Here is a 53,338-nt window from a genome sequence, read left to right as displayed (position 1 = left end):
CTTGGCACGGGGCGAGGCCTGGGGCGTGATGGGCGACAGCGGGGCGGGGAAGAGCACCCTCCTGAACCTGGTGCTGGGTCTGCTCGAACCGACCGAGGGTCACATCTCTCTGGAAGGCGAACCCTGGTCACCGCGGCTGGAGCGGGAGCGCCGGCCGCGCCGGCCGAAGATCCAGGCGGTGTTCCAGGATCCCCTGGCCAGCCTGCCGCCCCATCGCACGGGCTGGGAGATTCTCCAGGAGCCCTTGGAGATCTGGAAGCGGGGCACGGACTCGACGCGCCGCGAGGCCGCGGCCCGCATGGCGGCGCGGGTGAAATTCCCGGAGGCGGCCCTGGATCAGCACCCGCAGGCCTGGTCCGGAGGGCTGGCCCAGCGGCTCTGCCTGGGACGAGCCCTCATGCTGGACCCCGTCCTGCTCGTGCTGGACGAACCCTTTTCGGCTCTGGATGCGACCCTGGCGGGTCACCTGCTGGAAGTGCTGCTGGGACTGAAGGCCGAGGGCCTGGCGCTGCTGTTCGCCAGCCACGATCTGGCCGCCACTCGGAGCCTCTGCGATCACCTGCTGCTGCTGCGTGCCGGTGAGACGCTCTGGCAGGGGTCGATCCGCGATGCGTGGCCCGACCCGGAACCCCCGCCCCTGCGGACCCTCCGGAGGGCGATGCTTCCGCTTCCGGACGCGGAAGGCTAAGGGCCGTTTTCAATCAGAGCAAGCCGCGCGCTTCCATGAGGCTTCTTGACGACCGATAACCCAAGGGTTATGGTTTGCTCCTGCCGGCTACCCACGCCTGACGAGGATTCCCGATGCACGCCGAACCGACAGCCGTCCTGAAAACGTTGGCTGATCCAACCCGGCGCGCCCTTTTCGAGCGCTTGAGCCGGGACGGTGAAATGACGGTGCATGCCCTGACCGATCCCTCCGGCGTCTCCCAGCCGGCCATCTCGAAGCACCTCGGCGCGCTCAAGCACGTCGGCCTGGTGCGGGGTCGGCGGGAGGGTCGCGAGACGTACTACCGGGCCGAACCCAAAGCGCTGGCACCGCTGATCGACTGGATCAGCTTCTATTCGACCTTCTGGCATCACCGGTTCGACCGGTTGGAAGCTCTTTTGAAGAGGATGGATCCATGACGCACACCGGCGATACCAAGACGCTGATCCTGGAAAGGGAGCTGCCGCACGCCCCCGAGAAAGTCTGGCGGGCGCTCACGCAGGCCCCGCTCATTGAAGCCTGGCTGATGGAGAACGACTTCAAGCCCGCCGTGGGCCACCGGTTCAATCTGCGCGCGAACTGGGGCGTGGTCGAGTGCCGTGTCCTGGCGGTCGAGCTGAACCAAGCGTTGTCCTACACGTGGGAAGCCCACGGTCTCGAGACCGTCGTCACGTGGACGCTCACCCCCACGGGCACGGGGACCCACCTGCGCATGGAGCAGTCGGGCTTCCGGTCGGATCAGCAGCAGGCCTACCAGGGCGCCCAGATCGGCTGGCAGGCATTCCTCACCGGCCTCGAGCGTGTGGTGGGAGGCCTGTCTTGAACCAGATCTCCGCCCCTCGCTGGATGCGCTGGATCGGCCGGGTCCTCTCCTTCATTCCGGTCGCGGTGCTGTTGAGCAGCGCCTGGGTCCGGGCCACCCACCACAGCAGCGCCGTGGCTGAAATCGTCACGGCCTATGGCTTTCCCGAATCAGCCATCGTCCCCATCGTCATCGCGGAATGTGTCCTGGTGGTGCTCTACCTTGTCCCGCGAACGTCCGTCCTCGCCGTCATCCTGATGACCGGCTATCTCGGCGGCGCGGTGGCCGCGCATCTGCGGATCGCGGATGCGGCGCGCGCGATGATCCCATTGGCCGTGGCCACGTTCGCCTGGGGCGGCCTGTATGCGCGGAATGCCCGGCTTCGCGAGCTCCTCTCCCTCCGCCGGGCGACGGGAGTCGGATCCATGGAATGACAGGGGTGGAATCATGAAGAAGTCGGAAGCAGGCTCAGGCCGGTCGGCGCCGGAACTCATCTCGCAAAGGATCGCCGAACTCGGGGACTGGCGCGGGGAAACCCTCCGCAGGATCCGCGAGCTCATCCAGGAGGCGGACCCGGATGTCGTCGAGGAGTGGAAGTGGATGGGCACGCCAACCTGGTCGCACGACGGCATCATCTGCACGGGTGAATCCTACAAGAACGCCGTGAAGCTCACCTTCCTCAAGGGGGCGTCCCTGGAGGATCCGGGGCGCCTCTTCAACGCGAGCCTCGACGGGAATGCGCGCCGCGCCATCGACATCCGCGAGGGCGATTCGGTGGACGCGTCCACCTTCAAGGCGCTCGTCCGCGAGGCGGTCGCCTTCAACCGTTCCAGTCAAGCGAAGCCTTCGAAGAAGGCGAGGTGATCGGGGTTACTCCTCCACCGGCACCTGCACGGCGCTGGCGTTCACGTAGATGCCGCCGAAGTGGCCCCAGAAGCTGCTGAGGCCCGGGCGCAGGCGGCCTTCCTGGTCCAGGGACTGGAGCTCGGCGGAGAGGAGCTTCTGGGCCTCGGAGGTCTGGACCTCCTGGATGAGGCTCCGGCGCTTTTCGAAGTCGAGGGCCGGGGCAGGCTCCCGCGAGACGATGCGCGCCGCCCACAGCTTGCCGTCCGGAGCCCAGAGCAGGGGCGTGGTCTGGCCGACGGGCGTGTCCAGCAGGGCCTTGCGGATGCCCGGGTGGGACACCAGGTCGCGCAGGCCGCTGAGGGGGGCCGCGGCCTGGTCGGAGACGGGGCCCACGGCCTGGAGGCCGCCGGTCTTGATGGCCTGCTCGGCCTTGGCCAGGGCCTGCTTGCGGGATTCCTCCAGGCGGTAGGCGGCCAGCACCTTGGCGCGGATCTCCTTGAAGGGCGGCACGGCCTCGGGCAGCTCCTCCTGCACGCGGAAGAGGATGTGGCGATCGGCGAACCGCATGGGCTTGGAGACCTCGCCCACCTTCAGGCGGAAGGCCTCGCCGGCGATCTGGGGCAGTTCCGGCAGGCCTTCGGACTGGGCACCGGGCTCATTGCTGAAGGGCTGGCTGAGCTGGGCCTGGCTGGCGAAGCTCTTGGCCGCGGCTCCGAGGTCGCCCCCGTTGGCGCGCTTGCGGATCTGCTCCAGGCGCTCCTGGGCGCGGGCGTTGAACCGGTCCTCTGAGATCTCGCGGGCCAGCTGGTCCTTGACCTCCTCGAACCGCTTTTCCCGGCGACCCTCCAGCTTGATGAGGTGGACGCCGTAGACGGTCCGCACGGGCTGGCTGATCTCGCCGGGCTTGAGGGCCGCGGCGGCGTCCGAGAAGGGCTTGACCATCTTCGAGGCATTGAACCAGCCCAGGTCGCCACCGTTGCCCTTGGCGCTGGGATCCTCGCTGAGCTCCTCGGCGGCCTTGGCGAAGTCCTGCCCCTTCACGAGGCGTTCCCGCAGCAGCTCGGCCTTGGCCGTGGCCTCCTGGAACTGGGTGTCGCCCTCGGCCTTGAAGAGGATGTGGCGGGCTTTGAACTCGATGAAATCGTTCTTCCGGGCTTCGAAGGCGGCCTTGAGAGTGGTGTCGTCCACCTGGAGGTCCTTGCCCAGGGCGGCGCGATCCACGGCCACGTACTGGATCACGCGGCGGGGGGGCTGGAGGAAGCGCTGACCGCCGGCCTTGTAGAACGCCTCCAGGGGGGCGTCGCCGGGATCGGTCACGGCGGCGGGATCCACGGCCAGGGTGGCCTGCTGGAAGGCGACCTTCTCGTTGCGCAGCCGGTTCTCCACCGCCAGCCAGGCCTCGTCCACGGGCACCTGGACGGCCGCCTGCTGGATGAGCTTGGTGCGCAGCAGCTCGCTGCGCAGGTTCCGCTCCTGGATGGCCGGGTTGAAGCCGGTGTCCTGGAAGATCTGCTTCAGTTCCGCGGTGGACTTCAGGTTGCCGTTGGCGTCCAGGAGGACGGGGTACTGCTTCAGGAAGGCCCGGAGGCGGGCGCCCACCTCTTCATCCGTCACCACCACGTGGTGCCGTTCCGCCAGTTCCTCCATGAGCTTCTGGTTGATGAGGTCCTTCAGGGCCTGGGACTGGACGAAGGGCTTGAGGGCCTCGGGGCTGGCCTGCTTGCCATAGCGCTGGTAGAGCTCCTGCATGTGCTCGGCCAGGTCGCGCAGCAGCACGTCGCGGCCGTAGACCCTCGCCACGACGGTGTCCGGCGTATCCACACGCCCGGAGGGGGCCAGATACGCCACCAGGCCCAGCAGGACCACGATCATGATCGCGGCCATGGGCGTACGGTTGGATTTGAAGACCTGGCGGAAGGAACGCAGCATGCGGGGCTCCGGAGCACGGACCTCCCAGATTACCTCGGGAACGGCAATGGATTACACTGGAATGCTGGAGCGAATGCATGGCCGTCCTGCCCGTACTGACCTGGGGCGATCCCCGATTGAAGAAGAACAGCGAGGATGTGGGGGAATGGACCCCCGAGCTGGAACAGCTCGTGTCCGACATGTTCGAGACGGCCCTCGACGAGGAGGGTGTGGGCCTGGCGGCGCCGCAGATCGGCGTGAACCTGAACCTGGCCGTGATCGACTGCTCCTGCGGCGAGGACCCGGCCCAGAAGCTGGTCCTCATCAACCCTGAGATCGTCCGGACCGAAGGGAGCCAGGTGGGGCCGGAGGGCTGCTTGTCCATTCCCGGCATCCGGGAAGTGCTCGAGCGCCCCCAGAAGGTGGCCATCCGCAACCGGGCCAAGGACGGCAGCTGGCATGAGCTGGAGGGCGAGGATCTGCTGGCCCGGGCCTTCTGCCACGAGATTGACCACCTGCGCGGCCGTCTCTTCGTGGAGTACTTCGGCCCCGTCAAACGCCAGGTCATCCAACGCAAGTACCAGAAGCAGGCCCGGGGATGACACGCATCGCGTTCCTCGGCACCCCCCGCGCGGCCGTCCCGGCCCTGCGGGCCCTGGCCGAGGAGGGGATCGAGGCGGTGTTCTGCAATCCCGACCGGCCCGCGGGCCGAGGGCGCCACCTGGAAGCTCCGCCGGTGAAGGGGGCGGCCCTGGAACTGGGCCTGCCCATCCACCAGCCCCCGACCTGGAAGGCGCCGGAGACCCGCGAGCTGTGGGACTCCCTGAAGATCGACCTCGCCGTGGTGGTGGCCTACGGCCACCTGCTGCCTGGCTGGATGCTGGATTCCTGCCCCAACGGCGTCTGGAACCTGCACTTCTCCCTGCTGCCCCGCTGGCGGGGCGCGGCGCCCGTGAACCACGCCCTCCTGGCGGGGGACGAGGAGACGGGCGTCAGCCTCATGCGCCTCACCCCGGGGCTGGACGAAGGGCCCATCCTGGCCCAGTCCCGCCGCGCCATCGGCCATGGGGACACGGCCGAGAGCCTGCTGGCCACCCTGGCGGAGGACGCGGCCGAGCTGCTCATGGACCAGCTGCCGCTGCTGCTCTGCGGCTGCGGCCGGCCGGTGGAGCAGCGCCACGAGGAAGCCACCTACGCCTCGAAGCTCCGCAAGGACATGGGCCACCTCGACTGGCACCGCCCGGCGGCGGAGCTCCACCGCCAGGTGCGGGCTCTCTGGCCCTGGCCGGGATCCGAGCTGCAGGTGGAGGGCCAGCCCCTCAAGGTCTGCGGCGTGGGAGCCCTGCGCACCTGCTATCGCGACCCGGGCCAGCTCCTCTGGGGCAAGGAGGGCGCCTGGCTCACCACCCCCGAAGGCGCCCTGGAGCTCACCCAGCTCCAGCGACCCGGCAAGCCTGTCCAGCCCGCCCTCCAGGCCCTCCAGCCCTGGGGCGCCAGCGGCAGCCGGGCACTCGGCTGAGAAAAAGAGGGGACAGGCCTAACAGGATGAAAGCTGGCTCAACAGGATTAAAGCTTTTGCTTTTGAATCCTGTTGATCCTGTCTTCGTTTTTCCACTCGGCTACGCCAATCTCGCCGCGACATCGCGGTAATCCGGATCCATCTCGTGGACGGCCTTGAACTCGGCGGCGGCGAGGGCGGCCTGGCCCTGCTGGAGGTAGATCTCGGCCAGGTCGTAGCGGAGGCCGATGCTGTCCTCGGGCGGGAAGCCGGGGGCCTCGACGCCCTGCCGCAGCCAGTCCACGGCGGCCTGGAGATCGCCCCGGCTCTGCTCGCAGATGCTGAGCATGGAGCAGCACTCGAGGGTCCGCTCGGGGTCGCCCATGGCGATCTTGAACTCCTCGATGGCGGGATCGATGAGCATCATCTCCTTGTAGGCGATGCCCAGGTTGTAGTGGGTGTCGTAGTCGTCGCCCTTGACCTGCTTCTCCACGCCCTCGCGGAAGGCGCTGAACAGCTCGTCGACGCTCTGGATCTTCTCCACCACATGGGTGGCGTCGTGCATCTCCTCGCCTTCGCCCGTATCCAGGAGGGCGGTGCCCAGCACATCCGTGAGGTCGAAGAAGGAATTGGCGAAGTCGCCTTCCTCCAGGGCGTTGGCCTTGGGGGCGTGGCCCAGCTTCTGGAGGGCGATGGAGGCCCGCTCCATGCGGGCTTCCAGTTCAGGGTGCCCCGGGAACTGTTTGAGGGCGGCCTGGATCTCGACCTCCGCCTCCTCCGGGCTTCCGTAGTCGAGCTGGAAGTCGATGTCGCCCAGGAGGCCGACCAGCTCATCCGGGAGGGCAGGCTCCACCGGGGGCGCCCAGGGCTCGGCGGCCGAGAGCGGCGGCAGGGCCTCGACGACCTCCGGCGAGAGGATGCCCGTGGGCATGGGGGGGAGTTGCAGTGTGGGGGAGGAGACGGCATCCGATCCGGCACTCAGGTCGGACAGCGTCTCGTCCATCCAGCTCAAGTCGGAGGCGTCGAGCGCAGCAGGCGGAACTGCCGCCGCTGTGGGCGTCGAAGGCAGGGCCGCGGCCGGGAGGACGGGCAGGCCTTCGCCCAGGGGGATGGGCTCCCGTGACGGAGTGCGTGGCTGTTTGGCGGGCGGCGCCGGAGCAAGGTCGGGAAGCTCCAGCTCGATGGGCTGTTCCAGGGAGAGGGAGGGCTCGGGCAGGGGCTCGGGTAGGGGGATGGGTGCAGGTGCCGGCGCGGGAATGGGAGCGGGGATGGGGGCTGGCGCGGCGAGGGGGATGGCCGGTCGCGGCGCAGGCGGGGCCGGCACGGGAATCGGCGGGGGGGCCGGAGGTTCGGGCAGGCGGGCGCCGGGCTCGGGCAGTCCCAGGGTCCGGCGGTGGATGCGGGTCGATCCAGGGAAGAGCTGCTCGGCCATATCCAGCAGCTGGGCGGCCTCGCGCTTCCTGCCGAGCTGGTTGAGGGCCTGGGCGCTCTGCACGTACTGCATCTGCACTTTGGTGAGATGCCCGGTGGTCCGGTGCACGGCGACGATGGCCTCGATGATCGCGAGATCCGATGGATCGAGCTCCAGTGCCTTCTTGTAGCTTTCCACGGCGCGGTCGTGGCTGCCGCCGCGCAGCAGGGCCTCGGCCTCCCGGGAGAATTGCTCGATGCGAAGGCGCCGGACAGGATCCAGCTCCGTGTCCCCCCCGCCCTGAAGGGTGGCCTCCATGATCGCCGGGGCCTGGAAGCCCGCGGGGGAACCGGGCTGGATGGGGGTTGGCGGCGGCGCCGAGGCATCGGGAACCACGCCCAACCCGCGGAGCTGGTTGGCGAGCTGTCCGATCTGAGCCTGGTCATTGGCCTGGTGGGCCAGGCTGTAGGCATTCTGCAGGGCATGGACCTGGTCGGTCCGGTTGCCGCTCTGGTGGGCGATCTCGGCGAGCAGCACCCAGGTCTCGAGGCTCATGGCGCTCTGCATGGCCCCCCGGAGGCTGCGGCCCACGATGTCGCCGGAGCCCCGGCGGGCCAGCTCGCGGGCGATGGGCGCGAACAGCCGGAGGCCTTCGTTGCCGCGGTCGGCATTCACCAGGTTGCGGAGGGCCTTCTCGGCCAGCGGAAGCGACTTTTCCGGGAGCTGGGCGATCTCCCCCAGGGCCTCCAGGGCACGGTCGGGGTGGCCGCTGCGGAGTTCAATCTCGGCCAGGGCCTCCAGCAGCTCCGTGTCGCGCGGGTTGCTGGCCAGGCCCTCCCGCAGGTGCTGGGCGGCGAGGGCATAGTCGCCCTGGATCACCCCCAGCCGGCTCTGGGTGAGGAAGACATGGGGCGTGGAGATCATCGACTTGGCGCGTTCGAGGATCTGGTTGGCCTCCCCGTGCATCTGCTCCATGGCCAGGGACTCGGCCACTTCGAGGTAGATGCCCGCCGCGCGGTCCTTCATGCCCTCCTTGTTGTAGAGGTCGGCCAGCTTGACCTTCATCTTCAGGTTCTTGGGGTCCAGGTCGACGACCTTGTTGAACTCCTCCAGGGCCCGCTTGATGAGGCCCTTCTTCTGGAAGTGCTCGGCCACCTGCAGGTGGACCTTCACCGCATCGGTGACCTTGTTCATCTGGCGGTAGAGGTCCGCCAGGCGCTGGGCCGCGTCGATGTCCTCGGGGGCGTTGCGCACCACCTTCTGGAAGATGGCGGCGGCGCGGGCGTGGAAGCCGTCCCGCTCGTAGGCCCCGCCCAGCCGCTTGTGGATCTCCACGCCCTCCCGGGCCCGGCCGATCTGCACGTAGAGGTCGCCGATCTGGTTCAGGGTCGCGTAGTCCTTGGGGTTGTCCTCGACGAGCTTGTGGAACTCCTCGATGGCCCGATCGACTTTCCCCGCCGTCAAGAGCTTGTCGGCTTCTTTCTTGACTTTGACGCGATCAATGGCCATTCACTTCCTCAAGATGCCTGACGGTTCGGAAAGTGTAGGCGGCGGGGGCCCGCTTGGATAGATCCAGCGATCTAGCTGAAGTTGCGTCCCGTGAAGCTGTGGGGCAGCAGGTCCTCCAGGCGGTGGAGCTCGCGGCCCCGGCGGTTGGCCAGGAGGACCGGCAGGCGCTCGGCGAACTCGGCCAGGGCCTGCCGGCAGGCGCCGCAGGGCGGCGTCAGCATGTCCACGTCCGTCACCACCACGGCGGCCACCAGGCCTCCCGGGCGCAGGCCGGCGGCCACGGCGGCGCTGAGGGCTCCCCGCTCGGCGCAGAGGGTGACGGGATAGGCGGCATTTTCCACATTGCATCCGGCCACGACGTCCCCCGAGGCGGTCAGCAGCGCCGCCCCGACCTGGAAATGGGAGTAGGCGGCGTGGGCATTCGCCCGGGCCTTCCAGGCCGCCTCCAGCAGGGGCGTCCAGGATGGGGATTGGGGATCGTCGAACACCGGCGCCTCCGTCACGTTCAGATTAGCGGAGGTTCCCGGGGGCCGCTGCGTCTCCGGAACCCTCGGCCTTGGCGAGGGCCAGGGCGCGCCAGCAGGGGGTGTGCCCCCGCACCTCCCGGGTTTCCAGGGCGCCTTGGAGCTCCAGGCTGACCTCCCGCTTCTGGAGTCGGGCCTGGAGCACCGCACCGGAGAGGCGCTCCAGCTCCCGTTCGAAGGGCCGGCCCGGGGCCCAGGCGGCGAGGTCGAGCCGCAGGTGCAGGCCCTGGGGCCGCTCCTCGTGGAAGGTGCGCACCCAGAGCTGGCTGCGCTGGGCCGTGCGCTTCCAGTGGACCCGGCCCGGGGGATCCCCGGCCCGCCAGGGCCGCGCCCCCTCCGGGCTGCTGGTCCCCTCCTGGGTGACGGTGCGGTGGCCCTCGCCCCGCCATCCTGCGGGAGGAGCCGGCGGAGTGCGGGGGTGGGGCAGGATGAGCAGATCCTGATCCAGGTCGATGAAGCGGGCCTTCTCCACCAGGCCGAAGGGGAAGCGGGTGCGGAACTCCAGTCGGCGCGCCTTTGTCCAGCCCCGGTGGCCCGCGCGGGCCTGGAGGACCACCAGGATCTCGCCGCCGGAGGTGGTCCGGCCCAGGAAGCCGGGTTCCACCTGGCCGTCCTCCAGGGTGAGGTGGAGCTCCAGGCCCCGGATCCGTCCGCGGCCCTCGTCCCGAACGCGGAGCCGGAGGCCGCCCCGGACGCGGGCGAAGAGGTTGCCCTCCTCGAGGCCTGCGACCGTCAGTCCCTGGAGGGCCCGGCGGCTAACGACGCCGGAGACCAGGAAGAGGCCCAGCATCAGGGAGAACACCAGGTAGAGCAGGTTGTTCCCGGTGTTCACGGAGAAGGCGCCCACGGCCAGCAGGGTCAGCAGGCACTGCGCGCCCAGCCCCGTCAGGGAGAGGCGAAGGCGGCGGTCGCTCCACAGCCTCACGCGGCGCCTCCGCCTAATGCACGCGTCGCGTGCTCCGGCGCACTCCGCTTGCCGAGGCGGAGCCTCCCTGCGCCGCGCCCTTCGGGCTTCGGCTGCGCCAAAGTGGCACTTCGCTCCTGCTTCGTGCTCATCCCTCCAGCCTACCTCGCCATGTGGCCGGATATCCCCCTGCTAGCATGGTCCTTCATCCCCACAAGGCCCCCCATGCTGGAACGTGTCCTTCGCACGAAAACCCTGGAGCAGCTCCGCGCCAGCGCCGATGAGCCGGAACACCAGCTCAAGAAGAACCTGGGGGCCTTCGACCTCACCATGTTCGGCATCGGCGCCATCATCGGGGCGGGCATCTTCTCCAGCATCGGCACCGCCGCCGCCGGCAACATGGCCGACGGCCGCCTCCCGGCGGGACCGGGCCTGGTCCTCAGCATCCTCATCGTGGCGGTCATCTGCGGCTTCACCGCCCTGGCCTACGCCGAGATGGCCTCCATGATCCCCGTGTCCGGCAGCGCCTACACCTACGCCTACGCCACGCTCGGCGAGCTGATGGCCTGGATCATCGGCTGGGACCTGCTGCTGGAATACGCCATCTCCAACGTGGCGGTGGCCATCTCCTGGGGCGACTACGCCCGCAGCTTCCTGTCCACGGTGCTGCACGTGGACATCCCCGGCTGGCTGGGCATGGACCCCCGCAGCGCCCTCAAGCTGGCCCAGGGCGTGCCGGCCATGGACCTCGGCGCCAAGCTCCAGGCCCTGGCCCAGGCCAAGGCCGGGCTCATCAGCGGCGGCGCCACCTTCGCCAACTGGGACGTGCTGAAGGCCGCGCCCACGGTGGGGGGCTTTCCCATCACCATCAACTTCCTGGCGGTGATCATCACCGCGGTCATCACCTGGCTCTGCTACATCGGCATCAAGGAGAGCGCGCGGGTGAACGGCGTCATGGTGGTGGTCAAGGTGATCATTCTGCTGGCCGTGGTGGGGCTCGGCATCAAGTTCATCAGCCCCGACAACTGGCATCCCTTCGTGCCCCACGGGTTCCGGGGCATCCAGGCCGGCGCCGCCATCATCTTCTTCGCCTTCATCGGCTTCGACGCCGTGAGCACCACCGCCGAGGAGTGCCGCGATCCCGGCCGCGACCTGCCCCGGGGCATCCTCGGCTCCCTGATCATCTGCACCGTCATCTACGCCGCCGTGGCCCTGGTGGTGACGGGCATGCTTCACTACACAAGGCTGGGCGGCATCGCGGATCCCCTGGCCTACATCTTCACCCAACACAGGATGGGTGGCATCGCCGCCGTCATCAGCTTCGGCGCCGTCATCGCCACCACCGCGGCCCTCCTCGTCTACCAGGTGGGTCAGCCCCGCATCTTCCTGAGCATGAGCCGCGACGGCCTCCTGGGCTCCTGGTTCGGGAAGGTCCATCCCCGGTTCAAGACGCCCTCCACGGCCACGGTGCTGACGGGCTTTCTGGTGGCGATCCCCGCGGCCCTGCTCAACATCGACGAGGTGGTGGAGCTGGCCAACATCGGAACCCTCTTCGCCTTCGTCATCGTCTGCGCCGCCGTGCTGATCCTGCGGAAGCGCCGGCCCGAGGCCCCCAGGAAGTTCGTCATGCCCTTCGCCTGGATCGTGGCGCCCCTGGGCATCCTCGGCTGCTTCTGGATCGCCAGGGGTCTGCCCGCCCTCACCTGGTACCGCTTCTTCGGCTGGCTGGGCATTGGGCTGGTGATCTACTTCTTCTTCGGCTCGCGGAACAGCCGCCTGGAGACGCCAGCTGCGCGATGATGGATCCGGAGCTGTCCCCATGTTCACCGGTCTGATCCGCCACCTCGGCACCCTCGACTCCCGGTCCTCCCGGCCCGGCGGGGCGCGCCTGCGCATCGCGGCCCCGACGGACCTGCTGGCCCGGGCGGAGCTGGGCGCCAGCATCGCCGTGAACGGCGCCTGCCTCACCAGCGTGGCCGTGGATGGGCGCGCCTGGGAGGCGGACCTCAGCGAGGAGACGCTCCAGAAGACCACCCTGGGCCGCCTGCCCCTGGGCGCGACCCTGCACCTGGAGCCGGCCCTGCGGGTGGGCGATCCCCTGGACGGCCACCTGGTCTCGGGCCACGTGGACGCCGTGGGCCGGCTGCTGGAGCGGCCCCGCGCCAAAGGCGGCATCGACGAGGGCATCTGGCGTTTCGCCATGCCCCCGGAGCTGGCGTCCATGACCGCCGCCAAGGGCTCCATCGCCGTGGACGGCATCTCGCTCACGGTGGTGGACTGCGGCACGGACTGGTTCACTGTGGCCCTCATCCCCGAGACCGTCACCCGCACCGCGCTGGACGCCATGCGTCCCGGCGACCCCGTGAACCTCGAAGCCGACCCCATCGGCCGCTTCGTGGCCCGCGCCCTGGCCCTCCGCGGCAGCGAGGAGAGGCTGGCGCGCTTCGCCCAGGGCGGGTGGAACGTATAGGAAAACGCTGGTCACGGAAGGCACGGAAACCAGCCGGAAGACACGGAATGAAAACAAGATCCGGATCTGTGTCGCTGTGGCTTGTTCCGTGTCTTCCGTGATCCTCTGTGTCTTCCGTGACCAGCTGTTTTTTCGCTACTCCCGCGCGCCCTTGCGGATGCGGTCCATCTCGCGCTTCTGTTCGCGCTGCTTCAGGGCCTCGCGCTTGTCGCCCACGGCCTTGCCCTCGGCCAGGGCCACCTTGACCTTGATCGTTCCCTTTTCATTCAGGTAGATGGCCAGGGGGATGATGGTGAGGCCCTTGCGGACGACCTTCGCGGTCATCTTGGTGATCTCCGCCTTGTGCAGCAGCAGCTTGCGGGGGCGCAGGGGATCGTGGTTGGCGTAGGTGCCGAACTCGTAGGGGGAGATGTGGGCCTGCTTCAGCCACAGTTCCCCGGCCACGGCGTCCACGTAGGCGTCCTGCAGCTGCCCCAGGCCCGCCCGCAGGGCCTTCACCTCGGTGCCCTGGAGGGCGATCCCCGCCTCCCAGGTCTCCAGGACGTGGTAGTTGTGCAGGGCTTTGCGGTTGCGGACGAGATCCTCGCTCATGGGACCAGTGTAACTCCCCGTTAGACTTGTCCTTTTGGGACACGCCCATGCTCCAGAAGCTCCTCGCTCCCGTCATCGCCTGGATGGTGGCCCTCATGGCCGCCATGGGGCCCCTGGGCGTCATGCTGCTCATGGCCATCGAGAGCGCCTGCATCCCGCTGCCCAGCGAGGTCATCATGCCCTTCGCGGGCTACCTGGCCTTCCAGGGCAAGCTCACCTTCCTGGGCCTCGGCGCCGGCAGCCCTGTGGCGCAGATCTGGATCGCCGGGATCTTCGGCGCCCTGGGCTGCAACCTGGGCAGCATCCCCGCCTACGAGGTGGGCGCCTGGGGCGGCCGGCGCGCCATCGAGAAGTACGGGAAGTACGTCTGGCTGCACACGGGCCACCTGGACCAGGCCCACCGCTTCTTCGAGCGCTTCGGCTCCGAGGCCATCATCCTCGGCCGCCTGCTGCCCGTGGTGCGCACCTTCATCGCCCTGCCCGCCGGCATCGCCCGCATGAACCGCACCCGCTTCCACCTCTACACCTTCGTGGGCAGCCTGCCCTGGTGCCTGGGTCTGGCCTGGGTGGGCTACAAGCTCGGCGAGAAGTGGAACACCCTGGGCCAGTACTTCCACAAGCTGGATGCTGTCATCGGTGTGCTCATCGTGGCTGGCGTCGCGTGGTTCGTGTACGACCACTTCAAGAACAGGGCCAAAGGCTGAACAGCAGGAACGCGGAAGGCGCGTTTTCTTTCCCTCCGCTTCCCTCGGCTCCTCCGCAAACCTCCGCTTATGGACGCTTTTTCTGGGCCCATCTGCGACCTCTGCGGTTTCAGCTTTTCGGGCTGAGGCTCGCCGATAAGCAGATCCTTTTAATCCTGTCCTCGCATTTTCAGCCCGCGAAGCGCTCCGTGGCCGCCACCAGGGCCCTGGAGATGCCGGGCTCGTAGGCGCTGTGGCCGGCGTCGGGGACGATGACGAGGTCGGCCTCGGGCCAGGCTTTCGACAGGGCCCAGGCGCTCTCGATGGGACAGACCATGTCGTAGCGGCCCTGGACGATGGCGCCGGGGATGCCCTTCAGCCTCGGCGCGTCGCGCAGCAGCTGGGCCTCGTCCATCCAGCCCTTGTTCAGGAAGTACTGGCACTCGATGCGGGCGAAGGCCAGGGTGGTGGCCTCGTCGCCGTAGGAGGCGATGAAGTCGGGGTCGGGAATCAGCTTGCTGGTGGCGCCCTCCCAGATGCTCCAGGCCTTGGCGGCGGGCAGGTTCACGGCCGGGTCCTCGCTGAGCAGGCGCTTGGCGTAGGCCTGCAGGAAGTCCCCGTGCTCGGCCTCGGGGATGGCATCGCGGTAGGGCTCCCAGGCGTCCGGGAAGATGCGGCTGGCACCCTCCTGGTAGAGCCAGTCCACCTCGCGCTGGCGCAGCAGGAAGATGCCCCGGAGGATGAGTTCGGTGACCCGCTCGGGATGGGTTTCCGAGTAGGCCAGGGCCAGGGTGGCGCCCCAGGAGCCGCCGAAGACCATCCAGCGGTCGATGCCCAGCTCGACGCGGATGCGCTCGATGTCGGCCACCAGGTCCCAGGTGGTGTTCTCGCTCACCTCGGCGTAGGGCGTGCTCTGGCCGCAGCCGCGCTGGTCGAAGAGGATGATGCGGTACCTCTCGGGATCGAAGTAGCGCCGGTGCTTGGGGCTGGTGCCGCCGCCGGGGCCGCCGTGGAGGAAGATGACGGGCTTGCCCGCCGGGTTGCCGGTCTCCTCGACGTACAGCTCGTGCAGGTCCGACACCTTCAGGCGCAGCACCCGGGTGGGTTCGACGGGCGGGTAGAGCCAGCTGACGGGATCCTTGCGAAGGGGCATCGGGACTCCTCGGACGTTCAGGAACAAGGAAACCACACTCGCAGAGATCGCGGAGAAGCGGGAGGACCCCAGAGGAAGAACACGGACCTCAGGCGCCCTTCCTCCGCGTTACTCCGCGAGAGTTGTGTCGTTTTGGGGAAGGTCAGACGAAGAACAGGGCCGCGGCCCCCGCGAGGGCCAGCAGCGTGCCCAGGATGGCATGCCAGCCGACCTTCTCCTTGAATCCGACATGGGAGACGGGCAGCAGAATGACGGGCGACAGGGACATGAGCGTGGCGGCCACGCCCATGGGGGCCCGGGCGATGGCCACCAGCGACAGCACCACGCCCAGGACGGGGCCGGTGACCGCACCGAGGCCGATGAAGGCCGCGGCCCGGCCATCGCGGAGGCCGCCCAGCCCGTCGCGCAGCCGGCCCGTGACGATGAAATAGAGCCCCAGGGCGCCCAGGCCCGCGGTGACCCGGATGAGGTTGGCGGAGATGGGCGGGAAGCCGCCTGACAGGCCCTTCATGCTGAAGAGGAGGCCCACGGACTGGCCCAGGGCGCCGCCGATACCAAGGGTCACGCCGCGCCAGAGGTGGGGATGGGATTCACGATCACCGCCATCCCACACCACCCAGGCAATGCCGCCCAGGGTGACGGCCATGGCCAGGACCTTCGAGAGGCTCAGGCTCTGGCCGAGGAACAGCCAGGCCAGCAGGGCGCTGAAGATGGGCGAGAGGGTCATGAGCAGCATGGCCAGCCGGGCGCCGATGACGATGAAGGCCTCGAAGAGCACTGCGTCGCCCACAGCGAAACCGATGAGGCCCGAGATGGCCAGCCAGCCGAGGCGTGCCGTCCCCGCCTGCCAGGGGAAGGTTTGGCCGTAGAGCGCGAGGTGCAGCAGGATCAGCAGGACCCAGGCCATGAGCAGCCGCACCAGGTTCACACTGGCGGACCCCACCCGCCGGCCCGCGACGGTGAAGCAGACGGAATTGAGGGCCCAGCACGCGGAGGTCAGCAGGGCGGCGCTTTCGCCGAGGTACGTCATACGAACATCTGCAGAATTCCGTTGCTCATGAGCATGCCGCGGGGGCTGAGGCGCACCCGGTCGCCTTCCCAGAGCGTGAGGCCTTCCTTCGCGAGGGCCCGGAGCCGTGTCTCCCACCCATCCGTCAGAGGCCGCAGGTTCAGGTGCTCCGCCTGCCGGCGCAGCGCCCCCCAGTCCACGCCGCGGTGCAGGCGCAGGCCCAGCAGGGGGATCTCAGCCAGGGCTTCGGCCGCGTCCAGCTCCTGGAAGTCGACCTCGCCACGGCCTTCGGCCCAGGCGGGGATGACGGAGGTCTCTGTCCACCGGAAGGCCCCCATCTGGGAGGCGGCGCTGGGGCCCAGGCCCAGGTAGGGGCGGCGCTCCCAGTAGCGGGTGTTGTGGATGGACTCGCCCCCGGGACGGGCGTAGTTGCTGATCTCGTAGGGCGCGAGGCCCAACGGCGGAAGCTCGGCCTGGAGGGCCTCGAAGACGTCGGCCACCTCGTCCTCGGAGGGCAGGGCCAGCCGGCCAGCGTCGATCTCGGCGCGCAGAGGGCAGGCCTTGTCCAGGTCCAGGAGGTAGACGCTCAGGTGGTCGAGGCCCGTGGCGGCGAGGGTGTGGGCGTCTCCGATCACTTTGGACAGCGACTGTCCAGGAATGCCCACCATGAGGTCGGCGCTGCGGCGGCGGAAACCGGCACGTTCCGCCAGGTCCAGCGCCTCCAGGGCTTGCGTGGCGCCGTGGATACGCCCCAGCCGCGCGAGCAGGGCGTCATCCAGGGCCTGCACGCCCAGGCTCACGCGGTCCCAGCCCAGGTCCCGCGCCTGCCGGAGCCAAGCCAGGTCCACGGTGCCGGGGTTGGCTTCGAAGGTGGCCTCCACCAGGGGCGAGAGGTCGAAGGCCTGGCGAAGGGTGGCCGTGAGCGCCGCCAGCTCTTCCGGAGAGAGCAGGGAGGGGGTGCCTCCGCCCAGGTAGAGCGTGTCCACGGCGGGCCGATCCAGGGCCGCGCCCCAGGCCCGGACCTGGGCCGTCAGGCGCCGGATCGTGGCCGGCTGGAGGTCGCGGTCCCGGGTGGTGGCGAAGGAGCAGTAGGTGCAACGGTCCAGGCAGAAGGGGATGTGCAGGTAGAGCCCGAGCGGCTCCCCGTGCGCGGCGGCCCTGAGTGCCGGCAGCCTCTCCGCCAGGGGGGGCGGAAGGTCAGGGGTCAACCATCACCTGCTTCACGGCCTCCCGCAGGGTCCGGACCTCTTTCGGGAACCGCCAGGGAGCCTGGGTGGGCTCCGCGGTCCGTTCCAGGGCCTGGTACCGCTGCTGAAGGAAGGCATGGCGTTCGGGCCGGGGGATCCGCCCGCCCATGTGGAGCTCGAGCAGCTCGAGGTTCTGCTGGAGGCGGGCCGCCTGGGGATGATAGAGGAAGACGTTCAGGAGCAGGTGGCCGAAGGCGAGGCCCAGGATCAGGAACCCGCCCACCACCGGGAGGCGGAGCGTGGTGCCCAGCCCCAGGGCCAGCCACCAGCCCATGAGGACCATGAGCGCCAGCGCCAGGAGTGGCACCAGGGGCATGGCCCACAGGCCATTGCCCCAGAGGCAGTCATGGATGAGGGAGTCGGTGACGGCTTCGAGGGTGCGGCGGTCGTTGGCGGTCCGGGCCCGGAGCAGGTGCTGGTCCAGGGCCTCCCAGGCCTGTTTCTGAGTGGGGGTGAGCGTCACCTGGCGGTAGCCACGAGGGATCAGGTTCTGGGAGCCGGCCTGGGCTTGGTGGGGGCGGCCTGGCTCCACCGCGGGCGGGGGCGGGGGCTCCAGGATCTCCGCGTCGGCCGGCGGCGGCGTGTTGGTGATGTGGGTCTGCCCGCCGGCATCGCGCCAGTAGTAGGTTCGCGAAGGCTGGCCCAGGAGGGCCAAAACGAGCAGTCCCGCGGCGGCGATCACCCGAAGGCCTCAGAACTGGGCATCGAGGGCCTCGCACCAGAAGTGGTAGATCATCTGGTGGATCTCCTGGATGCGCGCCGTCACGGTGGAGGGCACCACGAGGGCGTCGTCCATCAGGCCCGCCAGCTTGCCGCCGTCGCGGCCCAGCAGGCCCAGGGTGCGCACGCCCAGCTCCCTCGCGGAGGCCACGGCCCGGATGACATTGGGGCTGTTGCCGCTGGTGCTGATGCCGATGAGCAGGTCGCCGGGCCGGCCCAGGGCCTCCACTTGCCGCGAGAAGACCTGATCGAAGCCGTAGTCGTTGCCGATGGCCGTGAGGGCCGAGGTGTCCGTGGTGAGGGCGATGCCCGCGAGGGCGCGCCGCTCCTTGAGGTAGCGCCCGCTCAGCTCCGCGGCCAGGTGCTGGGCGTCCGCGGCGCTGCCCCCGTTGCCGCAGACGAGGATGCGGCCACCCCGGCGCAGGCGCTCGGCCATGTCGTCAGCCTGGGCGAGGAGGTGGTCCATTTCCCGGGCGAAAAAGGCCTGCTTGAGCTGGACGGACTCCTGGACGTGCTGAAGGAGGATCTGCTTCATGCCGCCGATTGTGACAGGAATTCCACTCCCAGGATTTCCCAGACACTGGCAGACTGCGGTGAGTCTTGCCCCTTCCGAGCGTGGGTCCCATGGAATGGATTGCCCTCAAACACGCCCTGCTGGCCCACCTCCCGGTGGCGACCGGATTGCTCCTGCCCTGGGCGCTGTTCGCCTCCCAGCGCGCCGGACGGGGCATGCGCCCCTGGTGGACGGTGTGCCGGTACCTGGGCTGGGTCGGCCTGCTGGGCCTGATCGCCGCGCTGGTCAGCGGCCCCGCGCTGGGCCGCCTGTCGGCGCTGATTCCCGCCGGGCGGATCTTCCCCCTGCCGGCCTCGGGTCTGGGAGCGGATGGCCTGCTGTTCCGCCATGCGGTGATCGCCACCGCCGCGGCGCTCCTCTCGGTCCCCGCACTCTGGTCCATGAACCGCCCGCGGAAGGATCACCAGAGCCTGGGCGTCCTCGCGCTGCTGCTGGGCCTCGCCTGGTCCGGCGCCCTCCTGGCGACCGGCTATTCCGGCTATGGCCTGGCCCATCCCGGTCGGCCCGTTGCCCCCGCGCCCGTGAAGGTCGTCCAGGCACCCCCCGCGCCGCCGGTGGATCCCGAGGCCCAGGCTCCCGTGCGGGCCCTGGACTTCGCCTCCCTGGAGGCCATCCACGCGGAGCCCGTCAAGTCTCCCGCCCATGGCGGCCGGTGGATCCGCGCCTGGGCCAATCCCGCCGCCGCCTCCGCCTACCGGGCCGGTCGGACCCTGCCGCCGGGCTCCCTGGTGGTGCTCAGCACTCTGGAAGACCGCTGGGGCCGCCCCGGCACCGAACCCGGCCCCCTCTACGCCCTGGAGATGAAGGGTGAGACGCCGGCGCTCACGTTCTACTGGCCCCAGGTGCCCATCGACCGCCGCCAGGAGACCGGCGGCGAGGCCCGGGCCTACTGGCGGAACCAGAACACCCATCTGGACGCCTGCAAGGCCTGCCACGCCGGGGGCATGGCCGATCCCGCGCAGCGCAGTCGCTGGCGCGTGCCGCGCGCGAAGGCCGTTTCCGGGAATTGAAACGAGCCTAGGCCCGTTCCACGAGGGGAAACAGCCTGGCTTCCTCCAGGTCGATCCGCCTGCGGAGGACCTGGAGCAGGTCCCTGGATGTCTCGATGAAGGCCTCCGGCGCCAGCCGGATGGCTTCTGCGCTGGGCCAGTGGTAGCTGAACTGGCGCAGTCGGGTCTTCAGCTCGCCCAGGCCCGCCTCCAGTCCTCTCGCGGTGGCCTGGATGTCGGCGTCCATGGCCTCCAGCAGCGCCGGATACAGGACGGTGTTCTCCATGGACAGGTGGGCCTTGACCGTGGCGAGGAGGGCCTGTGCGCCGGCCAGGCACAGATCCGGATGGCTTCGCACCAGGGCGGGAGCCAGCCGGGCCTCATGCTCGCGCGCCAGGCGCCGCAGCTCCTGGTGGTGGTGGTGGTAGGGGGCAAGGCTGGCGTCCATGGCAGACCCTCATGCCTTCCGTTATCGGTCCCGCCCGGCCGGACTTGAGTGTTGCCTGGGGGCGTCTGGCATAAAAAAGGCCGGCCCTGGGGCCGGCCTTCCTGGTGCGGGCGACGGGATTCAGTCGACGGTGAACTCGCCGCTGTCGATGATGGTGATCTCCGTGGGGAGGAACTGCACGTCGTAGCCCTTCTCCTTCAGCAGGTGGTAGGCCAGCTCGGCGCGGATGCCCGTGGAGCAGTGGCAGATCACCTTCTGGCCCTTGGGAACTTCGGCGAGGCGGGCCAGGAGCTGGGGTTCGGGAACGGTGACGGCGCCCTTGATGATGCCGTTCTTCGTTTCGTCAGGGTTCCTCACATCCAGGATCACGGCGCCGCGCTCGGCCGGGGCCAGGTTCGCGAGCTTCGTGAAGTCCGCCGCGGCGATGGCGCCGGGGCGGGGCTTGGGTACGAAGGCTGCCCTGGTGGCCAGCGTCCCCGTCTCTACCGGCATCGACGCGGCCTGCCAGCCCTTGAAGCCGCCGGTGAGCACGTTCACGCCCACGTAGCCGGCCTTGACCAGCTCCGAGGCCACGGCCTTCGCCGCGTCGCCGCCGGTCTCATCCACCACCACCACCGGGGGCTTGAGCTTGGCGGCGGGGAAGGTCTTGAGCAGGTCGGCCGTCTTCGCGGGATCCGCGGCCACGGCGCCCTTGATGAAGCCCTTGGATGCTTCGGAGGCGGGACGGGCGTCGAGGACCACCAGGGGCGTCTGCGTGTCGAGGAACGCGGCCTTCATGGAGGCCGGGCTCAGCACGCCGTAGGCCTTCTTCGTCCAGGCGGGCATGCCATCCACGAACACCTTGGCGTTCGTGTAGCCCAGCTTCTTGGCCTTGGCGAGCGACCCGGGGCTCATGTTGCAGGTCTTCCCGCTGCAGTAGAAGATCACCAGCGCGCCCTTGTCGGCCGGCAGCTTGTCCACGTTCTTGTCGAAGGCCGGGAAGGGCAGGTTCACCGCGGTGGGGATGGCGCCCTCCATGAAGCGCGGCGCGGGACGGGAGTCGAAGAGGAAGTAGTGGCCCTTCTCGGGGCCGAGGACCACCAGCTTCTGGAGCTCGTCGAGGGTGATGATCTCGCTGGCGGCCAGCTTGACGGGGGGCTTGGCGAACACCGCCACGGCGGTCTTCACGCCGTCCTTCTCGGTGAACTGGACGCGCACCTCGTGGCCCTTGGCGATGGACTTCAGCGCCGCCTCTGGGTTGGCGGCGGGCTCGGGCGTGACCACCTTCAGGGCGGCCTTGTCGAAGCGCAGCACCTCCGTGCGCTCGTCGATCTTGAGCTGGAAGGAGTTGTTCTTCAGGATCAGGTTGTCGAAGTGGCCGCGAAGGTTGTCGGCGGCTGTCGTGTGGCAGGTGGTGCAGATCTTCGCGGAGGCCGGCTTCGGGGCTGGCGCCTGAGCGGTAGCCAGGGCGCAGGCGGCTGCCAGCGGAAGGATGAGGTGGGGGTGGAATGCCATAGACTCTCCCGTGGTCATGTACGAATGGAGTCTAGGGCCCTTTCCCTGCCGGGCCTGCCGGATTGTGACCACCGTCTACGGACACCCCGGTGGAGGCTTCAGCCCACCTCGCGGGGGAATGAAAAAGCAGACCTGCGGAATCACTCGGCCTGGGCGAACACCTCGCGGGGTTTTCCCGCGCCCCGGTCGGGACCGACGATCCCTTCCTCTTCCATGCGGTCGATCAGCCGGGCCGCCCGGCCGTAGCCGAGGTTCAGCTTGCGCTGCAGCAGGCTGGTGCTGGCCTTCCGCTCGCGCTTCACCACGGCCACGGCACGGTCATAGATGTCGTCGCCGCCGCCCATCTCCGCCTCATCGAAGAGGGCGGTCTCCTCTTCTGTCTCCATGGCGCTGACGAGCGATTGGTTGTAGTCAGGGCGGCCGCGTTCCCGCAGCCATGTGACGAGGCGCAGGGTTTCGTCTTCCGTGAGGAAGGGCGCGTGGATGCGCTTGGGATGGCTGGCGCCGTTGGGGAGGAACAGCGCGTCGCCCGCGCCCAGGAGCTGCTCGCCGCCGCCGGAATCCAGGATGGTGCGGCTGTCGATCTTGGTGCGCACGCGGTAGCTGAGGCGGCTGGGGAGGTTGGCCTTGATGACGCCCGTGACCACGTCCACCGAGGGCCGCTGGGTAGCGAGGATGAGGTGGATGCCCACGGCGCGGGCCTTCTGGGCGATGCGCGCGATGCTGTCCTCCACTTCGCTGCGGGCCACCATCATGAGATCCGCCAGCTCGTCGATGACCACCACCACGTGGGGCATGGGGTCCAGCACCGCAGGCCGGTCGGGCCAGCGCGGGTTGGGCGTGCGTTCGGAGATGTCCATCGAGCCGCCGGCGTCGGCGATCTTCGTGTTGAAGCCCTTCAGGTCGCGCACGCTCAGCAGGGCCAGGCGGCGGTAGCGATCCTCCATCTGGGCCACCACCCACTTCAGCACGCGGCCCGCCTCCTTCATGTCCGTGACGACCGGCGCCCAGAGGTGCGGGATGTCCTCGTAGACGCCCAGCTCCACCATCTTCGGGTCCACGAGGATGAGCTTCACCTCGTCGGGCAGGGCGCGCACGAGGCAGGAGCAGATCATGGCGTTCACGCCCACGCTCTTGCCGCTGCCGGTGCTGCCGCCGATGAGCAGGTGGGGCATCTTGTTGAGGTCTGCCACCACGGGCTTGCCGGCGATGTCCTTGCCGAGCGCCAGCTGGAGCAGGCCCGGCGTGTCGCGGAAGGCGGGACTGTCGATGACCTCGCGGAAGGTGATGATCTCGCGCTTGGGGTTGGGCACCTCGATGCCCACCAGGTTCTTCCCGGGGATGCGGTCCATGCGGACGGCCTCGGCCTGCAGGGCCAGGGCCAGGTCCTCCTCCATGCCCAGGATGCGCGACAGGGGGATGCCGGGATCGGGTTGGAACTCGAAGACGGTGACCACGGGGCCGGGCTGCATGCCGGTGACCGCGCCCTTGATCTTGAATTCGGACAGTTTCTGTCCAATGACCTCCTTGATGGATTCCAGCGCGGCGAGGTCGGCCTTGGCGTGCTGGCCGGGCGGATCGAAGAGCCGGCGAGGAGGCAGGGTCTCGCGGGAGGCCGGGCCCGGCTCCGGCTCGGGCGGAGCGGGCAGGGGGCGCGCCGGAGTGGGTTCCGTGAGGGGCAGCGGGGGCTGGACGATCTCCCGCCCGAAGCGGTCCTTGGCCACCTGGACCTTGGCCACGGTGGGCTTCGGCTTGGGCGGCGGCGGGGCCTCGGCGAGCAGCTTGGCTCGGAAGGGGGCGTCGGCGGGCAGGGGGGGTGTCGGTGCCGAGGTGGGGAGCGGCTGCGCGTCGATCAGGGTCTGGGTGGCGTCGAGGTTGATGGACTGGATGGCCGGGAGCAGGTCCTCGGCGCGGACGAGGGGCTGCTTCCTGCGGGCCTCCGCCGTCTCCAGCTCGGCCTTCAGGAGGGCCTCCCGCTGGGCCTCCAGAGCCTCCTGGCGCTGGGCCAGGGCCAGCAGGGCCGCGCCATCCGCCGCATCCAGGTCCGGCTGGTCCGGATTCCGGCCGCGGAGGAAGGGCCGCTTCACCATGCTGAGGAAACCCTGGAAACCCTTCGCCGGCATGGGCTTCATCCAGGGCCAGGCGGTCTCGCCCAGCCAGCGGTGCAGCAGCCTACCGATGCCGCGCGTCACGGAGGGGGCCAGGACGAGGGCGCAGGTGAGCATCACCAGGACCAGGAAGAGGGGCAGTCCGACGGGGCCCAGGAGGTGGCGCTGGGCGGGCCAGAGGGTGCTTCCCAGCCAGCCGCCCCAGCGGATCTCCACGGTGCCCACGCCATCAAGGCCCGGCCAGGACCGGCTGCCGAAGGCGCCGAGGGCCGTCCAGACCGCCAGGGCCAGGCCCAGCCAAGCCAGGCGACCGGGCCAGCGGTGCTCCTCCCGGGGCCAGGCCTCCCAGAGCAGGTAGGGCGGGACGATCCAGGCTCCCATGCCCATGAGGGTCTGGAGCAGGCCGGCGATGGTGGCCCCGACGGTGCCGCAGAGGTTCTGCACGCCCGCCACGGCGGCGCCCTGGGTGAAGGGGTGCGGGTCCAGCGGATGGAAGCTGGCCAGCGAGAGCAGCAGCACCAGGGCCACGAAGCCCAGTCCCGCCCTCAGCATCCAACGGCCGATCCCCTGCAACGCGCCTCCAAGGTGTCTGGGCTTCAGTGTAGCCCAGGGGCGCGGCGCTCAGCGGGCCTGGGGCGCGGGGGCCGGAGGTTGCAGGAAGGCCAGGCGGAGTTGCGGGTTCCAGGCGGGCTTGCCGAGGTCGTGCAGGAAGGCGCTGGCCGGCACGAAGGCCCAGCCTTCCCGCCGTGCGCGGTCCATGAAGGCCCCCAGCCCCGCGGAGGGCCGGTCCTTCTCGGCCCGCTCCGAGCCCAGGTGCATGAGCACGATGAGGCCGTCGCCATCGCGGTCCAGGCGCTGTCTGAGACGCTGGAGGATGGCGTCCCCGCTGCGGTACAGGCGGCGCTCCTTCGGCGTCGCCCAGTCCAGGGTGTCCGCGCCTTCGCTCCAGCCCACGTGGCGGTAGCCCAGCTCCTCGGCCCAGCGGCGGATCTCGGCGGTCTGCTCGCCATAGGGCGCCCGCCAGTAGGGGTCCATGGGGCGGCCAAGGAGGCGCACCAGGGCCGCATCGGCCTCCAGGAGCTCCTGCTGCACCCGCTCCTTGGTCCACTTGGGATCGCGCTTCATGCCCGGCGCGAAGTGGGGATGGTTCATGGTGTGATTGCCCAGCTCGTGCCCTTCCGCCGCCATGCGCTTCACCAGGGCCGGGAAGTGCTGGATGAAGGCGCCCGTGAGGAAGATGGTGGTGTGCACGCCCCGGGCCTTCAAGGTGTCGAGGATCTCGGTGGCGACCTCGGCATTGGAGCCGCCATCGAAGCTGAGCAGCAGCCGCTTCTGCCCCCCGGGACCGCGGGTGAGGTTGAGCGCCTCGCCCATTCCGGGCCAGGGGCCCGAGCCCGGGGTTGGCGGAGCGGCATGGGGGAGAAGGAACGGGGCGGGACTCGGAAGGAGGGCGGCCTGGGCTGGGGCGGCGGGCGATGCGAGCAAGGCTCTCGGAGTTCGGGCCGGCGGATCGGCATGCGGCCTCTTGGACGGGATCGCGGAAGCGGCGCGGACACTGGGTTTCAGGGGCGGCGCGACCCTGGCCGGCGGGGGCAGTACGAACTCGAAGCGGGCCAGGATCTGGCCGGAAGCGGTGCGCAGCAGGGCGGTCTCGCCCACGGGGGGCCGGAACATCTCCCAGCGCACCGGGCCGGCCTCGGCGAAGCGGGCCTCCCGGATGGAGCGTCCCTCCAGCACCAGTTCCGCGGGGGTGGCCAGCTCGCCCTCCAGGATGGCCAGCCCCCCCACGGGGCGCCACGACCAGTCCTTCCGGGCCGAGGTGGCGGGCTTGGACGGAGGAGCGGGCCGTGCGGCCGCCTCCCGGCCCGCCTGGTGCCCGCAGCCCGTCAAAGCCAGGAACAGGCCCAGACACAGGCACAGGCCCATCCGCCGACTTGGGCCCGGACTTGGCCTGCGGGCGGGTCTCATGACGTGGCGTCTCCCCGGCAGAGCGCCCAGTAGTTGGCCTTTTCCCGGATCCTCACGCTGTGCGGATGCAGGTCCGCCTCGCGCAGATGCTCGAAGGCCCATTCGGCCAGGGCCTCGGCGGTGGGGTTCCGTCCTTCCAGCGGGGAAAGGGTGTTCAGCAGGTGGTAGTCCACGGCTTCCAGCCAGGCATCCAGGGCCTTGGCGAAGGCCGCCTCGTCAGCTTCGGAGACCAGCTCGACTGTGGCCTCGACTTCCCAGTTGTGCCCGTGCCGATCCTCCTGGAATCCAGGAAGGTTGTGGAAATGATCGGCCACGAAGGGGCGTCGGAGCGAGAGGGTGAAAGGCATGGCTGAGTATAGCTATCGGCCATGGGACTGCGGACATGAGGAACGGTGGTCAGGGCTCGGTCATCGGCCCCAGCTCCGCGCGGAGGGCGGCCAGGTAGGCAGTCATGACCGCCTGGCGGGCCGCGGCGCGACGCCGGCCCGCGGCGGTGGTCATGCCAGCAGCCAGCTTGAGGAGCTTCCGCTCGAAGTGATCCAGGCTCCAGGCCTTGTCATCCAGGTCGCGGCCTTCGGCCCAGGGGTCCTCCGGGTGCCAGAGGCCGGCCCCGAAGCTGGCGCCCGTGGCGAAGACCCGGGCGATGCCGATGGCGCCCAGGGCCTCCAGGCGGTCGGCGTCCTGCAGCACGGCGGCCTCCAGGCTGCCGGGGGCCTGGCCCCCGCTCCAGCTGTGGGTGGCCACCGCGTCGGCGATGGCCCCCGCCTTCGTCTCCAACCCCGGCGTCTCTCGGCACCACTGGGGCACCAGGTCCGCGGCCAAGCGGGCGGTGAGGGGCGACTCCGGGTGGTTCTTGGGGCGGTAGACCAGGTCGTGGAGCAGGGCCGCGGCCACGCAGATCTCGGCGTCAGCCCCCTCCTCGGCGGCCAGGGCGCCCGCTACGCGCGCCACCCGCAGGATGTGGCCCAGGTCATGGGCGGCGTCCCGGGGGAAGGGCTCGGCGGCCAGGTGGGCCCGAAGGCGCGCCAGCAGGGGTTCAGACCAGGGGAAGGTGGGGCTCAGCGTCATGATTCCAGCCTAATCGAGCCGCCAGGGGTGGGGATTGTGGCGGAGATCACACAATTCAATATTGAGACTCTTTCTCTTTTATCTAGAATGGAACTCTGAGGTTGGGCATGTATCTCTGCGTCTGCAACGCCATCACGGAAGACCAGGTCGTCTGGGCCGTGCGGGAACGCGGTACGGCGTCGGTGAAGGCGGTCTTCGAGGCCCTGGAGGCCAGGCCGGACTGCGGGCGCTGTCTGGGGGCCATGGCCGAGGCGGTGCTGGCCATCCGGGCCGGGGAGCCGGTGGGGGTGGCCCTGGATCCGCAAGCCACGCCCTGGGGCTGCCGGGGCCGATGCCGACCGGCCTGGGGCGATCCCGGCATCCCGAAGGCTAGCTGAAAGGGTTGTGAAGAACCGGCAAAGGTGGCTATGGTGAGGGCCTTTCCAGGGGAGGCCCCATGCAAGGCGATGCGACCCTCATCCAGCACCTGAACCGGCTCCTCCGCAACGAACTCACGGCCATCAACCAGTACTTCCTCCACGCCCGCATGTGCCGCAACTGGGGCCTGAAGGAACTGGGGGAGCACGAGTACCGGGAATCCATCGACGAGATGAAGCACGCCGACCGTCTCATCGAGCGGATCCTCTTCCTGGAGGGCCTGCCCAGCATGCAGGACCTGCACAAGCTGCGCATCGGCCAGAACCCCAAGGAGGTCCTGGAGGGCGACCTGGCCCTGGAGATGGACGCCATGAAGGATCTGCGCGAGACCATCGCCTATGCGGAAGGCATCCGTGACTACGTGAGCCGCGACCTCGCCCAGGACATCCTGGAGAGCGAGGAGGAACACGTGGACTGGCTGGAGACCCAGCTCGACCTCATCGGGCAGATGGGCCTCCAGAACTTCGTCCAGCGGGCGGCGGGCGGCCTGTCCTGATTGCCGGCCCCTGCCATCGCAGTGGCCGCTGGCGGAGGACGGTGCGCCCAGGGGATCATGGAGCGTGCCCCACGGCACGCCTGGAGTGCCCATGCGGTTCCTGAAGTCCCTGTTCTGCTCCGTTCTGCTGGCGGCGACCGCCTGGGCCCAGAAGGCCGATCCCTCCTTCGATGCGATCAAGAGCGTGAGCTTGGCCTTCCAGAAGGGGGCCGTGGTGCTCACGGTGCCGCCGGGCGCCCACCTCAAGGCCTCGTTCATGGAGGTGGCGAAGAAGGGCGGCGCCGGAACGCTGAAGGTGGGCCCCCTGCCCGCCACGGACGCCCAGGACGAGATCGGCGACGGCGTGTGGCACGGCACCGTGCGCATTCCCCTGCGCGGGGAGGGCCTCAGCGGCACCGTGAAGCTCGAGGTCACCTACCAGCCCTGCACGGAGGGCGAGGGCGGTGTCTGCTTCCCGCCGACGACGCGGACGCTGGAGGTGAAGGCGGCTGAGATTCCGGTGGCCGCGCCCGCGGCCGTGCCGGCGGAGAAACCTGCGGTTTCTCCGGTGGAAAAAACGGCAGAGCCGGCGACCCCTGCGGCTTCACCTTCTCCCACGGCGCAGGCGGCTGCGCCTGCGCCTGTCTCCGAGCACTCGGGCCTGTTCTGGTCGCTGCTCCTGGTCTTCCTGGCGGGCATGGGGGCCTCGCTCACGCCCTGCGTGTACCCGATGATCCCCATCACCATGGCCATCGTGGGGGCCAAGGGCAGCGGCAAGGCCAGGGGCTTCGCGCTGTCTGCCATGCTGGTGCTGGGCATGGCGGTGACCTACACCACGCTGGGCGTGCTGGCTGCCCGCAGCGGCGCGGCCTTCGGGGCCTTCGCGCAGAAGCCTGCCTTCCTCATCCCTGTGTCCCTGCTCTTCGCGGCCTTCGCGCTCTCCCTCTTCGGGGCTTTCGAGATCGCGCTGCCCCAGGGGCTCGCCCTGAAGCTGCAGGGCGACGGCTCCCGCAAGGGCTTCGGCGGGGCTTTCCTCATGGGCCTCGTGCTGGGACCCCTCTCGGCGCCCTGCGTGGGGCCCGTCATCGGCGCGGTGCTGGTGGGCATTGCCCAGCGGGGCGATGTCTTCATGGGCGGGCTCCAGCTCTTTGTCTTCGCCCTGGGCATGGGTGTGCTGTTCCTGGCCGTGGGCACCTTCTCGGCGGCCCTACCCAAGAGCGGCGACTGGCTCACGCGGTTCAAGCAGGGCATGGGCTTGGTGGTACTGGGCTTCGCGACCTGGAACGTGCGGCTCGTGGTGCCGGACTGGGCGAACTTCGCCATGTGGGCCGTGGTGATGCTCGCGGGCGCGGCGGTCTTCGGCGTCTTCGAAACGGCCGCGGGCCTGGTGGGCCAGCTCCGCAAGGGCCTCGCCCTGCTGATGCTGGCGCTGGCCCTGCTGCTGGGCGTGCGCACCGTGGAGACCTACCTCAAGGTGGACCTGCTGCCCAAGGGCGGTGTGGCGGCCGTCGTGGACGAGCATGCCGGCTGGATGGAGCAGGACCTCGAAGGCGCGCTGGCGAAGGCCAAGGCCGAGAAGAAGCTCGTGCTGGTGGACATCTACGCCGACTGGTGCGCCCAGTGCAAGGAGCTTGACGAGAAGACCTGGCCCGACGCCGCCCTGAAGCAGTGGATCGCCGCGAACGCCGTGCCCATCCGCATCGATACCGACGCCAAGCGCAAGGACCTGGCCGCCAAGCTCCAGATCCGCAGCTACCCGACGGTCCTCCTGCTGGACGCGGACGGCAGGGAGCTGCGCCGCATCCTGGGCTTCCAGAAACCCGAGGTCATGAAGGCCTGGCTGGAAGGAAAGTGAGGGACGGCGGCCTCGCCTAGAAGCGCCAGGCCGCGCCCGCGCTCACGCGGACGAGGCGATGGGACAGCACCCGGGGGAACAGGCTCCCGTCCAGGCGCAGGAGCCACTGCTTCCCGAGCGGCACCTCGACGCCGGCGCCGAGGTGAGGGGTGAAGCCCGAGGTGGTGGTCTCGCCCGAATCCGTCAGGAAGACGTAACCCTCGCCCCTGGTGGCGGTCCAGTAGGCCACCCCGACGCGGCCGTAGGCAGACGCGGAACCGAGGGGAAGCCAGGCCATCCCCGTGAGGCTGGTGGTGCAGACGTCCCGGTCCTCCGAAACCCCCGCGGTGATCACCGTGAAGTCTCCGTACAAGGTCTGGTCCACCTCGAACCCCCAGGTCCGGCGCCAGCGCCCCCCTCCATGCAGCGCAAAGCCGGCCGTGGTGCGGGAATCCGGCGCTCCGGCGACAGGGAAGGCGGGCCTGTAGTCCGCCCAGACGAGGGAGAGCCCGACGAACCCCTCCCAGTCGGGCTTCAGGACCGGTTCCTGCCCGTGGAGCGGGAGGGCCAGGAGCAGGACGAGCGCCCCGCCCGATACGGCGGCGGTACGGACTGGCGAAGGCGTGGCCATGGGATCCCCCGGCTCTGGACCTCCAGATGCGGGGAACATAACCCATGAATCATCAATGCGCAAATCCCCAAGCGGGGTTGACCGCCGTCCTCACTTCCCCAGGAAGGTCTCCAGCGTCTTCTCCAGGTTCTCGCCGCGGAGCTGGGCGCCGCTGGCGACGATCCTGCCGTCGGGGCCGACGAGCAGGGGCTTGGGGATGCCCTTCACGCCGTAGGCGTCGGCCACGGGGTTCTGGAAGCCGCCCTCGATGAAGGCGTGCTTCCAGGGCATGGGCGTGGCGGCCTGCTTCCGGAAGGGCGCGATGTGCTCGATGCGGCGGTCGAAGGAGAGCGAGAGGATCTCGAAGGGCTTCGTCTTGAACCTGGCCCAGGCGGCGTGCATGGAGGGCATCTCGGCGCGGCAGGGCGGGCACCAGGTGGCCCAGAAGTCGATGAGCACGTACTTGCCCTTGAAGGTATCCAGCGTGTAGATGGTCTTCGGATCGCCGAGGGCCTGGAGGTGGAAGGCCGGCGCCGGGCGCCCCAGGCCCGTCTTCAGCTCGCCCTCGAGGATGCCCTGGGCCTGCTTGGCCTGGCGGCTGCTGCCGAAGTCCTTCTGCAAGGTCTCGTAGGCGGGCTTCCAGGCGGCCTCGTCCTTGGCGTCCAGGCGCTCCCAGAAGTGCTCGAAGAGCAGGGTGCGGCGCAGCTCGGGATCCGCGTGCTTCGCCCGCGCCTCGGCCACGTAGGCGTCCCAGCCCTTGGGATCAGCTTCGGCGCGGGCAGTGAGCAGGCCGGGGTCCAGGCTCCAGGCGGCGGCGGTGGGTGGGACCTCCTGCTTCAGCTGAGCCAGGAAGGCCGGGGCAGGCTCGGCCTTGGCCAGCTGGAGGTGGAACAGCTTGCTCACCAGCAGCGCCTGGCGCAGCTCCGGGGCTTTTTCGACCGCCAGGTGCGCGTCCAGGTCCACCAGCTCCTTCGCGCAGTCGCCGCGGAAGTCCTTGGTGTTGCCGCCGGCCTTCATGAAGGCGGCGCGGGCCTCCATCACGGCCTTGGCCTTCGCCCGGGCGGCATCGAGCACGGCCTGGGGGCCGGGTGCCGGCGCGGGCGCGGGCGTGGACACTGGCGCGGGCGCCTGGAGCGCGGGCAGGGCCATCATCAGGGAGATCAGGGGTAGCGGCATGGATCCTCCGGCAGGCGGTCAGGCTCGCCGGATAGGATACCTCGATTCACGAGGTCATAGCTGGGCGGGTTTGCCCGGTTCCGCCGGCGGGGCCTGGGCTGGAGTTGGGGCCGGCGCCGGGGTCGGCATCGGGGTGGGGGAGACGACCCGCTCCCGCAGGGCGCGCATCACGGCCTGGCCCACGAAGCCGTCATGGTAGCCGATGTGCAGTTCGGCCAGCTTCCCCTGGCGGTCCACCACGAACAGCACGGGCACGGAGTAGACCATGTCCATGAAGTTGGAGGGACCCTCCTTGCCAAGGCCCGGCGTGAAGACGGGCATGTGGCTGCTCTCGAAGAACTGGCGGTTGCGGTTCATGAACTTGTGGATGGCCCGCCAGCCGCCCTCGATGCCGCTGTCCTGCTGGTTCTCGTCGAAATTGATCGCCAGGATCTCGAAACCGTACTGGCCCTTCTTGGGATAGAGGCTGGCGAATTCCTGGAGCATCTTGGCGGAGGGATCGCAGTTCTTGCTCCAGAGGCCCACCAGCACCACCTTGCCTCTGAGGCTGGCGATGGAGATGCCCTTGTTCTTCTCGTCGTAGGCGGCGAAGGCGGAGACGTCCTTGCGTTCCGCGGGAGGGAAGAACTGATCCCCCCGCTGGGAGTAGCGGACCGTGGAGGCGTCCGCCCCGTTGGGACCATACTGGCTCTTGTCGTTCAGTTCCGTCTTCTCCTGCATGATCCTCGGGCAGGTTGGATCGGTGGGGCTGTTGGCGTTGTTGAAGATACCCTGGGCCCCCAGGGCGAGGCCGGAGAGGGCCAGGAGAAGGCTGCACAGCGGAGGACGCGACACGGGACACCTCTCGGTGGGGATTGCCCACCACCCTATCGGAAGCTCCGTACCAGGTCGAGGCCCTGCTCCGTCCGGCTGAGGTACCAGGTGAGGGCCTGGCCATCCACCACGCGCACGTCCGCGTCCGGGAAGCGCCGCTGCAGCTCCGCCTGATGGCGGCGGTTGAAGCGGTAGGGCTCGGTGGGGAGGAGGATCAGCTCGGGTGCGAGGGCCGCCAGATCCTCGTCGGTCAGCGTCGGATACCGGTCCGGGCCGAGAGGTGTCAGGCCTCCCGACCGGAGGAGATCACCCACGTAGGTGTCGGATCCCGCGCTCATCCAGGGATCCTTCCAGATGAGGGCCAAGGTGCGGGGGCCCTTGCGGCGGCGTCCCTTCAGCGTGGCTTCCAGCGCCGAGGCGCGGGCCTCGGCGGCCTCGACGGCGCCGAGGCGTTCTCCCAGTTGGCGCAGGGCGCGCACGCAGTCCTTCACGGTCCGGATCTCCAGAGCCATCCAGGGGATGTCCAGGGCCGCGAGGGCGTCGGCGACCTCCTTCGGGTTCTCGTCCCGCTCGAGGATCACCAGGTCCGGGGCCAGGTCGCGGATGCGGTCCAGATCCGGGTTCTTGGTGCCGCCCACGGCCGGTACCGTGTTGCGGATCCACCTCGGCTCGATGCAGTACCGCGTCCGCCCCGCCAGCCGCGCCGCTAGGCCCCACTGGACCAGCAGCTCCGTCACCGAGGGCACCAGGCTGACGATGCGTTTCGGCGTGTCTCCCGTGGGAATCTGTGTGCCGGGTGCCGCGGCCTGAGGACTGAGGCCTGAGGCCTGAGGACTGGCGAGGGTCAGCCTCACCCCCAGGTGCGGATCCTTCATCTGCCCCAACCCCGTGGGACAGAGGTCCAGCAGCGGGCAGGCGGCGCAGTCCGGGCGGCGGGCATCGCAGGTGCGGCGGCCGTGGAAGATGAGCTGGTGGTGCAGCTCGATCCAGTCCTCCCGGGGGAAGAGGCGGCAGAGGTCCGCTTCCACCTTCTCGGGCGTGGCAGCCTTCGATAGGCCCAGGCGGCGCGCCACGCGGAAGATGTGGGTGTCCACGGCCAGGGCCGGCACGCCGAAGGCGTTGGCCAGGACGACATTGGCGGTCTTCTGGCCCACGCCGGGCAGGGCGCCCAGCTCGGCCGGGTCCGAAGGCACGCGGCCGCCGTGTTTCGCCATCAGCGCCTGCCCGAGTCCGATGAGGTTCTTCGCCTTGTTGCGGAAGAAGCCCGTGGACTTGATGAGGCCCTCCAGCTCGTCCGTCCGGGCCTCGGCCAAGCTGGCGGCGTCGGGGTAGCGGGCGAAGAGGGCCGGCGTGGTGAGGTTCACCCGGGCGTCCGTGCACTGGGCGCTGAGGATGGTGGCCACCACCAGCTGGAAGGGGTCCCGGTGGTCCAGGGCGCAGCGGGCATCGGGGTAGGCGGCCCGGAGCCGCCGCTGGAGTTCGCCGGGGTCGGGTCGGGATGCTCGCATCAGACCAGGATAAGAGCCCTGATCCGCCGGGAGGGCACCGGATTGTTAAACTGGGAGCTGAGGTGCCGCATGCCCACCACGCTCACGGGGAAGCTCGACTGCCAGGAGACCGCCCGGCACTACCTGGACCTGGTGCGCTCGAACGTGAAGAAGCTCGGGTTCTCCCCGGGCCTCGGCGTGATCCTCGGCAGCAGCGACCCCGGCAGCGTCACCTACCAGCGTTGGCTCATGAAGGACTGCGAGGACCTGGGCATCAACGCGGCGGACCTGCGCGTGGAGAACGGCATGCAGCTCGTGAAGCTCCTCGCCCGCCTGAACCAGGACGACAAGACCCACGGCGTGTTCATCTTCTATCCCCTGCGCTACCCCGAGATCAAGGATGACGAGGTGATGGACCTGGTGGATCCGGGCAAGGACATCGAGGGCCTCCACGCCATCAACATCGGCTTCCTCACCAAGTACCGGAAGCGCCTGGATGACGGCTCCCAGCACCGCTGCATGACGCCGTGCACCGCCCGGGCCATCGTGAAGACCCTCAAGCGGGGCTTCGGGGACGGCTGGATGGCCGGGAAGACCGTCCTCGTCATCAACGACAGCCTGCGCATCGGCCGGCCCCTCACGGCCATGGTGGCCAACCTCAAGGGCACGCCCATCCTCTGCCACGCCGCCACCAATCCGGCGCACCTGGAGGGCTTCGTCCGCATGGCGGACGTCATCGTGAGCGCGGTTCCCGCCCCCGGCTACCAGATCCGCACGGACTGGATCAAGGATGGCGCCCTCTGCTTCGACCTCAGCGGCGACGGCAACTTCGACTACGAGGCCCTGGACCGCCGCGGCATCCTCTACACCGACACCACCAAGAACAGCGTGGGCAAGGTCACGAGGGCCATGGCCCTGCTGAACCTGACCTACGCGGCGGGCGTGGAGTAGGCCTCCGCCGAGCCTCCTATACTGGCCCGACGTTCCCGAGGTTCCCATGCGCCCCGCCGCCGGTCTCCTGGCCTGTCTCAGCCCCCTCCTCCCGGCCCTGGCCCAGCCTGCGCCGGCGGGCCCGGGCACCCTGGTGACACCTCCCGCCGCGACGACGGACCCGGTGCCCTACGACTTCCAGCGTCTGGTGGTCCGGAAACGGGCCGATTCGCCCCCGTACCCTCCCCTGGCCCGCTTCGCGAATCTGGAGGGCGAGGTTCTGCTGCGGCTGACCATCTCGCGCTCCGGGTGGGTGGAGCGGGCCGAGGCCCTGGAGGGCCCCAGGCTGCTTCGCGAGGCCGCGGCGGCCTATCTGCAAGCCTGGACCTTCCAGCCCGTCGTCATCGACGGGACACCCGCGCGGGTGCAATGTGACCTGCGGGTACCCTTCCACCTCGACGCTGCGCCAGGCGCACCCCACCCCTCGGCGCCGCCGTCCAAGGTGGTGGTGGAGGTGGCGCAGAACTCGACGGAAGGACCGGCCGTCCTCGAGGCCGATCGCCTGGAGGCCGAGCTCGAGCGCTTCTTGGACCGGAGCGGCCTGACCCGGGTGGCGCCCTTGGAAGCGGGACCGCAGGACGCCTTCCAACTCGGGCTGCAGATTCAGGTCGTCCGGGCGGAGGGCCTGGCCATCTGCCAGGTCCGAGCGCGTTGCTCGCTATGGGAGGACCGGGACCTGACCGGAAACGTGCCCGGAAAACCGCCCCGCATCGCCTTCTTCAATCGGGTGGCTGGGCAGAAGGGCGATGCTGGCCTCCAGGATCTGGTCGCCGGTGTGCTCAGGCAGGGCCTGGACGAGGTCCTGGCGCCTCCGGCCCCGATCCGGGAGGTCAAGGCGGCCGCGAAACCATCGACGCCTGCCCCCGCCGCCGCGCCCGCACAAAAGGCCGGGGGCGTAGTGGACTTCGACTTCAGCCAGATCCGCGTGAAGCGCCAGCCGCCCGCGCCGCCGTACCCGACCGCGGCGAAGCTGGCCCGCGTGCAGGGCACGGTGGTGCTGGACCTGATCATCGATCCGCAGGGCGAGCCCGTCCGGGCCGAGGCGCGGGAAGGGCCGGTGCCCCTGCTGTTCACTGCCATCGGCTACGCCCTGGCCTGGCGGTTCGAGCCGGCCAAGCTCAACGGGGTGCCGCAGTATGCGCGGTTCCGCCTGACGATGCCTTTCCGGCTCCGCTGAAGGCCGGGCCGGAATTCAAAATCGGGCGGTGAGGGCCAGCCCCAGGGCGCTCCGCCGGCGGGGCGTGATCCCGTCGGTGAAGGGACGTTCCAGGTGCTCGCCTTCGAGGCTGAGGGCCCAGGCCGGGTGGAAGGCCCAGCCCATGCGGAGCCGGGGGCCGAGGAAGGCGCCCTCGCCGGGCGGGACCTCCACGATGGCGCCGAATCCCACGAAGACCGCGTTGGCGGTGGCGTTGGCATCCATGACGAACCGCAGGCTGGTGTCGCCGTCGTCCCAGTGCCGGGCCCCGAGGCCGACGCCCAGGTGGAGGTGCGCGAAATCGCCCTGGTCCCGCACCTGGAGGTCGGTGATGGGAACAGTGAACTCCGCGGCGGTGGCCTTGGGTTGGCGGATCACCGACACCATGGCCGCCTGGGCCCCCAGGGGGAGGGCGGAAAGGATGAGGAGGGGGATCCAGCGGCGCATGCCCCGGTTACTGCCAGGCGCGCAAGTGGTTTATCGGGTCCGCCATTCCTCCGCCAACATCCCATACACCGCATGATCCACGTAGCGGCCCACGAGGCGCTCGGCCTGGCGCAGGGTGCCTTCGTGACGGAAGCCCAGGCGCTCGGGAATGGCGCGGCTGCGGCGGTTGCGGACACCGGCCCGGATCTCCACGCGGTTGAGCTTGAGGGCGTAGAAGCCGTGGCGGGCTAGGGCCGACACGGCCGCGGTCATCAGGCCGTGGCCCTCGGCCTCCCGGGCCAGCCAGTAGCCGATGCCTCCGCTGCGGTTGGCCGGATCGAGCCACACGAAACCCGCCACGCCCACCAGGTCGCCCTTCCACCAGAGGCCGAAGGGCAGGGCCATGCCCGCGCGCGCCTGGGCCCGCACCCTCAGGATGTAGGCGCGGGAATCCTGCACGCTGCGGTTGTCGTCGGGCCAGGGCAGCCAGTGGCGTAGGCGGTCGCGGTTGGCGTCCACGAGGGCGAACAGGGGGCGCGCGTCACGCAGGCGCAGGGGGCGCAGCTCCAGGGCCCGCCCGGCCTTGATCGCCTCCGGCATCGCGACCCTCACTTGCCGGCGGGATCGAGCTGCGCCGCGGCGCGGCCAGCCCTCCACAGGACCAGCAGCTCATCGAGCAGGGCGCCGAACTGCTCCAGGCGCATGGCGTTCGGGCCGTCGCTGAAGGCCTTCTCCGGGCAGTCGTGCACCTCGAAGAAGAAGCCGTCCACGGCCGTGGCCGCGGCCCGGGCCAGGGTGGGGATCATCTCCCGCGCGCCGCCGGTGGCCTTGCCCAGGGCGCCGGGCTTCTGCACGCTGTGGGTGGCGTCGAAGATCACGGGGCAGCCCGTCTTGCGCAGGTGGGGGAAGCTCTGGAAGTCCACCACCAGGTTGCCGTAGCCGAAGCTGGAGCCGCGCTCGGTCACCCACACGGGGCCGTGGCCGGGCACGGACTGGAGCTTCTCCACGCCGTGCTGGAGGTCCCAGGGCGCGAGGAACTGACCCTTCTTCAGGTTCACGGTGCGGCCCGTGGCCGCGGCGGCCAGGAGCAGATCGGTCTGGCGGCAGAGGAAGGCGGGGATCTGGAGCACGTCCACGGCCTGGGCCGCGGGGCCGCACTGGCCGCTCTCGTGGACGTCGGTGAGCACGGGCACGCCGTAGCGGCTGCGGATCTCCGCCAGGATGTCCAGGCCCTCCTCCATGCCCGGCCCCCGGTGGCTGTCGCGGCTGGTGCGGTTGGCCTTGTCGAAGCTGGACTTGTAGATGAAGGGGATGCCCCGGGCCTCCGCCAGGTCCCGCAGGCTCGACGCCATCAGGTGGGCATGCTCCCGGCTTTCGATGACGCAGGGCCCCGCGATCAGGAAGAAGCTCTGGCCGGTGAAGGGTCGGGCGAAGTCCATGTGCACCTCTGCCTGCATTTTACCTCGACCTGGGTCATTTACGGGTTGTCATCCGTATTGCCGAACCTTCTAGCACAGTGTTCAATGATTCTCATCAACCCCATTTCCGGAGTCCAGCATGGCGAAGACGTTGATGGAAGACGATCTGAACCGGCGCCTGGTGGCCCTGCTCCAGCAGGAAGGCCGCATGAGCCACGCGGAACTGGCCGAGCGGCTCGGTGTGAGCCGCCCCACCATCATCGATCGCGTGAAGCGCCTGGAAGCCGACGGCATCCTGGCGGGCTACGCGGCCCGCGTGGCGCCGGCGGCCGTGAACAAGCCCAATGTGGCTTTCGTGGCGGTGCGCTACAAGGACAACAACGAGGCCATCGAGCAGCGCTTCATCAAGGCGCTGGAGGATGAGCCGGACATCCTGGAGGCCCACACGGTGGCCGGCGAGGACGCCCTCATGCTGAAGGTCGTGGCGGACACGCCGGCGGGCATCGCCGAGCGCCTGCGCCGCATCCGCGCGCTGGGTCCCATGGTCACCACGCGCACCACCATCGTGCTGGAGACCCACTGGGAGAAGGCCGGCCCCAGCCCCTTCCCGGCGGGCGACGCCGCGGGGAAGAAGGCCAAGAAGTGATCGCGCGAACCCCCGAGCCGCCCTACCTCGCCGTCATCTTCAGCAGCCAGCGCACCCCGGGCGACCAGGGCTACGGGGCCATGGCCGACCGCATGGTGGAGCTGGCCCGGGCGCAGCCCGGCTTCCTCGGCGTGGAGAGCGCCCGGGATGCCGAGGGCTTCGGCATCACCGTGTCCTACTGGAAGGACGAGGCCTCCATCGCCGCGTGGAAGGCGCATGCCGAGCATGCCGTGGCCCAGCGCCTGGGCCGGGAGCGGTGGTACGGATCCTTCCACCTGCGGGTCTGCCGCGTGGAGCGCGAAGCGGGCATGGGCACGCCCTGATGCTCGCCTGGCTCGCCTACCTCACCGTGGCCGTGGTGTGGGGCTCCACCTACTTCGCCATCGCGCTGGGCCTGGAGTCCTTCACGCCCTACGGCCTAGTGGCGGCGCGCTTCTCCCTCGCGTCGGTGCTGGCCCTGGCGGTGGGGCGGCTGCGGCGGGAGCCCTGGCCCCCGGCCCGGGAAGTGGGCCACCTCATGATCGTGGGGGCCCTGCTGCTGGGAGGCTCCAACGCGCTGGTCTCCTGGGCCGAGCTGCACGTCTCCTCGGGCCTGGCGGCGGTGCTGGCGGCCCTGGTGCCCCTGTGGCTGGCGGTCTTCTCCATGGCGAAGCAGCCGCTGGGCCCCAAGGGCTGGATGGGGCTCCTGCTGGGGCTGGCCGGCGTCTGCGTGCTGGTGTGGCCTTCGGGCGGCACGCGCGTTCACATGGGCGGGCTGGCGGCCCTGGTGGCGGCGCCCATCATCTGGTCCTGGGGCACGCTGCACGGCAAGCACTTCGTCCACGGTGGCGGGCTGCTCACCAACGTGGGCATCCAGATGGCCACCGCCGCGGTCATCGGACTCACAGTCGCGCCCCTCACCGGCGGATTCCTGCGGGGACCGCTCACCCACAGGGCTGTGGGGGCCGCGATCTACCTGGCCCTGTTCGGCTCCATGCTGGCCTTCTCCGCCTACGTCTACCTGGCCAAGGCCTGGCCGCCGGCGAAGATGGGCACCTATGCCTACCTGAACCCGGTGGTGGCCGTGCTGCTGGGGGGCCTCATCCTCCACGAGCCCTTCGGCCCGCGCCAGGTCCTGGGCATGGCGGTCATCCTGGGAGCGGTGGCGCTGGTGCAGCTGCGGCCGGCGACTCCCGGGGCCGCGAAGGGCTGAGGGGGCGGGGAAAGCCGGGCATGGCCTCGAGGTCGTGGAAGAGCTTCCCTTCGATCTTGCGGAGGGAGGCGTGGAGCTGGCGCTCCCGCTTCGCCTGCTCGGCCGGGGCCAGGGCCCCCAGCTCCCGGCGGGCCCACAGCACGTAGTACGTCTCCTCCCAGAGCGGCTTCCCGGCGTCGGCGCGGAGGAGCTTCGCCTCCACCACCGCGGGGCTGGACCAGCGGCCCATGAGCACCGAGCCGCCGATCCAGAAGGCGCTCTCCTCGAGCAGCTCGTAGGCCCCGAGGCCCACGGCCAGCCGCGGGTCGTGGGCCAGCACGCCCACCCCCACGCCCCATCCCACGCCGCTGGCGATGCCCCAGGCGATGTACTTGGTCCGCACCTCGCCCAGGCTGGTGATGGTCAGGTCCAGCCGCAGGTCCGAGGCCGGATCCAGGCGCAGGCTCCGGGCCGCGGCCTCGGCGCGCAGGTCGGCCTCGAAGGCCGCGCGTTGGGCCTCGAGGGCGGCCCTGCGCGACTCGGGTGTGTCGGCCTCTCCGCCGGGCTCCTTCAGGCGGGCGAGCTTCCGGCTGTGGTCTTCGACGTGGACCGCCAGGGCCAGCGCCGGCCCGCCGGGTTCCGGCCGCAGGTCGGCCAGGGGCAAGCGGCACGCGAACCCCGCCAGCGCGAGGGCCGCGGGCAGGAGGGCGCGGAGCGTCATGCGGCGGGGCTCCCCTTCAGCAGCTCCCATGCGGCGGCGGCCAGGATCAGTACAGCGATCCCGGCCACCCAGGGCATCCAGGGTCGGGCGCGCTCATCGGCCCCGACCCGGCGGGGAAGGCCCTGGGGATCAGGCTCGCTGGCGCCGAGGGTCAGGGGGGCGACGGCGGTCAGGACCTGGAGGGAGGGCAGGGCGCCCAGGCTGCCGGGCGCGGGTTTGGCCTCCCCCCCCAGGTGGAGGACGTACGCCTGTCCCGCCTCCACGGGGAAGATCAGGGTCTGCCGCCGCACCAGGGCGCGCACCTGCTGGGGCGTGGCGCCGTCGGGCAGCGTCAGGGTGAGCGTCTTCGCCAGCGTCGGCGCGAGGGCGATGCGGCTGGAGCGCGTGCCCAGCGCCGGGAGGTTCCAGACGAGGTCGCGGCCGGTCCAGGTCTGCGCCATCGTCTGCGCCATCCCGGGCCGCTCCGTCTCGGCATGCTCTCCCACCCGGACGTCCGGCGCGAGGGGCGCGGCTGGCGGCGCCAGCACCAGGTCGAGCCCCACGATGCGCTCCGTGTCGGGCAGCGTCAGCCGCCAGGTTCGCGGCCGGCCCGGCTCCGGGGTGAGGGCGCCCTCGAGAGCCAGCTCCGCTTCCAGGGCTTCAGGCCGGGTCTCTGCCCGCACCGAGAGGCCGCGGATGCGCGGAGCTTCCCCTTGCGTGGCCAGCAGCGCCAAGCGGTAGCGCTGGCCGTCCCAGGGGAGGTGGAGGGTGTGCCGGTGGCCCGAGGGCGACAGGTCGTAGAGGTGCATGGCGGCAGGGGCATCGTAGGCGATGAAGGCCCCGCCGTCGCCCTCGTCCTCGCGTCGCCGCTCGGCCTTCACCTGGGCCACCCAGGGGGCGTGTCCGTCGAGGTCGAAGTCGAGTTCCAGCGTCTCCCGCTCGCCTACCCGCCAGCCCTCGGGAAGCTTCAGCGAGAACTCGGCCGTGGGCCGGCCTTCGGCGTCCCGCCCGGTCAGCAGGTGGTCCAGGGCCAGGGTGCGGGGTTCCCAGAGACCCTCGCGGGCCTCCAGGAAGGGGACGCTCCGCCCCTCCGCATCGCCGATCCAGGCGCTCTTCATCTGGCGTTGGGCGTCCGCGTCCAGGGGCAGGCGGGCCCATCCGCTGGCGGCGGACGCCGGGATGGGCCGCCGGCGCAGGGCTGCGGCGTCTTCGCGGGCGCAGGCGAGGCCGAGCAGGAGGAGGCCCAAGGGAGCGATCAATCGGATAGAGGTCATGCGTTTCCCTCGGGATGGTGCCGGTGGGCGAGGATGGCGGCCGCCATGCCGATGGCCCCCACACCCAGGAAGGCCAGGGCGCGCAGGGGGGTGTCGGCGCGGTCGAGATCCGACACGATGAGCTTGAAGCTGGCGATCCCCATCCAGGCGTAGCCGGCGGCGAGCAGGGCGCGGCGGGCCGCGTCGCACTGGCCCAGGCCGCGCATCCACTGCCAGGCGCCGGACAGGGCCCACACCAGCGTCATGGCGATGGAGGCGGCGCGGGAGGGGCCCCAGGCGGTCGGGGCGGGAGTCTGGAGCCACTGCACCAGCCGGGCCGCTTCGAAGGCCAGGGTCACGTTGGCCGTCACCTCCAGGGCGAGGAACGAGACCACGCCCAGGGGGCCGCCGCGCCGCGTGAGCAGGAACCAGGCGGCGGAGGCCAGGGCGCCTTCGACGAAGGCGGCATGGAGGAAGGGCACCGATCCGCTGCCATGGAAGAACAGGCTGTCCAGCCCGTGGAACGCCCAGCGCAAGGTGGTGAGCAGCGCCATGCCCGCCGCCAGCCAGCGCAGGGCGGTGGCCTCCTGGGCGAACTCGCCCTCCTCGGCTTTCCGGGAGGCCCAGGCCAGACCCAGGGCGAAGACGCCCCAGAGGGGGCCCACCCAGCGCCAGGCCAGGGCCACGGGCACCGCCAGGGCGAGATGCCCCGCGGCCAGGGCCAGCAGGCCCCAGTCCGCCTGACGGCCGCCCAGGCGGCGGCGCAGCGGCTTCACGAGGGCGAGGTTCAAGGTGGCGAGGACGAGCACAGGCGCTGCGAAGGCTTCGGGCGCGAGGTCCAGGCGCTTCCACACCAGGCCGCCGTACGTGGTGGCCAGGATCGAGGCGACCAGCCAGAGCACGGTCGGCGTGCCCGGTTTCTCCTCCCGTCCCGGCAACCAGGCCCAGCCTCCGGCCAGGGCCAGATGGAGGGCCAGCAGGCCCGCCAAGGCCGGGGCATCGGCTCTCAGCACCTCGGTGCAGGCGGGGAGCAGCAGGAGCCAGGTGCCGATGAGCGCCGTCCAGCGGGCGCCGTGCCAGGCCTCTCCAGTCTTGGCGAGGTAGGGCACCGACAGCGCCGCGGCCATGAGCACGGCCAGGTAGATCGCGAGGGCCACCTCGTGGTGCCCGCCCTGGCTGAAGACCAGCGGCGCGGCGAGGCCGGAGACCAGGGCCACGGTCAGGGCGCCGCCGCTGCGGCCCCGGGCCGCCAGGCCGCCGGCCACCAGCGTGACCAGGGCCGCGGCCACCAGGCCCAGGGTGGCGGGGTAGAAGTGGTAGGCCATGGCCCCGGCCCGGAAGGTGAACTGCAAGGTACCCAGGCCCGCCAGGAGCAGAGCCACACCCAGGCGGCGCCCCTCGCCGAGGATGAGTCTCCCCGCGGTGCCAGCGATGGCGGCGCCGACCAGCAGCCCCAGGGCGAAGCGCAGCTCGGCCCCGAGCCACCCCTGCTGGATGGCCCAGTGGAAGAAGAACGTGGCCCCCACGAGGAAGAGGGCAGCCGCCGCACCGGCGATCCAGACCACCGGGGAAATCGGCTTCCGGGGCGCGGCGGGCGCCTTGCGGGGCCTGGGCGCGGCGGGTGGGGGCGTGGGCGCCTGCTGGCGCTGGAGGAGCCAGGCCACCTGGGCCTCCAGGCGGGCCACCCGCTCAGTGAGATCCGGTGAGGCGGACTGATCCTGCGGAAGCTCGGCCATGAGGTCTCCATACGGAAGCGTATGGAATCATGGAATGGCGGTTCCGACCCTGTCAAGCGGCCCGATCTTGCCGACAGGTCAGCCGATGACGCGGTCCCGGCCCTCGGCCTTGGCCCGGTAGAGGGCCTTGTCGGCCCGCGCCAGCAGGCGCTCCAGGCTGTCCGCGGGACCCTCCCAGGTGGCCAGGCCGACGCTCAACGTCACGCGGTCGTTCTTGGGAAGGCCCGGCAGGGGCTCGAGGACCACCTGCTCGCGGAGCCGCTCCGCCAGGGCGCGGATGCCCTCCAGCTCGGTCTGGGGCCCGTAGGCCAGGAACTCCTCGCCGCCGATGCGGCCCAGCTGGTCCACCTTGCGCAGGGCGAAGGACATGCGCTGGGCCATGACGCTGAGCACCTGGTCGCCGGTGGCATGGCCGAAGCGGTCGTTCACGGCCTTGAAGTGGTCCAGGTCGATGAGCATCACGGACAGGCTCTGTCCGAAGCGGCCGCACTGATCCACCTCGATCTTGAGCATGTCGAGGATGTGGCGCCGGTTGAACAGGCCCGTCAGCGGGTCGCGGATGGCCTGGTGGTAGAGGCGGAGGCGGGAGTCCTCCAGGGTGAGGAGGCGGCCCAGCTCCTCGTTGGCGATCTCGAACAGACGCTCGTACTCCTCGACGGAGCGGCGCTCGGCGAAGAAGCCCAGGGCGCCCACGGCCGGGTAGCCGGGCATGAGGGCAGGCATCACGCGCATCACCGGGTCCCGGAGGGTGCGGCGGCGCTCGTCCCCGTCATCCACGGGGTGCCAGCGGCACTCGGTCGGGACCCCGGCGGGCGAGAGCTGGAGGAGGGCGGCCTCAAGGGCTTGGCGGTCCTCCTCGCTGGCCGAGGTGCCGTGGGCCCCGTGGCAGACGGTGCCTTCTTCGCCCATGTAGGAGACGAGGATGGCCCCGGGCAGCACGAGCTCCTGGAGGATCTCGATGAACCCGCGGATGAGCCGCAGCGTGTCGTGCTCCACGGTGTAGAGGCGGGAGATGGAGTCGCGCAGCGCTGTCTCCACCACGCGCTGCTCCAGGGCCATGGCCAGGCGGCGCTGGATGGCGTCCACGCCGAAGTTCTCCTGGGCGAGCCGGGGGGTGCCGGGAAGGGGCCGCAGCCGGTCGGTCTGCTCCACCAGGGAGGTGGCCGCCTCCACCACATGGTCGAGGTCCCGCCCCTTCACGAGGAAGCGGTCCGCGCCGCAGGTCTTGGCCCAGAAGCGCGCCAGGCCCACGCCCTGGGCCGTCAGCAGGAGCACGGGCAGGTTGCGCGTGGCCCGGTCGTCCTTCAGCAGGCGGCAGAGCTGGTAGCCGTCCAGGAGGGGCATGACGCAATCGCTCACCACTACGTCCGGGCATTCCGTGGCGAGGACGATGAGGGCCTCGGCGCCGTTCTTGGCTTCCAGGGTGGTGTGTCCGTGCCGCTGGAAGAGGTGGTGCAGGAGGCTCAGCTGGATGGGATTGTCGTCCACCAGGAGTACCTGGAGGGTCTTGGTGGCCTTGGCAGCGGCAATCGTCATGGGTCCAGCGTCAGGTGGGGGAGGAAAGCCGGATGAGGGCGGAGGTAGGAACCTTCCCAGGGGCCAAGCATGGGATGCTGGACGGGGAGGCTGCCCCATGATGGCCACCGTCGGGTGGAAAGAACAGAGAAAGGTGAGTCCGTGGATGCACCCCTGATTCTGGCCCTGGGCCGGACCTGGCTCCGGGAACGGAGCGAGCTCCCCGTCGAGGCCGTCTGGGCCTCGAACCGGGCCCTGGGCCTGCGCTGGGCGGGCCGGAAGGCCGCCGAGGGCTGGGTGCTGCTGCTCCAGCCCAGGCCCGAACTCTGGCTGCTGGACACGGGCCATCCGGCTTGGGCGCGCCTTCAGGCCGAGGCCCCGAAGGACAGCGGGAAGCTATGGGGCCCCTGGCTCCAGGGGGCGAGGCTGAAGGCCGTGGAGGGGGATCCCCGGGAACGCTGGCTGGGCCTCGTCTTCCAACGGCGAGCCATCACGGGCCGCCTGGAGACCGTGCGTCTGGCCTTCCAGGCCATTCCCGGCCGGGCCGGCATCCGGGCGGACGGCCTGGACACCCAGATCCCCCGCCTGGGGCTTGGCTCGCCCTTCCCCGCTGCGGCGCCGGCGCCCTCCGAGGATCCGCCCCCGCTCCGTCGCTGGCGGGAGCGCTGGGGCGCGGACCTGGAACGGGCCCTGGCGGGGGAGATCCCCGAGGTCCTGGAGGGCGATGGGGGTCTGCTGGAGCGGCATCACGCCTGGTCCGAGGGACGTGCCGAGGCGCTGATCCTGGCTCCCGCGAAGGCCGCGGCGGAGCGGAAGCGCCAGGCGGAGGTCGCGCGCATGGACCGCCTGGCCCAGGCCCTGGCCCGGGACCGGGCGAAGCACGAGGCCGTGCTGCCACTCAAGCTTCAGGCCACGCGCCTGGCGGCGGAGCTCTATCGCCTCAAAGGGGCTACGGGCGAGGCCGTGCTGCTGGATGGAACGCGCGTGCCTCTCCCGGAAGGACGCCTTGCCGAGGACGCCGCCCAGGCCTGGTTCGCCGCGGCCAAGAAGGCGGAGCGGGGCCTGGCGCGGGTGCGGGAACTGGAGGCGGAGCTGGCTCGCGAGCGGGCCGCGTGGGCGAAGCGGATGGAAGCCGAGGCCTCGGGCCTTGCGCCGGAGCCGCCCCTCGCGCGACAACTGGGTGCGAAGGGGAACGCGAAAGATTCGGTGAAAGGCAAGGGGACGAAGCGGATGGGCGGAGCGGAGGCGAAACGCAAGGATGGCAAGGGCATGGCCTTCCGCAGCGTCATGGTGGATGGCTTCGAGGTGCTCATCGGCAAGGGCGACGCGGAGAACGATCAGCTCACCTTCAAGGTGGCCGACAACACGGACTTCTGGCTGCACGTGGCCAGCGTGCCCGGCAGCCACGTGGTCATCCGCAATCCCGACAAGCTGAGCGAGCTGCCGCGCCACGTGCTGGAACGCGCCGCCGAGCTGGCCGCCTACCACAGCAAGGCCCGGGACGGCGGCAAGGTGGAGGTCCACCTCGCCCGCATCGCCGACATCAGCAAGCCCCGTGGTTTCGCGCCGGGCAAGGTGATCCTTAAAAAATGGGTGGGGATCCGGGTCTATCCCAAACCCTGAGGGCCCTGGTGGTGAGGGCTACTCCGCCTTCACCGCGAAGGGCTTGAAGCCGGCCTTCTTGAGCTTCTCGGCGGTCCTGTCGATGGCGGCGCGGTCCGCCGATTTGGCGAGGCGCACCTTCAGCTGGCCCTTGTCCTTGAGGGTGGTGGTGGCGAAGCCGGCGGCCTTGGCCTTCTCGGCCACACGCTTGGCCTCGGCCGCATCGGAGGTGGACACGAGCTGGAGGGTCCAGGCGCCCTCCCGGGCCGGCGCCGCCTCGGTCCTGGGTTCGGTCCTGGGCTCCGGCCTGGGGGCGGTGGCGTCCACCCGCGGGGCCGTCACGAACTTGTCCGGGCCTTCGCCCTCGAAGATCTTGAGCTGGTCCACCAGCGGCTCGGGAAGGTCCTTGAGCTCCTCCTCCACGCCTTTCTGGGCGGGGCGGCGCAGGGCGGCGCCCTGCTTGCCGACCTGCACGCCCAGGACGAAGGCCAGGGTGACCAGGCCCACGCCCACGCCCGCCACCCACAGGATGGACTGGCTGCCGATGCTGATCTGGTCGCGCTGGATCATCGTCGTTCCAGCCTAACGCCTTCGAACAGCGCCGCGAACTGGGCGCCCGAACTGGCGGGGGCGGTGACGAGGGCGCGATCCGCGGGCTCCAGGAGGGCCGTTGCCAGCAGCTGGCCGCCGGAGCCGCCGAACTCGCCCCAGAGGGCCTTGGGGAAGCGGGCCACGGGCCAGTGCGGATGGGCGGCGGCCAGGCGGGCCTCCAGGGCGTCGAGCCGGCCCAGCCCGTTGCTGCCGCCGATCCAGCGCGTCGGGACGGCCCCGCCGAGGGCCTGGGTCGATGCCTCGGCCAAGGCGCGGGCGCGGGCCTCGATTCCATCTCCGGGTGTGGACCGCGAGGCCAGGGCCCGCAGGAGGGCCCTGGGGCGGGCACCCCGGGCTTCGGCCCGGTCGCGCCGCTCCAGCAGGAAGGCCTGGGCCCCTTCGCCCGGCAGGAAGCCCCGGCCGGAGCCGACCTCGGGATGGCCGTGGCGGGCCAGCAGGCGGGCGCCGCGGCAGATGTCGAGGAGCAGGGGGAAGAGGCCATCCGCCCCCAGGACCAGCGCGGCATCCGCCAGGCCGCCGCGCAGCCAGCGGGCCGCCTGCTCCAGGGCCGCGAGGGCGGCACTCTCCCGGTCGACGAAGGTGGCGCTGGGGCCCTTCAGGCCGAAGGCCAGGGCCAGGTGGCCGCTGGCGGCGTTGGCCACCGTGTTGGGGAAGAGCAGGGGCGAGGCCCCGTCGGGTCCCCGCTGGAGGTAGGGCCGCATGAAGGCCTCGCTGGCCTCGCTGCCGCCGGTCATGGTGCCCACGGCCACGGCGATGCGGTCGCCCATCGGTTTCGGATCCAGGCCCGCGTCCCGGAAGGCCTGGTGCGCCGCGACCCAGGCGAAGCGTGAGACGCGATCCAGGCGTCGCAGCTGCATGGGCGGGATGATGCCAGCCGGGTTGAACGCGGCGCAGATCGCGCCCCGGCCCTGGCCCAGCGTTTCTGGCAGGTCCGCGAAGCAGGGCTGCCCCGAGGCGAGACCGGCCCCCGCGGCCTCGACGCCGTCTCCGCAGGGAAGCACCAGGCCCAGGCCTGTGATGACGAGGTCGCCGCTCATGCCCCGCTCCAGCGGCGCAGGGCCAGGCTGACGTTGTTGCCTCCGAAGGCGAAGGCATTCACCAGCGCCGCGCGGATCCGCCGCGGCTTCGCCGCCAGGGGCGTGCAGTCCAGGTCGCAGGCGGGATCTCGATCCTCCAGCCGCAGGGTGGGGCTCACCACCTGGTCCCGCAGGGCCAGGATGGCGGCGGCGGCCCCGAAGGCTCCGGCGGCGCCCAGGGTGTGGCCGAACTGGCTCTTGGTGCTGGTGACGGAGACGGCGTCGGCGGCCGCGCCCAGGGCCCGGCGGATGGCCAGGCACTCGGCGCCGTCGTTGGCGGGGGTGGCCGTGCCGTGGGCGGAGACCAGGTCCACTTCGGCGGGATCCAGCCGGCCCGTGCGGAGGGCCATGGCCATGGCCCGGGCCGCGCCTTCGCCCTCGGGATGGGGCGCGGTGGCGTGGTGGGCGTCCATGCTGGCGCCGTAGCCCAGCACCTCGGCGTAGATGGTGGCTCCCCGGGCCAGGGCCCGGTCCAGGGGCTCCAGCATGATCTGCACGGCGCCCTCGCCCAGGTTGAGGCCCGCCCGGTCCCGGCTGAAGGGGCGGCATTTCCGGGCATCCACGGCCTTGAGGCTCGAGAACCCGGCGTAGGTGGTGCGGCAGAGACCTTCGGCACCCCCGGCCACGGCCAGGTCCAGCTCCCCGGCGGCCAGGCGCTCCCAGGCCTGGCCCAGGGCCAGCAGGCTGGAGGAGCACGCGTTCATGACGGTGGCCCGGGGGCCTTCGGCGCCGAGCCCCCGGGCGAGGGCGTCCGTGACCGTGCAGGGGCTCTGGTAGGCGGACTCCGCGGCCCGGCCGCGGCGCCCGGCCAGGCGGTCCTTCAGGTAGGCCTCGGCCACGGGCAGGCCACTGGTGCCCGCGCCCTGGAAGACGCCGATGCGGGCCGGATCGCCATCGGGCTGGAAGCCGCCGAGCGCCTCCACCAGGGCCCGCAGGGCCGCGACCTCGCACAGGGTCTGGTGCCGAAGGGGCTCCAGGGCCACCTGGCCCGCGACCTGGGCCGGTTCCGCCGGCAGGTCCAGGCGGGAGAGGGGCCCCAGGCCATCCCGTCCGGCGAGCATGGCGGACCAGGTGCCTTCGCGGTCCAGGGCCAGCGAACTCACGATGCCCAGGCCCGTGACGACCACGCGGTTCATAGGCGCTTCACCAGCAGGGTCGCCGTGCAGAGGTCGCGCCCTTCGCAGGTGACGGTGCCCTGCAGGCGCATCAGCCCGGCGAAGGCGCCCTCCGCGGCCACCTCCAGGCGCAGCCGGTCCCCGGGAAAGGCCGGGGCGTGGAACCGGGCGTCCCGCACGCTCGCCAGGAAGATGGAAGCCCCGTGGAGGGTCCCGGCCTCCAGGAAGCCGCCGGCCTGGGCCAGCATCTCGAGCAGCAGGGGGCCGGGGACCTGGGCGCGACCGGCGGGATGGCCCTGGAGGTAGGGTTCGCCGGCCGTGACGAGCTTTTCGGCCACCACCCGCAGGCCCGGCTCCCGCTCCAGCAGCCGGTCCACGAGGAGCATGGGCGCGCGGTGCGGGAGGTGGGCCAGGATGTCCATGGGCGGGACGTCAGGCTTTGGCGTGCTCGGCGATGAAGTCCGTGAGGGCCTGGACGGACTTGAACGCCCGCATGCCCGCGGCTTCGTCCTCGATCTTCACGCCGAACACCTGCTCGATGCCCAGCACAAGCTCCAGGGCGTCGATGGAGTCGAGCCCCAGGCCTTCTCCGAAGAGCGGGGCCTGGTCCTCGATCTGGTCCGGGGTCAGGCCCTCAAGCTTCAGGCGCTCGATGATCATCTCTTTGACGCGCAGCTTGAGGTCGCTCATGACAATCCCGGCAGATCAGTGGAAGTGGTGATTCTATCCTCAACCCGGGGGCCCGGTGGGGTTGTGATATTGGCACGGTTTCGGGATCCGCAAAGGGCGCTAAGCTGGATCCTCGCGGAACCCTCCGCCCGAGAGCGCCATGGCCCAACCCGTATCGCCCTTCCTGCCGGTCCTGATCCTGCTGCTGGTCGCCGCCGTGACGGCCGTCGCGATCCTGTTCCTCTCGGGCAAGGCGCTGGCGCTGCTCAAGCCCCGCAACCCGCAGGAGGCCAAGCTGCGCCCCTACGAGTGCGGCGTGCCCATCCAGCAGCCCGGGGCGCGGCACAAGTATTCCGTGCGGTTCTACCTCACGGCCATGCTGTTCATCCTGTTCGACGTGGAAGCCGCCTTCCTCCTGCCCTGGGCCGTGACCTTCAAGCATGCCCTGTGGACCTTCGCGGCCATGCTGAGCTTCATGGCCACCCTGCTCGTGGGCTTCATCTACGCCTGGGGCAAGGGCGCCTTCGAGTGGGAGCACTGACCATGGCCGAGATGAACATCAACGACGCGGTGGTGACCACCCGCCTGGACGCGGTGGTCAACTGGGGCCGCAAGAACAGCCTCTGGCCCATGCCCTTCGGCACCGCCTGCTGCGCCATCGAGTTCATGAGCATGCAGGCGTCCAAGTACGACATGAGCCGCTTCGGCGCCGAGGCCATGCGCTTCAGCCCCCGCCAGAGCGACATGATGATGATCCTGGGGACCGTCACCAACAAGATGGCGCCCGTGCTGCGCACCATCTACGCCCAGATGGCCGAGCCCAAGTGGGTGATCTCCTTCGGCGTCTGCGCCAGCTCCGGCGGCATGTACCGCACCTACGCCACCCTCCAGGGCGTGGACCGGGTGATTCCCGTGGACGTCTACGTCCCCGGCTGCCCGCCCCGGCCCGAGAGCATGCTCTACGGCGTGATGAAGCTGCAGGAGAAGATCGAGAAGGAATCCCTCTCCATGCGCAAGGACCACATCGCGCGGTTCTACGAGAGCCTGGCCCGGCAGGACGCGCTCCAGGCGGAGAAGGGCCTCACGGGCCAGCAGACCATCCGCGAGATGCTGCTGGACGCGGCCGAGCACGGCGCGGGCACGATCTTTTAGGCGGACGGACCATGATCATCGAGCACATCGACGCACAGCTGCCGGGCGCCATCTCCGACCGCCACGACTTCCGGGGCGACCAGACCATCGTGGTGGCGAAGGGGAACCTCCTCGCCCTGGTGGACCTGCTCCACCGCGAGGGCTTCCAGCTCCTCGTGGATATCACGGCGGTGGACTGGCCGGAGCGTGAGCAGAGGTTCGACGTGGTCTACCACTGGCTCAACCTCGCCAGCCAGGAGCGCCTGCGGGTGAAGGTGCCCGTGGCCGACGGCGAGACCATGCCCACCCTGACTGGCCGCTTCAAGACCGCCGACTGGTTCGAGCGCGAAGTCTTCGACCTCTTCGGCATCCGCTTCGAGGGCCATCCCAATCTGAAGCGCCTGCTCACCTGGGACGACTTCCAGGGGCACGCGCTCCGGAAAGACTTCCCCCTGGATGGCGGCGACCCCTTCTGCATGGAAGGCTGCACCGCTCCCTACAACAACGGCGAACGGACCAGGGGCTGAGGACGCTATGACCATGGATTCCATCGCCCTCTCCCGCCAGATGCTCGACGGCGATCACATGATCGTCAACTTCGGGCCCTCGCACCCCACCACGCACGGCACCCTGCGCATCGTCCTCGAGCTCGAAGGCGAGACCATCATCCGGGCCACCCCGGAGATGGGCTACCTCCACCGCGGCGTGGAGAAGCTGGGCGAGAGCCTCAGCTACCAGCAGTTCATCCCGCTCACCGACCGCCTGAACTACTGCAGCTCCATCATGAACAACGTGGGCTACGCCTGCGCCGTGGAGAAGTTGCTGGGCATCGAGATCCCCAAGCGGGCCCAGCAGATTCGGGTGCTGGTCTCCGAGCTGGCGCGCATCGCCGACCACATCGTCTGCGTGGGCGTGAACGCCGTGGACATCGGCGCCTTTACCGCCTTCCTCTACCTCTTCAAGCAGCGCGAGACCGTCTACGACCTCTTCGAGATGGCGGCGGGCCAGAGACTGCACACCAGCTTCACCCGCATCGGCGGCCTCTTCCGCGACATCCCCTCGGAGTTCGTGCCCCTCACGGAGCGCTTCCTCGTGGAGTGCGAGGCGGCCGTGGACGAGTGCGAGCGCCTGCTGACCCACAACCCCATCTGGTACGACCGCACCAAGGGCATCGGCGCCATCAGCCCCGAGGACGCCGTGAACAGCGGCTACACGGGCCCATGCCTCCGCGCCGCCGGCGTGCCCCAGGACCTCCGCAAGGCTCAGCCCTATCTGGGCTACGAGACCTACGACTTCGACATCCCCGTGGGCACCACCGGTGACGTGTTCGACCGCTACCTGGTGCGCATCGAGGAGATGCGCCAGAGCCTGCGCATCATCCGCCAGGTGCTGGACCGCCTCGAGCCGGGCCCGATCATCGTGGACGACTACAAGGTGGCCCTGCCGCCCAAGGAGAAGGTCTACACGCGGATGGAGAGCCTCATCCACCACTTCAAGCTCATCATGCACGGCATCGACATGCCCGTCGGCGAGGTCTACAGCGCCACCGAGGCCGCCAACGGCGAGTTGGGCTTCTACATCGTGAGCGACGGCGGCAAGAACCCCTACCGCATCCGCGTCCGTCCCCCCTGCCTGCCCATCTTCAGCAGCTTCGAGGAGCAGGTGAAGGGCTGCCTGATCGCCGACGCCGTCGCCGTCCTGGGAGCCATGAATATCATCGCCGGCGAACTGGACCGCTGAACAACCACAGCCTGTAACGGCACGGATGTCACGAGGACGAGCGCAGCGAGCCTCACGGTGCCGAAGGCGACGCGGCGCGCCGAGTGATCGTCGTCGCGGGCGAGCTCGACCGTTGAGCCGCGCCCGCCGATTTACTTGCCCAGGGTCTCCAGCTGGGTCCGGTAGTCGTCCCGCAGACGCTCGAGCATGGCCAGGAGCTGGGTGCGCTCCTCCACGGAGAGGCAGCGGTCCACCTGCTGGCTGAGGGCCTGGTGGCGGTCATGCATGCGGGCCTCCAGGGCCAAGCCCTTGGCCGTGATCTGGACCCGGCTGCCCCGCCGGTCGGCCGGGTTCTCGCAGCGCTTCACCAGGCCCCGGGCCTCCAGCCGGTTCACGAGGCGGGGCACGTCCGCGAAGCGGTAGATCATGCGGCAGCGGATGTCCTTCACTAGGTAGCCGTCCTTGCCGCCGCCCTTGAGGATGCGCAGCACGTTGAACTGCTGGTCGGAGAGGTCCTCCGGCTCGTAGAGCGCCTGGTCAAAGAGCCGCGCGACATACTCCCGGGTCAGGAGGATCGCCAGGGCCACCTCATGGCCCGGCTCGAGGGGCTTGGTGATCTGGAGTTCTTCCTGGATGTGCATGGTCCTGCTCCGGCTGATCCAAGATGACATGGTTTCCCCAAAAAAGGTGTTGCAACTTCATTGGAAGCGCCTAGACTGAATTGCATGGTGAAACACCTAATCTCCGGAGGCTCCATGCGACACCCCTTCCGCACCCTGCTCGCCACCCTCGCCTTGGCGACCGTGCCCGCCCTGGCCGGCCAGGACACCTACAAGATCGACCCCGTCCACAGCGAGGTGAGCTTCAAGGTCAGCCACCTGCTCGCCAAGGTCAGCGGCCGCTTCACGAAGTTCGAAGGCAC

General features: G+C 70.1%; 57 protein-coding genes and 2 pseudogenes (1 of these 59 cut by a window edge). 25 read left to right on the top strand and 34 right to left on the bottom strand.

The annotated features are described in order from the left end of the window. From MLG87_RS10240 to MLG87_RS10220, 5 genes are all read left to right on the top strand, one after another. Positions 1-688, top strand: partial view of an ATP-binding cassette domain-containing protein gene (locus MLG87_RS10240; RefSeq protein ID WP_243295082.1) — the 3' portion only. The gene continues 11 nt to the left of window position 1, outside the view; only the last 688 of its 699 coding nucleotides appear in the window; its start codon lies beyond the left edge, outside the window; its stop codon occupies positions 686-688. A gap of 113 nt (positions 689-801) precedes the next feature. Continuing rightward, positions 802-1,125 carry an ArsR/SmtB family transcription factor gene (locus MLG87_RS10235; protein ID WP_243295081.1) on the top strand — a complete coding sequence of 108 codons (324 nt, stop codon included), beginning with the start codon at positions 802-804 and terminating at the stop codon, positions 1,123-1,125. Continuing rightward, on the top strand, positions 1,122-1,529 hold the full coding sequence (locus MLG87_RS10230; RefSeq protein WP_243295080.1) for an SRPBCC family protein: 408 nt from the start codon (positions 1,122-1,124) through the stop codon (positions 1,527-1,529). The genes MLG87_RS10235 and MLG87_RS10230 overlap by 4 nt, the downstream gene beginning before the upstream one ends. Next, positions 1,526-1,942 (top strand): DoxX family protein, encoded by a 417-nt coding sequence (locus tag MLG87_RS10225; RefSeq protein ID WP_243295079.1) that lies wholly within the window; start codon positions 1,526-1,528, stop codon positions 1,940-1,942. The genes MLG87_RS10230 and MLG87_RS10225 overlap by 4 nt, the downstream gene beginning before the upstream one ends. Positions 1,943-1,955: 13 nt before the next feature. Beyond that, positions 1,956-2,372 (top strand): DUF1801 domain-containing protein, encoded by a 417-nt coding sequence (locus tag MLG87_RS10220; RefSeq protein WP_243295078.1) that lies wholly within the window; start codon positions 1,956-1,958, stop codon positions 2,370-2,372. A 6-nt stretch (positions 2,373-2,378) separates the two neighbouring features. Here MLG87_RS10220 and MLG87_RS10215 read toward each other — a convergent pair whose 3' ends face one another. Beyond that, positions 2,379-4,283 (bottom strand): peptidylprolyl isomerase, encoded by a 1,905-nt coding sequence (locus MLG87_RS10215; protein WP_243295077.1) that lies wholly within the window; start codon positions 4,281-4,283, stop codon positions 2,379-2,381. Between the two features lie 77 nt (positions 4,284-4,360). Here MLG87_RS10215 and def point away from each other — a divergent pair, with 77 nt between their 5' ends. Next, positions 4,361-4,864 carry a peptide deformylase gene (gene def / locus MLG87_RS10210; protein WP_243295076.1) on the top strand — a complete coding sequence of 168 codons (504 nt, stop codon included), beginning with the start codon at positions 4,361-4,363 and terminating at the stop codon, positions 4,862-4,864. After that, positions 4,861-5,781, top strand: a complete 921-nt coding sequence (fmt, locus tag MLG87_RS10205) for a methionyl-tRNA formyltransferase (RefSeq protein ID WP_243295075.1) — start codon at positions 4,861-4,863, stop codon at positions 5,779-5,781. Before def ends, fmt begins: the two co-directional genes overlap by 4 nt. A gap of 100 nt (positions 5,782-5,881) precedes the next feature. Here fmt and MLG87_RS16155 read toward each other — a convergent pair whose 3' ends face one another. The 3 genes from MLG87_RS16155 to MLG87_RS10190 all read right to left on the bottom strand — a co-directional run bounded on the left by MLG87_RS16155 (position 5,882) and on the right by MLG87_RS10190 (position 10,129). Continuing rightward, on the bottom strand, positions 5,882-8,680 hold the full coding sequence (locus tag MLG87_RS16155; protein ID WP_279341231.1) for a tetratricopeptide repeat protein: 2,799 nt from the start codon (positions 8,678-8,680) through the stop codon (positions 5,882-5,884). Positions 8,681-8,751: 71 nt separating this feature from the next. After that, positions 8,752-9,168 (bottom strand): cytidine deaminase, encoded by a 417-nt coding sequence (gene cdd, locus MLG87_RS10195; protein WP_243295074.1) that lies wholly within the window; start codon positions 9,166-9,168, stop codon positions 8,752-8,754. A 22-nt stretch (positions 9,169-9,190) separates the two neighbouring features. Beyond that, positions 9,191-10,129 (bottom strand): DUF58 domain-containing protein, encoded by a 939-nt coding sequence (locus MLG87_RS10190; protein ID WP_243295073.1) that lies wholly within the window; start codon positions 10,127-10,129, stop codon positions 9,191-9,193. A 204-nt stretch (positions 10,130-10,333) separates the two neighbouring features. On the opposite strand from MLG87_RS10190, the gene MLG87_RS10185 reads away from it, so the two are divergent. Both MLG87_RS10185 and MLG87_RS10180 read left to right on the top strand, forming a co-directional pair. Then, positions 10,334-11,908, top strand: a complete 1,575-nt coding sequence (locus tag MLG87_RS10185; protein WP_243295072.1) for an amino acid permease — start codon at positions 10,334-10,336, stop codon at positions 11,906-11,908. 19 nt (positions 11,909-11,927) lie between these two features. Continuing rightward, a complete protein-coding gene (locus MLG87_RS10180) occupies positions 11,928-12,578 on the top strand; it encodes a riboflavin synthase (RefSeq protein ID WP_243295071.1) in 651 nt (216 codons plus the stop codon). A gap of 135 nt (positions 12,579-12,713) precedes the next feature. Here MLG87_RS10180 and smpB read toward each other — a convergent pair whose 3' ends face one another. Then, entirely contained in the window at positions 12,714-13,169 is a 456-nt protein-coding gene (smpB, locus tag MLG87_RS10175; RefSeq protein WP_243295070.1) for an SsrA-binding protein SmpB, read from the bottom strand. Positions 13,170-13,216: 47 nt separating this feature from the next. Here smpB and MLG87_RS10170 point away from each other — a divergent pair, with 47 nt between their 5' ends. After that, positions 13,217-13,873 (top strand): DedA family protein, encoded by a 657-nt coding sequence (locus MLG87_RS10170; RefSeq protein WP_243295069.1) that lies wholly within the window; start codon positions 13,217-13,219, stop codon positions 13,871-13,873. Between the two features lie 169 nt (positions 13,874-14,042). Here the strand turns inward: MLG87_RS10170 and pip are convergent, their stop codons facing one another. From pip to gmhA, 5 genes are all read right to left on the bottom strand, one after another. Continuing rightward, the gene (gene pip, locus MLG87_RS10165; protein ID WP_243295068.1) at positions 14,043-15,005 is read right to left on the bottom strand and encodes a prolyl aminopeptidase; all 963 of its coding nucleotides are present in this window, start codon (positions 15,003-15,005) and stop codon (positions 14,043-14,045) included. A gap of 142 nt (positions 15,006-15,147) precedes the next feature. Further along, positions 15,148-16,035, bottom strand: a complete 888-nt coding sequence (locus tag MLG87_RS10160) for a DMT family transporter (protein ID WP_243295067.1) — start codon at positions 16,033-16,035, stop codon at positions 15,148-15,150. After that, a complete protein-coding gene (gene hemW / locus MLG87_RS10155) occupies positions 16,032-17,222 on the bottom strand; it encodes a radical SAM family heme chaperone HemW (RefSeq protein WP_243295066.1) in 1,191 nt (396 codons plus the stop codon). Before hemW ends, MLG87_RS10160 begins: the two co-directional genes overlap by 4 nt. After that, positions 17,212-17,943, bottom strand: coding sequence for a DUF4124 domain-containing protein (locus tag MLG87_RS10150; RefSeq protein ID WP_243295065.1), 732 nt, complete (start codon positions 17,941-17,943; stop codon positions 17,212-17,214). Before MLG87_RS10150 ends, hemW begins: the two co-directional genes overlap by 11 nt. A gap of 9 nt (positions 17,944-17,952) precedes the next feature. Further along, the gene (gmhA, locus tag MLG87_RS10145; protein ID WP_243295064.1) at positions 17,953-18,516 is read right to left on the bottom strand and encodes a D-sedoheptulose 7-phosphate isomerase; all 564 of its coding nucleotides are present in this window, start codon (positions 18,514-18,516) and stop codon (positions 17,953-17,955) included. A gap of 89 nt (positions 18,517-18,605) precedes the next feature. On the opposite strand from gmhA, the gene MLG87_RS10140 reads away from it, so the two are divergent. Continuing rightward, entirely contained in the window at positions 18,606-19,565 is a 960-nt protein-coding gene (locus MLG87_RS10140) for a hypothetical protein (RefSeq protein WP_243295063.1), read from the top strand. 7 nt (positions 19,566-19,572) lie between these two features. Here the strand turns inward: MLG87_RS10140 and MLG87_RS10135 are convergent, their stop codons facing one another. The 6 genes from MLG87_RS10135 to MLG87_RS10105 form a co-directional block, all read right to left on the bottom strand. Continuing rightward, positions 19,573-19,992 carry a hemerythrin domain-containing protein gene (locus MLG87_RS10135; RefSeq protein ID WP_243295062.1) on the bottom strand — a complete coding sequence of 140 codons (420 nt, stop codon included), beginning with the start codon at positions 19,990-19,992 and terminating at the stop codon, positions 19,573-19,575. A 120-nt stretch (positions 19,993-20,112) separates the two neighbouring features. After that, a complete protein-coding gene (locus MLG87_RS10130) occupies positions 20,113-21,486 on the bottom strand; it encodes a rhodanese-like domain-containing protein (protein WP_243295061.1) in 1,374 nt (457 codons plus the stop codon). A gap of 140 nt (positions 21,487-21,626) precedes the next feature. Beyond that, positions 21,627-24,167: an FtsK/SpoIIIE family DNA translocase gene (locus MLG87_RS10125; RefSeq protein WP_243295060.1), complete on the bottom strand. Its 2,541-nt coding sequence runs from the start codon at positions 24,165-24,167 to the stop codon at positions 21,627-21,629. Positions 24,168-24,215: 48 nt separating this feature from the next. Then, on the bottom strand, positions 24,216-25,520 hold the full coding sequence (locus MLG87_RS16150; RefSeq protein ID WP_279341230.1) for a polysaccharide deacetylase family protein: 1,305 nt from the start codon (positions 25,518-25,520) through the stop codon (positions 24,216-24,218). A gap of 38 nt (positions 25,521-25,558) precedes the next feature. Next, entirely contained in the window at positions 25,559-25,909 is a 351-nt protein-coding gene (locus MLG87_RS10110; RefSeq protein WP_243295059.1) for a 6-pyruvoyl trahydropterin synthase family protein, read from the bottom strand. Between the two features lie 49 nt (positions 25,910-25,958). Continuing rightward, positions 25,959-26,630 (bottom strand): HD domain-containing protein, encoded by a 672-nt coding sequence (locus MLG87_RS10105; RefSeq protein WP_243295058.1) that lies wholly within the window; start codon positions 26,628-26,630, stop codon positions 25,959-25,961. Between the two features lie 107 nt (positions 26,631-26,737). Here MLG87_RS10105 and MLG87_RS10100 point away from each other — a divergent pair, with 107 nt between their 5' ends. The 3 genes from MLG87_RS10100 to MLG87_RS10090 all read left to right on the top strand — a co-directional run bounded on the left by MLG87_RS10100 (position 26,738) and on the right by MLG87_RS10090 (position 29,377). Continuing rightward, positions 26,738-27,007 carry a (2Fe-2S)-binding protein gene (locus MLG87_RS10100; RefSeq protein WP_243295057.1) on the top strand — a complete coding sequence of 90 codons (270 nt, stop codon included), beginning with the start codon at positions 26,738-26,740 and terminating at the stop codon, positions 27,005-27,007. Positions 27,008-27,066: 59 nt separating this feature from the next. Then, entirely contained in the window at positions 27,067-27,543 is a 477-nt protein-coding gene (gene bfr / locus MLG87_RS10095) for a bacterioferritin (RefSeq protein ID WP_243287252.1), read from the top strand. A 91-nt stretch (positions 27,544-27,634) separates the two neighbouring features. Then, entirely contained in the window at positions 27,635-29,377 is a 1,743-nt protein-coding gene (locus MLG87_RS10090; RefSeq protein ID WP_243295056.1) for a protein-disulfide reductase DsbD family protein, read from the top strand. A gap of 16 nt (positions 29,378-29,393) precedes the next feature. Here MLG87_RS10090 and MLG87_RS10085 read toward each other — a convergent pair whose 3' ends face one another. The 5 genes and pseudogenes from MLG87_RS10085 to nth all read right to left on the bottom strand — a co-directional run. Further along, the gene (locus MLG87_RS10085; RefSeq protein ID WP_243295055.1) at positions 29,394-29,987 is read right to left on the bottom strand and encodes a porin family protein; all 594 of its coding nucleotides are present in this window, start codon (positions 29,985-29,987) and stop codon (positions 29,394-29,396) included. Between the two features lie 90 nt (positions 29,988-30,077). After that, on the bottom strand, positions 30,078-31,142 hold the full coding sequence (locus MLG87_RS10080) for a TlpA family protein disulfide reductase (RefSeq protein WP_243295054.1): 1,065 nt from the start codon (positions 31,140-31,142) through the stop codon (positions 30,078-30,080). A 54-nt stretch (positions 31,143-31,196) separates the two neighbouring features. After that, positions 31,197-31,976, bottom strand: a complete 780-nt coding sequence (locus MLG87_RS10075; RefSeq protein WP_243295053.1) for a TlpA disulfide reductase family protein — start codon at positions 31,974-31,976, stop codon at positions 31,197-31,199. Between the two features lie 32 nt (positions 31,977-32,008). After that, positions 32,009-32,704 (bottom strand): annotated as a pseudogene (locus tag MLG87_RS16380) (helical backbone metal receptor); the annotation flags it as partial. A 21-nt stretch (positions 32,705-32,725) separates the two neighbouring features. Continuing rightward, a pseudogene (gene nth / locus MLG87_RS16375) lies at positions 32,726-33,463 on the bottom strand (endonuclease III); the annotation flags it as partial. 69 nt (positions 33,464-33,532) lie between these two features. Between nth and MLG87_RS10065 the strand changes: the two are divergent. Together MLG87_RS10065 and MLG87_RS10060 are read left to right on the top strand one after the other, a co-directional pair. Then, on the top strand, positions 33,533-34,393 hold the full coding sequence (locus MLG87_RS10065) for a bifunctional 5,10-methylenetetrahydrofolate dehydrogenase/5,10-methenyltetrahydrofolate cyclohydrolase (RefSeq protein WP_243295051.1): 861 nt from the start codon (positions 33,533-33,535) through the stop codon (positions 34,391-34,393). Between the two features lie 46 nt (positions 34,394-34,439). Next, entirely contained in the window at positions 34,440-35,609 is a 1,170-nt protein-coding gene (locus tag MLG87_RS10060) for an energy transducer TonB (protein WP_243295050.1), read from the top strand. Between the two features lie 15 nt (positions 35,610-35,624). Here the strand turns inward: MLG87_RS10060 and MLG87_RS10055 are convergent, their stop codons facing one another. Genes MLG87_RS10055 through kdsA form a run of 3 tightly spaced genes read right to left on the bottom strand, consistent with a single transcriptional unit; the run spans position 35,625 to position 37,492 of the window. Next, positions 35,625-36,074 carry a hypothetical protein gene (locus MLG87_RS10055; protein WP_243295049.1) on the bottom strand — a complete coding sequence of 150 codons (450 nt, stop codon included), beginning with the start codon at positions 36,072-36,074 and terminating at the stop codon, positions 35,625-35,627. Positions 36,075-36,104: 30 nt separating this feature from the next. Further along, positions 36,105-36,653: a GNAT family N-acetyltransferase gene (locus MLG87_RS10050; RefSeq protein ID WP_243295048.1), complete on the bottom strand. Its 549-nt coding sequence runs from the start codon at positions 36,651-36,653 to the stop codon at positions 36,105-36,107. An 8-nt stretch (positions 36,654-36,661) separates the two neighbouring features. After that, complete coding sequence (gene kdsA / locus MLG87_RS10045; protein ID WP_243295047.1) at positions 36,662-37,492, bottom strand: 3-deoxy-8-phosphooctulonate synthase; 831 nt, start codon at positions 37,490-37,492, stop codon at positions 36,662-36,664. A gap of 118 nt (positions 37,493-37,610) precedes the next feature. On the opposite strand from kdsA, the gene MLG87_RS10040 reads away from it, so the two are divergent. From MLG87_RS10040 to MLG87_RS10030, 3 genes are read left to right on the top strand one after another with little or no spacing between them, the layout of a single operon-like run. Then, positions 37,611-38,117 carry an Lrp/AsnC family transcriptional regulator gene (locus MLG87_RS10040; protein ID WP_243287242.1) on the top strand — a complete coding sequence of 169 codons (507 nt, stop codon included), beginning with the start codon at positions 37,611-37,613 and terminating at the stop codon, positions 38,115-38,117. Beyond that, positions 38,114-38,440 carry an antibiotic biosynthesis monooxygenase family protein gene (locus tag MLG87_RS10035; protein ID WP_243295046.1) on the top strand — a complete coding sequence of 109 codons (327 nt, stop codon included), beginning with the start codon at positions 38,114-38,116 and terminating at the stop codon, positions 38,438-38,440. The genes MLG87_RS10040 and MLG87_RS10035 overlap by 4 nt, the downstream gene beginning before the upstream one ends. Then, positions 38,440-39,309, top strand: a complete 870-nt coding sequence (locus tag MLG87_RS10030) for an EamA family transporter (protein WP_243295045.1) — start codon at positions 38,440-38,442, stop codon at positions 39,307-39,309. Before MLG87_RS10035 ends, MLG87_RS10030 begins: the two co-directional genes overlap by 1 nt. On the opposite strand, the gene MLG87_RS10025 is transcribed toward MLG87_RS10030, so the two are convergent. The 4 genes from MLG87_RS10025 to MLG87_RS10010 form a co-directional block, all read right to left on the bottom strand. Further along, on the bottom strand, positions 39,245-40,009 hold the full coding sequence (locus tag MLG87_RS10025; RefSeq protein ID WP_243295044.1) for a hypothetical protein: 765 nt from the start codon (positions 40,007-40,009) through the stop codon (positions 39,245-39,247). The two genes, MLG87_RS10030 and MLG87_RS10025, sit on opposite strands and share 65 nt — an antisense overlap. Continuing rightward, complete coding sequence (locus MLG87_RS10020) at positions 40,006-41,262, bottom strand: hypothetical protein (RefSeq protein ID WP_243295043.1); 1,257 nt, start codon at positions 41,260-41,262, stop codon at positions 40,006-40,008. Before MLG87_RS10020 ends, MLG87_RS10025 begins: the two co-directional genes overlap by 4 nt. Further along, positions 41,259-42,977 carry a DUF2339 domain-containing protein gene (locus MLG87_RS10015; RefSeq protein WP_243295042.1) on the bottom strand — a complete coding sequence of 573 codons (1,719 nt, stop codon included), beginning with the start codon at positions 42,975-42,977 and terminating at the stop codon, positions 41,259-41,261. The genes MLG87_RS10020 and MLG87_RS10015 overlap by 4 nt, the downstream gene beginning before the upstream one ends. 78 nt (positions 42,978-43,055) lie before the next feature. Beyond that, positions 43,056-44,513 (bottom strand): GGDEF domain-containing response regulator, encoded by a 1,458-nt coding sequence (locus tag MLG87_RS10010; RefSeq protein ID WP_243295041.1) that lies wholly within the window; start codon positions 44,511-44,513, stop codon positions 43,056-43,058. 141 nt (positions 44,514-44,654) lie between these two features. Between MLG87_RS10010 and MLG87_RS16305 the strand changes: the two genes are divergently transcribed. Next, complete coding sequence (locus tag MLG87_RS16305; protein WP_341848586.1) at positions 44,655-46,115, top strand: NFACT RNA binding domain-containing protein; 1,461 nt, start codon at positions 44,655-44,657, stop codon at positions 46,113-46,115. An 18-nt stretch (positions 46,116-46,133) separates the two neighbouring features. Here the strand turns inward: MLG87_RS16305 and MLG87_RS10000 are convergent, their stop codons facing one another. The 5 genes from MLG87_RS10000 to MLG87_RS09980 are packed head-to-tail and all read right to left on the bottom strand — an operon-like array spanning position 46,134 to position 49,587. After that, positions 46,134-46,664 carry an SPOR domain-containing protein gene (locus tag MLG87_RS10000; protein WP_243295040.1) on the bottom strand — a complete coding sequence of 177 codons (531 nt, stop codon included), beginning with the start codon at positions 46,662-46,664 and terminating at the stop codon, positions 46,134-46,136. Next, positions 46,661-47,743, bottom strand: a complete 1,083-nt coding sequence (locus tag MLG87_RS09995) for a beta-ketoacyl synthase N-terminal-like domain-containing protein (RefSeq protein WP_243295039.1) — start codon at positions 47,741-47,743, stop codon at positions 46,661-46,663. Before MLG87_RS09995 ends, MLG87_RS10000 begins: the two co-directional genes overlap by 4 nt. Further along, complete coding sequence (locus MLG87_RS09990; protein WP_243295038.1) at positions 47,740-48,918, bottom strand: beta-ketoacyl-[acyl-carrier-protein] synthase family protein; 1,179 nt, start codon at positions 48,916-48,918, stop codon at positions 47,740-47,742. The genes MLG87_RS09995 and MLG87_RS09990 overlap by 4 nt, the downstream gene beginning before the upstream one ends. After that, a complete protein-coding gene (locus tag MLG87_RS09985) occupies positions 48,915-49,319 on the bottom strand; it encodes a 3-hydroxyacyl-ACP dehydratase FabZ family protein (protein WP_243295037.1) in 405 nt (134 codons plus the stop codon). The genes MLG87_RS09990 and MLG87_RS09985 overlap by 4 nt, the downstream gene beginning before the upstream one ends. A gap of 10 nt (positions 49,320-49,329) precedes the next feature. Beyond that, positions 49,330-49,587 carry a phosphopantetheine-binding protein gene (locus tag MLG87_RS09980; protein ID WP_243295036.1) on the bottom strand — a complete coding sequence of 86 codons (258 nt, stop codon included), beginning with the start codon at positions 49,585-49,587 and terminating at the stop codon, positions 49,330-49,332. A 139-nt stretch (positions 49,588-49,726) separates the two neighbouring features. Here MLG87_RS09980 and MLG87_RS09975 point away from each other — a divergent pair, with 139 nt between their 5' ends. From MLG87_RS09975 to nuoD, 4 genes are read left to right on the top strand one after another with little or no spacing between them, the layout of a single operon-like run. Continuing rightward, the gene (locus MLG87_RS09975) at positions 49,727-50,107 is read left to right on the top strand and encodes an NADH-quinone oxidoreductase subunit A (RefSeq protein WP_243295035.1); all 381 of its coding nucleotides are present in this window, start codon (positions 49,727-49,729) and stop codon (positions 50,105-50,107) included. A gap of 2 nt (positions 50,108-50,109) precedes the next feature. Continuing rightward, complete coding sequence (locus MLG87_RS09970) at positions 50,110-50,718, top strand: NADH-quinone oxidoreductase subunit B (RefSeq protein ID WP_243287228.1); 609 nt, start codon at positions 50,110-50,112, stop codon at positions 50,716-50,718. An 11-nt stretch (positions 50,719-50,729) separates the two neighbouring features. Then, positions 50,730-51,224, top strand: coding sequence for an NADH-quinone oxidoreductase subunit C (locus MLG87_RS09965; RefSeq protein ID WP_243295034.1), 495 nt, complete (start codon positions 50,730-50,732; stop codon positions 51,222-51,224). 40 nt (positions 51,225-51,264) lie between these two features. Further along, positions 51,265-52,437 (top strand): NADH dehydrogenase (quinone) subunit D, encoded by a 1,173-nt coding sequence (nuoD, locus tag MLG87_RS09960; RefSeq protein ID WP_425250892.1) that lies wholly within the window; start codon positions 51,265-51,267, stop codon positions 52,435-52,437. A gap of 131 nt (positions 52,438-52,568) precedes the next feature. On the opposite strand, the gene MLG87_RS09955 is transcribed toward nuoD, so the two are convergent. Then, on the bottom strand, positions 52,569-53,057 hold the full coding sequence (locus tag MLG87_RS09955) for a MarR family winged helix-turn-helix transcriptional regulator (RefSeq protein WP_243295032.1): 489 nt from the start codon (positions 53,055-53,057) through the stop codon (positions 52,569-52,571). Between the two features lie 84 nt (positions 53,058-53,141). Between MLG87_RS09955 and MLG87_RS16370 the strand changes: the two genes are divergently transcribed. After that, a partial coding sequence (locus tag MLG87_RS16370) for a YceI family protein (protein ID WP_425250889.1) occupies positions 53,142-53,338 on the top strand: 197 nt, incomplete at its 3' end.

This window comes from Geothrix mesophila (genome assembly GCF_022808835.1).
Lineage (GTDB): Bacteria > Acidobacteriota > Holophagae > Holophagales > Holophagaceae > Geothrix > Geothrix paludis.
Note: the sequence above shows the minus strand (reverse complement) of the source record. Positions and strands in the feature narration are given on the sequence as shown.

Bases quoted from the DNA above. Each gene is read 5' to 3' on its own strand.
- MLG87_RS10235 (WP_243295081.1), top strand. From the start codon at position 802: ATGCACGCCGAACCGACAGCCGTCCTGAAAACGTTGGCTGATCCAACC.
- MLG87_RS10230 (WP_243295080.1), top strand. From the start codon at position 1,122: ATGACGCACACCGGCGATACCAAGACGCTGATCCTGGAAAGGGAGCTG.
- MLG87_RS10220 (WP_243295078.1), top strand. From the start codon at position 1,956: ATGAAGAAGTCGGAAGCAGGCTCAGGCCGGTCGGCGCCGGAACTCATC.
- MLG87_RS10215 (WP_243295077.1), bottom strand. From the start codon at position 4,283: ATGCTGCGTTCCTTCCGCCAGGTCTTCAAATCCAACCGTACGCCCATG.
- def (WP_243295076.1), top strand. From the start codon at position 4,361: ATGGCCGTCCTGCCCGTACTGACCTGGGGCGATCCCCGATTGAAGAAG.
- fmt (WP_243295075.1), top strand. From the start codon at position 4,861: ATGACACGCATCGCGTTCCTCGGCACCCCCCGCGCGGCCGTCCCGGCC.
- MLG87_RS16155 (WP_279341231.1), bottom strand. From the start codon at position 8,680: ATGGCCATTGATCGCGTCAAAGTCAAGAAAGAAGCCGACAAGCTCTTG.
- MLG87_RS10185 (WP_243295072.1), top strand. From the start codon at position 10,334: ATGCTGGAACGTGTCCTTCGCACGAAAACCCTGGAGCAGCTCCGCGCC.
- MLG87_RS10180 (WP_243295071.1), top strand. From the start codon at position 11,928: ATGTTCACCGGTCTGATCCGCCACCTCGGCACCCTCGACTCCCGGTCC.
- smpB (WP_243295070.1), bottom strand. From the start codon at position 13,169: ATGAGCGAGGATCTCGTCCGCAACCGCAAAGCCCTGCACAACTACCAC.
- MLG87_RS10170 (WP_243295069.1), top strand. From the start codon at position 13,217: ATGCTCCAGAAGCTCCTCGCTCCCGTCATCGCCTGGATGGTGGCCCTC.
- pip (WP_243295068.1), bottom strand. From the start codon at position 15,005: ATGCCCCTTCGCAAGGATCCCGTCAGCTGGCTCTACCCGCCCGTCGAA.
- MLG87_RS10160 (WP_243295067.1), bottom strand. From the start codon at position 16,035: ATGACGTACCTCGGCGAAAGCGCCGCCCTGCTGACCTCCGCGTGCTGG.
- gmhA (WP_243295064.1), bottom strand. From the start codon at position 18,516: ATGAAGCAGATCCTCCTTCAGCACGTCCAGGAGTCCGTCCAGCTCAAG.
- MLG87_RS10140 (WP_243295063.1), top strand. From the start codon at position 18,606: ATGGAATGGATTGCCCTCAAACACGCCCTGCTGGCCCACCTCCCGGTG.
- MLG87_RS10135 (WP_243295062.1), bottom strand. From the start codon at position 19,992: ATGGACGCCAGCCTTGCCCCCTACCACCACCACCACCAGGAGCTGCGG.
- MLG87_RS10130 (WP_243295061.1), bottom strand. From the start codon at position 21,486: ATGGCATTCCACCCCCACCTCATCCTTCCGCTGGCAGCCGCCTGCGCC.
- MLG87_RS16150 (WP_279341230.1), bottom strand. From the start codon at position 25,520: ATGGGCCTGTGCCTGTGTCTGGGCCTGTTCCTGGCTTTGACGGGCTGC.
- MLG87_RS10110 (WP_243295059.1), bottom strand. From the start codon at position 25,909: ATGCCTTTCACCCTCTCGCTCCGACGCCCCTTCGTGGCCGATCATTTC.
- MLG87_RS10105 (WP_243295058.1), bottom strand. From the start codon at position 26,630: ATGACGCTGAGCCCCACCTTCCCCTGGTCTGAACCCCTGCTGGCGCGC.
- MLG87_RS10100 (WP_243295057.1), top strand. From the start codon at position 26,738: ATGTATCTCTGCGTCTGCAACGCCATCACGGAAGACCAGGTCGTCTGG.
- bfr (WP_243287252.1), top strand. From the start codon at position 27,067: ATGCAAGGCGATGCGACCCTCATCCAGCACCTGAACCGGCTCCTCCGC.
- MLG87_RS10090 (WP_243295056.1), top strand. From the start codon at position 27,635: ATGCGGTTCCTGAAGTCCCTGTTCTGCTCCGTTCTGCTGGCGGCGACC.
- MLG87_RS10085 (WP_243295055.1), bottom strand. From the start codon at position 29,987: ATGGCCACGCCTTCGCCAGTCCGTACCGCCGCCGTATCGGGCGGGGCG.
- MLG87_RS10080 (WP_243295054.1), bottom strand. From the start codon at position 31,142: ATGCCGCTACCCCTGATCTCCCTGATGATGGCCCTGCCCGCGCTCCAG.
- MLG87_RS10065 (WP_243295051.1), top strand. From the start codon at position 33,533: ATGCCCACCACGCTCACGGGGAAGCTCGACTGCCAGGAGACCGCCCGG.
- MLG87_RS10060 (WP_243295050.1), top strand. From the start codon at position 34,440: ATGCGCCCCGCCGCCGGTCTCCTGGCCTGTCTCAGCCCCCTCCTCCCG.
- MLG87_RS10055 (WP_243295049.1), bottom strand. From the start codon at position 36,074: ATGCGCCGCTGGATCCCCCTCCTCATCCTTTCCGCCCTCCCCCTGGGG.
- MLG87_RS10050 (WP_243295048.1), bottom strand. From the start codon at position 36,653: ATGCCGGAGGCGATCAAGGCCGGGCGGGCCCTGGAGCTGCGCCCCCTG.
- kdsA (WP_243295047.1), bottom strand. From the start codon at position 37,492: ATGGACTTCGCCCGACCCTTCACCGGCCAGAGCTTCTTCCTGATCGCG.
- MLG87_RS10040 (WP_243287242.1), top strand. From the start codon at position 37,611: ATGGCGAAGACGTTGATGGAAGACGATCTGAACCGGCGCCTGGTGGCC.
- MLG87_RS10030 (WP_243295045.1), top strand. From the start codon at position 38,440: ATGCTCGCCTGGCTCGCCTACCTCACCGTGGCCGTGGTGTGGGGCTCC.
- MLG87_RS10025 (WP_243295044.1), bottom strand. From the start codon at position 40,009: ATGACGCTCCGCGCCCTCCTGCCCGCGGCCCTCGCGCTGGCGGGGTTC.
- MLG87_RS10020 (WP_243295043.1), bottom strand. From the start codon at position 41,262: ATGACCTCTATCCGATTGATCGCTCCCTTGGGCCTCCTCCTGCTCGGC.
- MLG87_RS10015 (WP_243295042.1), bottom strand. From the start codon at position 42,977: ATGGCCGAGCTTCCGCAGGATCAGTCCGCCTCACCGGATCTCACTGAG.
- MLG87_RS10010 (WP_243295041.1), bottom strand. From the start codon at position 44,513: ATGACGATTGCCGCTGCCAAGGCCACCAAGACCCTCCAGGTACTCCTG.
- MLG87_RS10000 (WP_243295040.1), bottom strand. From the start codon at position 46,664: ATGATCCAGCGCGACCAGATCAGCATCGGCAGCCAGTCCATCCTGTGG.
- MLG87_RS09995 (WP_243295039.1), bottom strand. From the start codon at position 47,743: ATGAGCGGCGACCTCGTCATCACAGGCCTGGGCCTGGTGCTTCCCTGC.
- MLG87_RS09990 (WP_243295038.1), bottom strand. From the start codon at position 48,918: ATGAACCGCGTGGTCGTCACGGGCCTGGGCATCGTGAGTTCGCTGGCC.
- MLG87_RS09985 (WP_243295037.1), bottom strand. From the start codon at position 49,319: ATGGACATCCTGGCCCACCTCCCGCACCGCGCGCCCATGCTCCTCGTG.
- MLG87_RS09980 (WP_243295036.1), bottom strand. From the start codon at position 49,587: ATGAGCGACCTCAAGCTGCGCGTCAAAGAGATGATCATCGAGCGCCTG.
- MLG87_RS09975 (WP_243295035.1), top strand. From the start codon at position 49,727: ATGGCCCAACCCGTATCGCCCTTCCTGCCGGTCCTGATCCTGCTGCTG.
- MLG87_RS09970 (WP_243287228.1), top strand. From the start codon at position 50,110: ATGGCCGAGATGAACATCAACGACGCGGTGGTGACCACCCGCCTGGAC.
- MLG87_RS09965 (WP_243295034.1), top strand. From the start codon at position 50,730: ATGATCATCGAGCACATCGACGCACAGCTGCCGGGCGCCATCTCCGAC.
- nuoD (WP_425250892.1), top strand. From the start codon at position 51,265: ATGCTCGACGGCGATCACATGATCGTCAACTTCGGGCCCTCGCACCCC.
- MLG87_RS09955 (WP_243295032.1), bottom strand. From the start codon at position 53,057: ATGCACATCCAGGAAGAACTCCAGATCACCAAGCCCCTCGAGCCGGGC.